This window comes from Actinomycetes bacterium, assembly GCA_036000965.1.
GTDB lineage: Bacteria > Actinomycetota > CALGFH01 > CALGFH01 > CALGFH01 > DASYUT01.
On the sequence record DASYUT010000112.1, the window covers coordinates 1 to 41513 of the forward strand.

The following is a 41513-nucleotide window of genomic DNA, read 5'->3' on the forward strand; positions in this document are numbered from 1 at the left end:
GGTCTGCACGTCGGACCCGAAGGCCGCGACGTAGGGCTGCAGGTCGGCGTCGTCCTCGAAGGCGCGGGCGCCGGCCGCCTTCCAGGTGCCGCGCTCGCGGCAGGGCGCCTGGGCCAGGTCGGCCGGGCCGACCAGGTCGGGCACGGCCTGCAGCGCGGCCGCGCCCGGGTCGTCGCAGCGGGTCAGGCGCTCCACCCAGGCCTGGACGGTGTCGGGCGCGGTCCGGTCGCTGGGCAGGACCGGCCGGACCGAGACCGGGCCGGCGGCGATCCGCCACGCGCCGCCCTCGCGGCTGGCCCGCCACACCTCGACCGTGCGGCCGGGGGTGAGCCCGTCGAACGGGTCGATGCCGGCCGGGTGGGTCATGTCGGCGGTCACCTCGACCGTGCCGCTCCTGCCGGGCCGCTCGCCGCCGACCTTGACGCCGGTGACGGGGCTGCGGTCGGCCTGCGCGTCGGTCCAGGAGGCGACCGACTTCCAGCGGTCGCGGCCGGCCTCGTCGAGCAGCCGGTAGGAGCTGGCGAAGTCCCCCTTGGCGTTGGCGTCGAGGAACAGCCGCAGCGCGGCGCCGGCGCTGCCCGGCGTGGCCGACCGGCTGGCCCGTTCCGGCGTCGCCGGGGCCGACCCGCCAGAGCCGACCGGGGCGGTCCCGCCGGAGCCGACCGGGGCGCCGGGCAGGTCGAGGCGCTGCACGCTCGGGGTGGGAGCCGGGGTCGAGCTTCCCCGTTGCAGCACGACCGCGGCGCCGACGCCGAGGACGAGGCCGGCCACGCCGATGCCGAGGGCGAGCCGTCTGGTTGCGTTCGGGTACGGCAACGCAGAGCCTCCTTCGAGGCGGCGGCGGTGTGGGAACGGGCGCTACGAGGGTCCGCCCCGCCCCTGCCGGGCGGTGCGCTGCGGAGGTCGCCAACGCTGTCATCGAGCCGTTCGTACGGACGGCCGAGAGCGTTCACTCCAGGATCAACCCGAGCGGCATCAAACTATACGTAGTTATTTACGACTAGTACCGCCGCCGATACGTCGGTCCTCCGGAGCGCCTGGTACGCGGGTGGAGTCGGACAGCCCTGCCCCGCTCCACAGCAGGCCGCATGCCGGTCAGCTGGTTGCAGAGGTCCGACCCGAGGGCAGGGCATGTCCCAGCCCTATGCACGACCGTTCGCCTATGCGCGCAGGTCAGACGCGCCGCGCCCATGGCCCCGCAATCGGGAGCGAAGCACGGGAAGCGGCAGCTCTGATAGACGACGCGGCCCGCCACGGGATAGCTTCCACGGTCAGGGTCGGTCAGCAGAGGTGCCCGGTCCCACCCCGCACGCCCATGCAAACGGCAGCTCACAGGCCACGTCTGAACTTGCGTACCCTAAGGGGTCCCCGCGGTACAAGTTTGAGTGTTCTGAGGGGTTGCGGTAGGTTCGCCGTGTGGGGGGCGATTCGACACTTGATGGGTCCTCTCAGCAGTCCTCGATAGGGTCCTGCCGCACCTGGGCGAGCGGCATCGACGCCTGCTCTGCGGGGCGGTCGCCCGCGCGCTGGGCCACGGCGGCGTGACCTGGGTCGCCGAGCTTGCCGGGATGTCGATCCCCACCATCATCCGTGGCGCCAGCGAGCTCGACGACCCACCCGACCCCTACGGACGCACCCGCCGCCAGGGTGGCGGACCCAAGCGGCTGGTCGAACGCCAGCCGGGCCTGTTGGAGGCGCTGGACCGGCTGGTCGAGCCCGACACCCGCGGCGACCCCACCTCGCCGCTGCGTGGACCTGCAAGCCCACCCGCAAGCTCGCCGACGCGTTGTGCGCGCAAGGCTTCCAGGTCAGCGACGACACCGTCGGGCGGCTGCTGCGCGAGCAGGGCTACCGGTTGCAGCGCACCCGCAAGACCTTGGAGGGCGCGGGAGCACCCCGACCGGGACGCGCAGTTCCGCTACGTGAACGAGCAGGCCCGCGAGCACCTGGCCGCCGGCCAGCCGGTCGTCAGCGTCGACACCAAGAAAAAGGAACTGGTCGGGCTGTTCCACAACCCCGGCCGGGAGTGGCAGCCGTCGGGGGAGCCGGTCGGGGTCAACGTGCACGACTTCCCCAGTGACGCGCTCGGCAAGGCGATCCCCTACCGGGTCTACGACCTGGGCGCCAACGCCGGCTGGGTCAGCGTCGGGGTCGACCACGACACCGCCGCGTTCGCCGTGGCCACGCCTGGCCGCTGGTGGGAGCAGGCCGGCCGGGTGCTGTACCCCCAGGCGGACCGGCTGCTGGTCTGCGCCGACGCTGGTGGCAGCAACGGCGACCGGGTGCGGCTGTGGAAGACCGAGCTGGCAAGGTTTGCGGCCGAGACCGGCCTTGCGGTGACGGTGTGCCACGTCCCACCCGGCACCTCGAAATGGAACAAGTCTGCATGACCTGTGGCCACCCGGGAGTGATGAAATGCTTCGTGTGGCTCGTCGGGCGTGGTCGCCGTCTCGATACTGGAGCACCTGAGCCCGCAACAAGTCTGGTGCAGGGTCCGCGGGACCTGGGATTGTCGCTGCGAGCACGAACCCCAGATTCGGTTTCCTAACCAGGTCCCTCCCCGGCGGGTCGTTGTTGGCCCGACGAAGGGAGGAGCCGTGGAACAAGTCCACGATCGGGTCGTAGGGTTGGACGTACATCGCGACGTCGTCGCGGCGTGCGTACGGGTGGCGGGGCCGCGGGGAGGGGTGGCCACCGAGAAGGAACGGTTCCAGACCACAACGGCGGCGCTGGAGAGGCTCGGCGGCTGGTTGGCCGACCGTCGGGTTTCGCTGGTCGCGATGGAGGCGACGGGCGTGTACTGGAAGCCGGTCTACTACGCGCTGGAGTCGCGCTTCGAGGTGTGGCTGTGCAACGCCCATCACGTCAAGAACGTGCCTGGCCGCAAGACCGACATGTCCGACGCGGAGTGGCTGGCCGATGTGGCTGCCCATGGCATGATCCGGCCCAGCTTCGTGCCACCGCCACCGATCCGTGAGCTGCGGGAGTTGACCCGCTACCGCAAGACGCAGACTGACGCCCGGGCTGCGGAGATCCAGCGTCTGGAGAAGGTGCTCCAAGATGCCGGGGTGAAACTGACCTCGGTGGCCTCCAAGGTGCTGACGCAGTCCGGCCGGCTGATGGTCGAGGCGCTCATCGACGGCCAGCGAGATCCGGCGGCGTTAGCCAACCTGGCCAAAGGCAAGCTGCGGCCGAAGATCCCCGAACTGACCGAGGCGCTCGCCGGGCACTTCGGCGCGCACCACGCTGTCGCCGCCCGCCGCATCCTCGACCACGTCGACTTCCTCGACGCCACCATCGCGGCGCTGACCGAACAGATCGACGCGCGCACCGAGCCCTTCCAGGCGGCCAAACAGTTGCTGTCGTCCGTTCCGGGATTCGACCGGCTGGTCATCGACACCGTGATCGCCGAAACAGGCGCTGACATGAGCAGGTTCCCCAGTCCTGGGCACCTGGCGAAGTGGGCCGGCGTCTGCCCCGGCAATCACGAGTCGGCGGGCAAGCGTCGCCGAGTTGGGATCACCCCAGGCAACAGCTGGCTGCGGCGCGCCCTTATCGAAGCGGCCCGGGCCGCAGCCAGGACGCGGGGGAGCTACTTCGGCGCACAGTACCGCCAGATCGCCAAGCGGCGCGGCCCCAACAAGGCCGCTGTCGCCGTAGCGCACAGCCTGAGCGATCTCATCTGGCACCAGCTCACCACGGGCGAGTGCTTCCATGACCTCGGCGACGACTACTTCCAGCGCCGCCGCGACCCAGAACGCGAGACCCGCCGCCTCGTTGCCCAACTCCAACAGCTCGGCTTCCACGTCGCCCTCACACCTTCCCGGGATCCCGCCGCCTAGCCCGCTCAAGACCCACGACACATCAGGCTGCGCCGAGGGCCGCGGCCGGTCCGCAGGCGTGCCTGAGCAGGTCCGCTCGGCTTGCATTTCACCCCAGATCGAGCACCGCCTGTTCAGCCACATCTCGACCAACTGGCGTGGCCGGCCGCTGGAGAGCGACGAGGCGGCCGTGGAACTGATGGGGGCGACCACCACCCGCACCGGCCTGCGGGTCCACGCCGAGCTGGACCAGGGCACCTACCCCAAGGGGATCAAGGTCAGCGACAAAGACTTCGCCGCGGTCCCGATCCGCCGCCACGAATTCCACAGCGAATGGAACTACAGCATCGCTCCCAACCCGCTTCCCCGGCCTCCATGAACCACAACGTTATCGTGCGGAGTGCCCTAAGGCGTCGTTTCGCTCCCTTTGAGCATTCAGCCGTATCGGGCATAGTCTCTTCAGCTTGCCTGCTCGGCGAGGTACTCGTGGACGAGCTGGACGGCGATGGCGCCCTCCCCGACGGCTGATGCGACCCGCTTGATGGACCGGTGGCGCACGTCACCGGCGGCGAACACGCCGGGCAGGCTGGTCTCCAGGAACAGCGGTGGGCGCACAAGCGGCCAGCCTGTGGGCAGCCCGCCGGCACCGAGGAGGTCACGACCGGTCAGCAGGTAGCCTCGCTGGTCACACCCAACGGTTTCGCGCAGCCAGTGCGTGCGCGGCTCCGCGCCGATCAGCACGAACAGGCCGGCCGCCGCGACGGTCTGGGTGACGTCGTTGCGGCCGTCGCGGAGCGTCAGGCGCTCCAGGCGCCCGCTGCCCTGCCCGTCGACCACCTCGGTACGCAGCCGGACGGAGATGTTGGGGGTCGCCTGGAGCTTGGTGACCAGGTAGTCGGACATCGTGGTGCCGAGGGCCTCGCCGCGGACCAGCACGGCGACCGACGCGGCGTGCTCGGCGAGATGGATGGCGGCCTGCCCGGCCGAGTTGCCGGCGCCGACCACGAACACCGCTTGGCCTTCCATGGCGTGGGCTTCACTGCCGGCGGCGCCGTAGAACACCCCGGCGCCCGCCAGCGCCTCCAGGCTGGGCACCCCCAGCCGCCGCCAGGCGACCCCCGGCGCGAGGATCACCGCCCGGGCGGCCACCCCCCGGCCATCGGCGACCCGGAGCAGCCGCTCGGAGCCACGGGTGGTCAGGCAGGTCGCTGCCTGGGCGAACACGAAGTTGGTCCCAAACAGCCACGCCTGCTCGAAGGTCCGGAACGCCAGGTCATCACCGCTGATCCCGTGCGGGAACCCGGGATAGTTGCGGATCAAGGAGCTGGTCCCGGCCTGGCCACCGAACACCTCCGGTTCCAACACCAGCGTGCGCAGCCCCTCGGAGGCTGAGGAGACCGCCGCGGCCAGCCCGGCGGGGCCGGCACCGACGATGGCGAGGTCGTAGGTTGTCGGCTCGGGACGGGTGCTGGCGCCGAGGAACTCGGTGAGCTCGGCGTGGGAGGGGTCGACCAGCACCCGGCCGGTGCGGAAGATCACCACCGGGAGCCGGCTGCCGTCCTGGCCGGCCTGCTGCAGCAGCTGGCGTCCGGCCTGCGAGTCGTGGGGATAGAACCGGTAGGGCATGGCCACGCGGGTCAGGATGTCGCGCAGCTGGTGCGAACCTGGCTCCCACTGCCGGCCGACGATGCGGATGGCCACAAACGACGGCTCCTGGGTCTTGCTCCAGTCGGCCAGGAACTCGCTCACCGGCGGGTACAGCCACCGCTCCGCAGGCTGCCAGGGGGTGAACAGGTGGTAGTCGATCTGGCCCAGCGTCATCGCCCGCACCGCCGGGTGGGCCGCGGTGTAGTCCCCCCGGCTCACCAGCAGGACCCGTTTGGCCGCCGGGTGCACCTCATGGGCCGCCACCAGCAACTCCACCCCGCTCATCTGGGTCATCTGCTGGCCGGCGAGCACCAAGGCGACCTGCTGCGACCGCGCCGCCAGCTGCCCCAGGGTGGTCAGCGCCGCCGCCGGCGAACCCTCGGCGAGGAGCTGGTAGTCGACCCCGAAGCGGCGGCCAAGGTCGCCCGCCAGCGCCTCCAGCACCGCGCGGTCCTCATCCACCAGCAACAGCACCGGCGTTCCCATCCTCCACCCCCTGGCGTGCCGGCCCGATCGGCGGCCCCACGTCCACCCGATGGCCACCAACAGTGTCCGCCAAGCCAGTCATCGGATACAGGACGTCTGGGAACTACATCTAGGCAGCAGCCTCGCGCGCTCGGTGGGCCGAGCGGCCGTGGACCCCTCAGCGAGGTCGTCGATGGTCACGACGTGCGAAGCGGCGCGATCGGCGTGCTCTCCAGACGCCGCTTCCCTACATCGCGTGCTAGTGGCGGTTGAAGCAGACCAGCGCGCATGCCAACAGCACGAACGCAAAGAACCGGCCCGACCCCCGATCCCAACGCATCGCCAGCCGTCGCCAACAGCTCAACCAGGACAGCGCCCGCTCCACCCGCCAGCGATGCCGACCCAGCCGTTCCGACGACTCGATCCCACGCCGGGCGATCCGCGCCGTGATCGAGCCTGCCGCCGGCCACGTACCAGCCTTGACGAGCGAGCTGCTCGATGAGCGCCGTTCGCAGCTCGTTGCTCGGTCCCGAGATGAGCTGGTCGTCGAGCCAGCGACTGAGGAAGCTGCGCAGGGTTCGGCGCCCTTGTGAGCCCCACTGATTGAGGGCCACCAGCACGCCCTGAACGTCGTCCTCGGTGATGTCGTCGGCGAGCGGCAGCCGTCCTAGCGGGATACCCGACTCGCACAGAAACGTAGGAATCTGATCCGGCCCATATTCGTCCTCGATCGCCGTTGCGACCTGCTTGAGGATCAGGCGACTGATGGGACGGCCGTCATCCTCGGAGGGATCGGGCAACGGCTGGATCACGAGCCTCCCGCGCGCCCGGTCCTGGCCGGCGACCGTGAGCGCAAAACGGCGGATCTGCTGCAGGTAATAGTGCGGGTTGGAGTCGGGCTGTGGGGGCTGACCGCCAGGCGCCGTGTCCACATGGAAGGTCAGGAGCCCGGCGTCGCGCGCGTTGTATAGCTCCTGGACGAAACCACGCCACCGGTGGTCTTCGCTGACGGGTCGACCGGCGATCTCCTCCATGAGCCGCAGGCCGTCGAGGTGCCACGCCGGGGCGCCGGCGGACTGCTTCTGATGGCGGTCGATGGCCTGGAGAATTTCGATATCGTCCCAGCGCTTTGGCATGTTGACGCCCTCGTTGAGCCCCGCCGATCATTGGCCAGCGATGATCACAGAGTAATCATAGGCACAACCGGGATCCCCAACGACTCGACGTGACCCGCTCTGGCCGAGCTCACCGTGGGCCGTCGGTAACAGCCACTCGCCCCTGGCACTGCAGAGCAGCAGCCCTGGCCTGCCACCGCGGCCGGACGTGACGACCTCGCGGTGGCGTCCTGGTTCTCGGTGGACGGTGCTGCGCCTGCCGCCACGAGGCGATCGCCCGAGTGCTGGCTGGCAAGGGCGACGGCACGCTCACCGTGATCTCATGGGACGACGAGGATGACCTGCACGAGAAGCTCGTCGCGTTGCTTGCCAGGACCCCGACCTGGGCATCACGATCGGCGACGCTGGCGCCCTGAAGCGATCGCTCGGCGCGGACCAGACCTATAACGGCCGCCCGTCGTTCACCCGCGGTCAGGATGGCGCGGGCGCCGAGCGATGGCAGATCCTCACGCCCGTCCGGTCGCGGCCCGGCGGTGTCACCGGCCTCAACCGGCTCGTGCTCCGGACCTGGCGTGCCGGAGATGCCACCACCGCACGGCGCAGCTTTAAGCTTCCACCCCCATGGGCGCCGACGAGGTTCTGTTCCACGACAAGGTGATGTGTGCCACCAACCACCGCCACGACGCATACGACCTCCAAGACCGCAAGACGGTCGACGGTGAGGTCGCAAACGGCGAGATCGGCATGGCCGTCGAGTGGGCGGGTGCCAAGAACCGCAGACCTGACGGCCTGAGGGTCGAGTTCTCCACTCAGCCCGGCCGCCAGTTCACCTTCTGGGCCTCCGAACTCAACGCCGACCGTGAGCGGCTGTCGGAGACGCTCGAGGTCGCCTACGCCATGACGGTGCACAAAGCCCAGGGATCGCAGTTCGGCGTCACCCTGGTGGTGATCCCCAACCCGTGCCCGCTGCTGTCACCTGAGCTGCTCTACACCGCCCTGACCCGCCAGCGCGCCCGGTCGGTCCTGTTCCTCCAAGGCGACCCGTCTGACCTTCGACTCCCCGCAGGCCCATCGCAATCCGAGACCGCCCGGCGCCTGACCCGCCTGTTCCGGCCACCAAACCCTGTTGCGACGCCCGAGGGCCGGCTGTTTGACGACGCGCATGTCCACCGCACCGCCAACGGCGAGATGGTCCGCTCCAAGTCCGAGGTCATCGTGGCCAACACGCTGCGCTCCCTTGGCACCCAATACCTCTACGAGGAGCCGCTGACGATGCCCGACGGGTCGGTGCGGCTGCCCGACTTCACCATCAACAGGATCGGTCGAGCGCCGGTCTACTGGGAGCACCTCGGGATGCTCGACAAGCCAGGGTATCGCGCCGACTGGACCGCCAAGCGCGCCTGGTATGCCGCTCACAGCATCCTGCCCTGGACCGACGCGGCGGGCCCAACGGCATGCTCGTGTGGTCCACCGAGCAGCGCACCAGCCGCGGCATCGACGCCGAGGACATCGAACGACTCGCATGTCAGGCGCTCAAGGTAGCGGGGGAACGCTGACAAAGGTCGGCCAAAATCCAATGCCGCAGGCCTATCAGCGGATTGTCACATCACCATCACGGGCCGCCTCGCCGAGTTCCTGTCACGCCTGCAGGTGGGGGAGGGCAATGACACCCGCGACGCTCGACACGACGTTCAACCCGCAGGCCGACTGGGATGAGCTGCGGTGATAGTGGCGGGATGGTGCGGAGGGTTCGAATGCTCGGGAGGGCACGTCCCAGACCTATGCACAACCGTGCGCCTATCTGCGCAGGTCAGGTTGGCGACCTCGCCGTGGCGGGAGGCGCGGCGGCGTCAACAGTAATCCGCTTGTCCATGCCGCCGACCCTCCTCTTGCACAGGGGAGTCCTCAGAGGCGAGGGCGCATGGTGAACGAGCCCGAGGTCGCGCCGGAGGACCGCTTCGCCGCCTGGTGCTACAACCCGCGGCCCGATCCTCGACGGGACGTCGACACGCGATAGGTTCCCTTCCCTGTGACAGGTTCGTCGGGAGGGGAGGATGGTAGGGATCTTGGCCGTCGAGGGCGTCAGCACGCAGACACCGCTACTGGTTCAGGTCCTGCCGACCATCGTCGGGGGCATTCTTGGCCTTGCCGGCGTCGTTTACGGGGCGATGCGCGGTAGCCGCGCCGAACATCGACGATGGCTCCGTCAGGAACGGCTGAAGGTGTACAGCGAGTTCCTCGAGATCGCACACAGTGGCCTCGAAGCTGTGAACAGGCTGCTTCTCGAGTCGATTGAAGGCGGCGCTGGGGACCTCAACGCGATCGTGCGCCGCGCCGACCAGACCAGCGATGCGCTGCAACGTCCGACAGGCAGCATCGCCTTGCTTGGCCCCGGGGGCGTCCATCTGGCGGCAGGAGTGGTCCGCGTGTCGCTTGGCTGGTCGGCCAGGACACTCATCGAGCTGCTCGAGAACCTGGACGAGACCTTACAGCCATGCCCCAGCGACGACCCCGCTGTCGCAACCTATTCGAGCCCGGTCCTGACCAGGAACCAGCTGGTCCGATAGGCCGAAGGCTCATCGGATGCGCTACAGCGCTTCGCGGAGCTGGCAGCCGACGAGATCCAAGGTCCGACTCGCCATCGGCTTCCCCTCGCAGACCGCCCCAACCTGCTCGCCGCGGTGATCCGCCGGGTTCGTGGTCAGCCCCGGACCCTTGCCCGGCAGGCCGGTCGGTAGCTTCCAGCCGTTGGTCACAGCGCCCGCTCCTGGACGGCTCAGGGCCTGCTGCCCGCGCTGTGCGTTCGATCCAACAGGCCTGCTCGTCCGGCGCTGCATACCTCGGGGTGTGATTACATCGGTACCGCCCGAATCCCCCGACCCCGCCGGAGCCGATGGTCAGCACCTTCCAGGCGCTCGCCATGGCAGCGCTCGCTCTGCTTCCGGGCGCCATGTACGTCTGGGGCTTCGAGTCCAGGGTCGGTGGCCGCTGGGGCATTCAGGCGGCCGACCGCATCCCGCGGTTCTTCGGCTACTCCGCCATCTTCCACGCGCTGCTGTCACCAGCGACCTACTGGTTCTACGCCAACTACATCCGCACAGAGCATCTCGAGAAGGGGCGGCCACTGCCGCTTTGGCTCTGGGCGGTCGCCATCGGATATGTGGTCGTTCCGTACGTCACCGGGCGGGTGATGGGCACGGGGGTCCGGAAGGAGCGGCGCTTGGGCACTCCTGCTGGCCGGCACGGCCCACGCCCTCGCGCCTGGGATCACCTGCTGAGCAGCGAGCCGGTCGCCTGGGTACGCATCAAGCTCAAGACCGGTCCCTGGATCGGGGGTGCCTTCGCGCTCGACCGTCACGGGCGGCGGTCATACGCGGCGGGGTACCCTCATGAGCAAGACCTCTACCTGGCCGAGCAGGCGGAGGTGGACCCTGAGACTGGCGACTTCCAGCTGGACGAAGACGGGACGTCGTGCTGCTGGGACGTGGGATCTTGCTTCGCTGGAGCGAGATCGAGTACCTCACGTTCACCGATGCTGAGTAGAGACGTGAGCCGAGAGGAGCCTCATGCCGGAGCGGTGACCGGTCCTTCGTTGAACTGCACGACGAAGTTGTGGAGCAGCTCGGGGGTGACCTTGTCGAACCGCCTCTCCGTCTGCGGCCACCATGGCCCGCTGCGTTGCCGATCACTGCCTACCGCTCCTGGTTGGCCGGTTCGCGTCCCTTTGGACCTTGCTCGCCTTTGTTGCGGTCCAAGCAGTCAGCTCGTCAAAGAGTGCGTCCCACGGGAACAGGGCGGCGCCGGGCGCGCCCATGTTCGGTGTCGGCAGCGGATGGCGGTCAGGGTCAAACAGCACGCGGACGCCGCAGGCGCGCAGCTCGGCGACGCTGCGAACAAAGGCGGGGTGGCGGATCAAGGCGACGTTGGCGGTCGGGACCGCGATGACGGGGAGGCCAAGCCCGATCGCCTCGTTGAGCAGGCCGAGGGCGAGGGTGTCGGAGATGCCCGCGGCCCACTTGTTGATCGTGTTGAACGTGGCCGGGGCGACCACGAGCGCATCCGGCGAGGGGAGCACATCGGGCTCCTCGGGGCGCTTGTAGTCGCTGCGGACGGGATAGCCGGTCAACTCGGCAAGGCGTGGGATGTCCAGGAACTTCACGGCCGAGGGTGTCCCGACCACGCAGACCTCCCACCCGGCAGCCTGCGTCCGCTCCACGAAGGCGGGCAGGTCGCTGGGGGACGGCCACCACACGCGATGACGTACAGGACCCGCCTGGGCACCGACGGCACGCTCCTTGGTCGAGGGCTTATCTCAGCACGCCGATCCGGTCGGCCAGTCCGCGCAGCTCGGGCACTGCTCCCTTCCGCTCCCGGTGCAGGAACAACTGGACAAGGTCTCGGACCTGGGGATTGAAGTGGACCTCCTCGGACGCCACCTGTTCGGCTCGCAGCAGCGTAGCGACTGCGGCGGCATCATCACGGCGTTGCCCGTGGCCCCGGGCGAGGTCGATGAAGAAGTGGGAGCGGCGTTCCAGCAGACTCGGCGGGAGCCGGTCGGGGTCCACCCGCCCCGCTCGGCGGAGCGCTTCCCGGCCATCGCCCAGCTCGACCGAGAGCTGGACGCCGTGGATGGCGAGGTTGGTCGGCCCGAAGATGGTGTGCAGGTCGGCGTAGTCGTGGCCAAGGCGCCGGCTGGCGGTCTTGGCCTCGCCGAACAGCTCCCAGGTGTCGGCCCATTCGCCCTGCCGGGCGCTGGCCAAGGCCGCGGTGAGCAGCAGGCCGCCCCAGGCAGCGAGCTGCGCCCGCGATGCCGCCAATCCCGGCTCGAGCATGCTCGCCGCCGACAGCGCTACTTCTTTGGTCTCAAGCAGGCGGCCAGCGGGCAGGAACACGTTGGCGAGCCGGTAGTACGCCGATGCGGCCAACAGGGGGTCGTCGAGGCGTTGGGCTGCTTGGATGGCGCGATCTGACGCGATCGAGGCGAGCTCGGCGTCGCCGAGCCGCTTGAGCATGGCTGACGTGACGTTGTAGGTGTGTACCAGCAGATGGGTGGCGTGGTCGCGGTGTTGGCCTGGGAGTTCCTTGGCGGCGAGTTCGGTGTCGGCGAGCAGGCTCGGGAGGAGGCCGCCGAGCGCCATATAGCGTGCCTTCTGGCGAAGCCGCCATGCCCGGGTTACCCGCTGACCAAGGGTGGCGATAGTAAGTGTGGGGTCCGCGCCGTCGCCCGCCAAGCGCCCAGGTGGCCCGTAGCCGAGGAGCGTCCGGCGGATCGCGGTCACTGTCTCGGGCGCATACGGCTAGCTGGGAAGCTCCATCGGTGCGGTTGTCGTGCGCCCCAGCGCTCCATCCGGAATCGGGCTCGCCGTCGCTGCACCCCCAATGGCGCCAACGGAATCCTGGTGATCCACTCTGCCGGCATGACGCCGTGAGCGCCCGTCGATGAACCGATCACGAGGGATGCCGAGCACGGCCTCGAAGCGGATGGCGTAGAACTCGCTGACGCCACGCCTGCCGGTCTCCCAGCGGTACAAGGAGTTGCGGTCAACCGCCAGCTCCCGGCCGCTGCCGTGCTCGGTCTCCCACCGCTGCAACCTGACGACCAGCTCCGGCCGCGACCAGCCGCGCCGCAGCCGCGCCTGGCGCAGCTCGTCGTGCGGGTCGAGGGGGGCCATCTACCGCTCCTGCCAGGCGACCGGTTCGCGTCCTATCCTACCTTGCTCCCGTTGTCGTCCGATACGCCTAGTGGGGCATTGGCCGACGGCATCGGCCGACAACGGCTATCCCCATTGCTCGCATCGCCCGGTTTGATCACCGCCAGGGCGAGGCGGGGGCCCCAGCCCGGCAGACGTTCCCAGCGCTCATAGCCAGCAGCCTCCGCGGTTCATTTCGCCATGCCACTGCCAGGGGTGCTGCTGTGAAGGGAGCCGTCGATGGACACGCACAGCCGAGGCGGAAGGACCGGCCGCACCCTCAAGGCAGCCAGCGTGCCCGGCGACGACACCACGGCAACGTCGCCGTACATCGGTAAGGCCGCGATCGTCTCGCCCCTGGGTTCAAGTGAGAAATCCACAGGCTCTTCAAGCCACGGGGCGGTCACCCCACCCGAGCAGCCTACAGTCCGGTCGCGTCCCGATCTGGCCGCTCATGTGGCCTACAGCTCGCCCCGGCCGCTGGTGCCGGTGCGGCTGGACACCAACGAGAGCCCCTACCCGCCGTGCGGGGCGCTGCGCGCCGACCTCGCCGAGCTGGCCGGCGCGCACGACTGGCACCGCTACGGCGACCTCGACGCCACGGTCCTGCGCGAGCGGCTGGCCAGCCTGCACGGCCGCGGCGTGGAGGGCGTGTGGGTCGCGGCGGGCACCTTCGAGCTGCTGGCGCAACTGTTCCAGGCGGTCGGCGGGGCGGGCCGCACCCTGGGTGTGCTCGAGCCGGCCTGGGGTGGCTACCGGCAGGTCGCCGCCGCCGCCGGGACCACGGTCATCGATGGCGACCCGGCCGGCGCGGATGTGGTGGTGGTGTGCTCGCCCAACAACCCCACCGGCCACGCCACCCCGGCCGAGGTGGTCGCGCGGCTGTGCGAGCGGCACCCGGGGCGCCTGGTGATCGTGGATGAGGCGTACGCCGAGTTCGGCAGCCAGCCGAGCGCGGCCGGGCTGCTGGACCGCTACCCCAACCTGGCGGTGCTGCGCACGTTCTCCAAGGCGCTGGCCCTGGCCGACCTGCGGCTTGGCTACCTGCTCGCCCACCCGGAGGTGGTCGGGGTGCTGCCCAAGGTGCGGGTGCCCTACCACCCTTCGGGGTTCACCCAGGCGGCCGGGTTGCTGGCCCTGGACTACCTTGCGGAGGTGGCTGCGACGGTCGCGCTGGTGGTCCGCGAACGCCAGCGGGTCTACGACGCGCTCGCCCAGCTGCCCGGGGTGCGGGTGCGCCCCAGCGAGGCGAACTTCCTGTGCTTTGCCACCCCCGAGCCGTCCTGGGAGGTCCGCCGCGGGCTGCTGGAGCGTGGGGTGGCGATCCGGGACGTGTCCGGGCTGGCCCACCTGCCCGGCCATCTGCGGGTCACCATCGGCGCGCCCGCCGACAACCGGGCGTTCCTGGCCGCGCTCGGGGAGGTGCTGTCGTGACCGGGCGCGGCAGCGGGTGGGTCGGAGAGCTGGAGTTGGCGCACCTCCTGGCCGACGAGGCCGACCGGGTCAGCCTTGACCTGTACCGGGACGGCGAGCTGCTGGTCGCCAGCAAGCCCGACGCCAGCGAGGCGACCGAGGCCGACCAGGCGGTGGAGGACTGCCTCCGCGCGCGGCTGGCCGAGCGCCGCCCCGACCACGGCATCCTCGGCGAGGGGCGCGGCGCCCGGGGCAGCAAGCACTGGCGCTGGGTCATCGACCCGATCGACGCCACAAGGAACTTCATCCGCGGCATCCCCTGGTGGGCCACGCTGCTGGCGTTCCAGGTGGATGGGCAGGTCGAGGTCACGATGGTGTCGGCCCCGGCGATGGGCTTGCGCTGGTGGGCGGTGCGCGGCCACGGCGCGTGGACGACCGGGCCGCTTGACCCGACGCCCCGGCCCCTGGCCGTGTCGTGCATCAGCGACCTCGGCGGCGCGCAGCTCGCCTACGGCGACCTCCGCACCGACCCGTGGTTCCTGGGCCTGGCCGGGCGGTGCTGGCGCACCCGCGGGATCGGCGACTTCCTGATGTGGTGCCTGCTCGCCGACGGCGCCGTGGACGTCGTGGTCGGCCAGGACGCAGATCGGCTGTGGGACCTGGCCGCCCCGATTCTGCTCATCGAGGAGGCGGGCGGCTGCGTCACCGACCCCGCGGGCCAGCCCTGGGCCGAGGGGCAGCTCGCCGTCGCCAGCAACGGGCGGCTGCATCCGGCTGTGCTCGACGCCATCGGCGCTGACCGTGCCCCGCATGCCCTGGCGCGGGACCGGGGCGGCTGACCACCACCCCAAGCCCCAGCGCTCCACTTCCCAGCGACCAGCGATCGGGCTGGCTAGCCCGACGCGTGCCCAACCACCACTTCTCGATGCAACAGGAGGCAGTACCGGATGCGTTCCGCCCCCGACCGCACCGCACCCACCACCCGCACCACGCCCGATGACGATGCAGACGCCGTACTCCTGCGGCGGTTCGGCTACCCGCCCCAGCTGGCCCGCACGCTGGGCTGGGGGGAGTCGTTCGGGATGGGGTTCTCGTTCATCTCGGTCACCACCGGCATCTTCACCACCTTCGGCTTCCTCCTGGCCACCGCCGGGCCCCGCGGCATCTGGACCTGGCCGGTCGCGGTCGCCGGGCAGACCCTGGTCGCGCTGGTCTACGGGGCGCTGGCCGCGCGGGTCCCCCTGGCCGGCGGCGCCTACCAGTGGGCCACCCGCCTGGCTGGTCCTTCGGTGGGCTGGTGGGTGGGGTGGCTGTCGCTGTCGTTCCTGGTGATCGTGACCGTGTCGGTCGACTACGCCCTGGTCCAGGCCGCCGTCTGGCCCCTCCTGGCCTCACCCCAACCCCGCGGAGCCTGGCCACAGGCACCCTGGTCGTCCTGACCACCCAGGCGACACTGATCTGCTTGTCCACCCCGGCGACCGCGCGGCTCAACAATCTCGCGGTCCTCGCCGAGATCATCGGGCTGCTCCAGCTCACCATCGTCTTGGTCATTGCGGGCCGGATCGCAGGCATCGGCCACTGGAGCAACCTTGCCAGCACCGGCGCAGTCCCGGCGGCCGGCTGGTGGTCCTGGTTGGGGCCGGGGATGCTGGCCACCCTGCTCGGCGCCTACACCATCGTCGGGTTCGAGGCGTCGGCCACCCTCGCCGAGGAGACTCGCCAGCCCCGCCACACCGTCCCTGCCGCGATGGCCCAGGCCGTCGTGGTCTCCGGGGTGCTGGGGATGGGATTCCTGGTCGCGCTGGCCCAGGCGATCCCCGACCCCGACCGGCTCACCGGCGACACCACCGCCCCGGTCGCGGCGATCCTGCGCTACTTCCTCGGCGGCCGGATCGAGTTGTTCCTGGCCTTCGTCTGCGTGGCGATCTTCGCGTGCGGCACGGTGATCATGGCCACCGCCTCCCGGCTGGCCTGGGCCATGGCCCGAGACCGCCGCCTCCCCGCCCACCAGCTGCTTGCCCAGGTCTCGCGCGCTCGGGGTGGGCCGGTCTGGGTGGTGCTGCTGGTCGCCGGCGCAAGCGCCCTGATCCTGGTCACCCTGGGGGGAACCCCGACGCGCTCACCACCTTGTTCACCGCCTCCACCCTGCTGCCCGCGATCCTCTACACCGCCACCGTCGTGCTGTACGCCTGGGTCGCACGCCGCCACCCCCCAGCCTTCGAGACCCCGTTTCAGCTCGGCGTCTGGGAACGCCCCGTGGTGATCGGCGCGCTCTGGTGGCTCGGTTACGAGCTGGTCGTGCTGCTCGCCCCGGCCCAGTTCCGCCCTGCCCAGACCTACGCGCTGGGCGCCGTCGCCCTCGGCGCGGTTGTCCACATGAGCATGCGGATCGTGGACCCAGCCGCGATGACCAGCCAGCTGCCACTCGACCAGGACACCCCACCCCACCCCGATACCGGGCCGGCCGGCGAGCAGCCCCTATGGTGACACCCGCTGCCTCCCTCCTGGCGCCGGGCGGGCTGAACGCAGCCGGCGTAGTCGCCATTGGGCTCGTCATGCTGCTCGGGCTGGGGCTGATCATCGCGCTGCTGGTGATCGACTATCAGGACGAGCGCGCCCACCGGCGGCGGATGGCCCGAGCCCGGCGCCGACAGCATGGCTGAGCCGGTCCAGCACGGCCACGACGCACCTGAGCCCGGGAGCCGCGACACCACCAGCCAGCACGCGCCGGGCGCGCTGGGCGCGCCGGGGTGGGACCCCGCGGTCGCCAGGGCGGTCCACACCGCCCGGGTCTTCGGCCCCGCCGAGGCCGAGGGTCTCCCAGCCGCCGAGGTGGGGCTGTGTGGGGTCCCCACGGCACGCTGGGAGCTGGCGGTGGGCGCCCAGGGTGCCGCCCGGCTGCTGTCGGCGCTGTGGGTGGAGGCAACCGCCCGCGGGCTACCGGTCCCCGCCGAGGTCGCGGCCGCGATCCGGGCCCTGTCGGTATGGTCCAAGGAGCTGATTTAGGACCTGTCTGGGGGCACCGCCTCGGGCGGCGAGTTGGTGGGGTCGCTGAGCCGGTAGGTGGGAGGCAGGCCGCCGGTGTCGGCCTGCGAGCGGGGGACGTCGGTGGCCTTGCCCGGGTCGTCCCCGCCGAGGAAGGGCAGGAACGAGGCTGCCGCCTGCCGGTCGGCGCCGTCGCGGCCGTCGTCGCCGGCCATGGCCCGCAGGCGGGCGGCGACCTCCTCGGCCCGCCCCGGATGGCGCCGTCCGGGTGGACGACCACGACGTCGTCGCCCACGCCGTGCAGGCCCCAGAACCCGGCCGCTGTCTGGACGATGCGGGTCGCCTGGCCCAGCTCCTGGCCGCCGACCGCGGCCGGGCGACCGCCCTCCCAGCGGACCTCGTCGGGACCCAGCTCGCGGCTCATAGCCCGGTCCTCTGCCGCTCGTCCTGGGAGGTGCGCTGCTCGCCAGTGGCGAGCCAGCGGGCCGTGCCGATCCGGCCCGAGGCGTCGAACGACAGCTCAACCACGCGGTCGCCGTCGGGCGGCAGGGCCTCGACCGGCAGGCCGGCCAGGGTCGGGGTCTCGGACTCCGCCTCCGGCCGCTCCGGCCAGTCCCGTTCGGTCATGGTGGTCCTCCTGGTCGCACGGGCGCACGCTGCTGCGTGCTGCCGGTGTCGATTCCCCATCGGGCCGCCCAGGAACCGCCGGGTACCGATTCGCTCCTCGGCCCAGGGCTTCTCGGGATCAGCCGGGGGTGGGGCCGGGCACGCCGCCGGCGGACAGGATCTGGGCCAGCTCGAAGGCGACCGGCCGCTCGAGCTGCTCGTACGTGCACGAGCTGGGGTCCCGGTCGGGTCGCCAGCGCTTGAACTGCGCCGTGTGGCGGAAGCGCCTGCCCTCCATGTGGTCGTAGCCCACCTCGACCACCAGCGACGGCGCCAGCGGCTCCCAGGACAGGTCCTTCTTGGCGTTCCAGCGCGACGGTTCCCCGCCCGGGATGCGCTCGGGGGTGACCGTGCCGAGCCACGGATGCTGCTCGCCGGCCGTGAGGCGGTAGGGCGCCAGCTCGTCGAGCAGCTCCCGCCGCCGCTCCATCGAGAACGACGCGGCCACGCCGACGTGCTGCAGTCTGTCGCCGTCGTAGAGGCCGAGCAGCAGGGAGCCGACGACCGGGCCGCTCTTGTGCCAACGGAAGCCGGCGACCACGCAGTCGGCCGTGCGCACGTGCTTGACCTTGAACATCACCCGCTGGTCCTGCTCGTAGGGCAGGTCGCGCGGCTTGGCCACGATGCCGTCCAGGCCGGCCCCCTCGAACATCCGGAACCAGCGCTGGGCGACCTTCACCGAGTCGGTCGACGGGGTCAGGTGGATGGGCGCCTCCACCCCGGCGAGGGCCGCGTCGAGCGTGGCCCGCCGCTCGGCGAAGGGGCGTTCCAGCAGGGATCGGTCGTCGAGCGCGAGCAGGTCGAACGCGATCAGCGAGGCGGGCGTCTCCCGCGCGAGCAGCTCCACCCGGGAGGCGGCCGGGTGGATCCGCTGCTGCAGCGCCTCGAAGTCCAGGCCGGCGCTCCGGATGACGACGATCTCGCCGTCGACCACGCAGCGGCGCGGGAGCCGCTCGCGCACCGCCTCGACGACCTCGGGGAAGTAGCGGGTGAACGGCCGCTCGTTGCGGCTGCCGAGCTCCACCTCGTCGCCGTCCCGGAACACCACGCACCGGAACCCGTCCCACTTGGGCTCGTAGAGCATGCCGTCGGGCATGATCGAGACGGACTTGGCGAGCATCGGCTTGACCGGGGGCATCACTGGCAGGTCCATGGCCACCATTCTGCCGCGCCCGCTGGCGAGGGCGGGGTCAGGCCCGCCGGCACAGGCAGCGCAGGTTCCTGATGTCGTAGCAGGTGATGTCGATGTCGACGAAGCCGGAGGCGGTGAGCAGCTCCGCCAGCCAGGCGTCGTCGAACAGCGTGTGGTGGGCGTTCCAGATCCAGAGCGGCACGCCGCGCTCGTCGACGCCCTTGTGGGCGGCCCGGTCGGAGTGGCCGCCGAGCAGCCAGTAGTTCGCCTCCCGGGTCCCGTAGCTTCCCTCCACCCACTGCCGGGCGATGTAGCGCGCGTCCGGCACGCCAATGTCCACCGGCGCGCCCGACCGCAGGACCCGTGCCCACTCGCGCAGCGTCGGCTCGACGAGCTCCCAGCTCTGGTGCTCGAGGACATGGTTGGCGCGCAGCGCGGTGACGCTCCCGTCCGCGAAGGGGAGCTGGTCCAGCCGGCAGACCACCTCGATCCCGGGCAGCGGCAGGATGTCGGTATGGACGTCGTAGGCGGCGTCCGGGCGCTCGCCCGACCCGATCTCGAGCTTCACCCCGCCTCCCCCATGCTGTCAGCTGCCCTCCTGGTCGTGCCCGATCGTCCGGACGATCGTCGCCGGCCGGCCGGCGACGATCGTGTACGGGTCGACGTCGCGCAGAACGAGGGAACCGGCCGCGACGACCGCGTGGGCGCCGATCTCGCACGGGCCGAGCACGAGCACGTCGCTCGCGAGCCAGGCCCCCTCGTGCACGACCACGTCCCGGCCGCTCCTGGGGATGGAGGTCTGCCGCTCCCGGCCGAACTTCTCGACGTCGTGGGTGCCGGTGAGCACGGCGACGTTGTGGCCGAAGAAGGCGTACTCCCCGACCGTGATCGTCCCCGAGGACACGTTGAACAGCGCGTTGTTCACGACGGCGGTGGGGTGGATGCGCAACCGGGACCGGTCGCCGTGGACCCGGTAGCGGTACAGGGAGTCGTCGCCAGCCTCGCCCGCATCCGGCGTTCCACCCTGCTCGGCAAGGGCTCGGCGGACCAGTTCGTCCACCGGGCGGGCGAGCAGACGCTGCAGCAGGTGATCGAGCATCGACATCGACGGGACTCCTCCGGCCGGCCTCAGGACACATTCCTGGCTGGAACAAACCGATCCTAAACCGGCGCCCGGCACCGACGACGAAGCTGCCCGTCACGCAAGGGCCGCGACGGCACGCAAGGGCCGCGACGGCACGCAACGACCGCGACCGTGTCCTCGGGTGGACGCGTGGCCGCCGCCGGCGGTGCCGGCGGCGGTGCGGGTACGGCAGGCCACAAACCTGCCAGCCAGGGCACCCGGCACACCGGCGACCCGCGCTTCAGGCAGCGTGGTCAGAGCTGGTTCTGGTCGTGGAAGATCTCGGACACGCTCAGGTCCTCGAACACCGCGCGGATGGCGGCGGCGATGATGTCGGCGATGGACAGCACGACGATCTTGTCCAGCCGCCTCTCGTCGGGCAGGGGCAGGGTGTTGGTGACCACGACCTCGTCGATGGGCGCGTTCTTCAGCCGGTCGATGGCCGGCCCCGAGAACACCCCGTGGGTGGCGGCGGCCGTGACCCGCTCGGCACCGCTGGCCATGAGCGCCTCGGCGCCCTGCACCACGGTCCCGGCGGTGTCGATCATGTCGTCGACGATCACGCACTGCATGCCGGCCACCTCGCCGACGACCTCGCGCATCTCGACCTGGTTGGCGATGTCGCGGCTGCGCCGCTTGTGCAGGAACGCGAGCGGGCAGTTCAGCACGCCCGCGAACTTCTCGGCCGTCTTCACCCGGCCGGCGTCGGGCGCCACGATCACCAGGTCGTGGGTGCCGAAGCGGGTGCGGATGTACTCGGCCAGCGGCGGCAGGGCGGTCAGGTGGTCGACCGGCCCGTCGAAGAAGCCCTGGATCTGCCCGGAGTGCAGGTCCATGGTGATGATCCGGTTGGCGCCCGCGGTCTGGAACAGGTCGGCGACGAGCCTGGCCGTGATCGGCTCGCGGGAGCGCCCCTTGCGGTCCTGGCGCGCGTAGCCGTAGAAGGGCACGACCGCGCTGATCCGCTTGGCCGACGCCCGCTTGAGGGCGTCGATCATGATGAGCTGCTCCATGATCCGCTCGTTCACCGGCGCGGCGTGGGTCTGGATCACGAACGCGTCGGTCCCCCGGACGCTCTCCTGGAAGCGGCTGTAGATCTCGCCGTTGGCGAAGTCCCGGATCTCGACCGAGCCGCAGTCGATGCCGAGGTGCCTGGCGACCTCGCTGGCGAGTTCCTTGTTGGCCCGGCCCGAGAACAGCATCAGGTGCCTGCGCCCGAGGGCCTCGACCATCTTGGGCGTCACGCCCTGGCTCACTGCACGCCTCCCCGACTCTGCTTCACTCATTCCCGCCCATACTCGTCTCCATGCGTGGAGTCGGCGACTCGGCCCTGCGCCTCGAGCTTGCGCCGGCGCCGGCGGGCACCCCAACCCTCGACCGTCCGCTGGTCGGCGCGCTCGATGGCCAGGGCGTCGGCAGGCACGTCCTTGGTGATCGTGGATCCGGCCGCCGTCTGCGCCCCTGGACCGACCTCCAAGGGCGCAACCAGCATGGTATCGGATCCGATGAAGGCGCCATCGCCGACCGAGATGCGATGCTTGGCCACGCCGTCGTAGTTCACGAACACCGTGCCGGCGCCTACGTTCACCCCGGCGCCGATGTCGGCGTCGCCGACATAGGTCAGGTGGGGCACCTTGGAGCCGGGACCGACGCGCGAGTTCTTCACCTCGACGTAGGTGCCCACCTTGCTGCCGGCGGCCAGGTCGGCGCCGGGACGCAGGTAGGCGAACGGCCCGACCTGCGCACCGGGCCCGATGTGGGCGCCGGTCGCGACCGTCTGGGTGACCACCGCCTCGTCCTCGACCGTGCAGTCCGTGAGGCGGGTGTTCGGACCGATCCGGCAGCGGGCCCCGACCCGGGTGCCGGCCTCGAGCAGCGTGAGCGGCTCGATGGTGGTGTCCTGGCCGACCTCCACGTCGACGTCGACGTAGGTGATCGACGGGTCGACCACGGTCACCCCGGATGCCATCAGCGCCTCGAGCAGCCGCCGGCGCAGCACCGCGCCGGCGTCGGCGAGCTGGATCCGGTCGTTGACCCCGCGTGTCTCGACCTCCGACCCCCGGCACGCGGCGACCACGCCCCCGCGGGCGAGCACGATCGGGATCAGGTCGGGCAGGTAGTACTCACCCTGGTCGTTGTCGGCCCTGAGCTGGGCCAGCGCGTCCAGCACGGGGCGGCTGAACACGTAGAAGCCGGCGTTGACCTCCCGGACCGCGCGCTGCTCTGGGGTCGCGTCGCGGTGCTCGACCACGCCGGTGACCGCACCGTCCGGGCCCCGCAGGACCCGGCCGTACCCGGTCGGGTCCTCGGCCGCACAGGTCAGCAGGGTGACGTCGGCCTTGAGGGTGCGGTGGGTGTCGAGGAGCAACTCGAGGGTGGCCCGGGTGATGAGCGGTGTGTCGCCGTAGAGCACCAGCACCTCGCCGCCGGCCGGGAGCAGGGGCAGCGCGGCGGCCACGGCGTCGCCGGTGCCTCGCAGCTCCTGCTGGACCGCGAACCCGACGGGACCAAGGCTGAAGCCGGCGACCGCCTTGCGCACCTCGTCGGCGCCCCTGCCGATCACGAGCACGGTGGAGTCGGCCCGCAGCCCGGCCGCGGCGGCCAGCACGTGCCACAACAACGCCCGCCCGGCCACCAGGTGCAGCGGCTTGGGGGTCGAGGAGTGGAAGCGCTTCCCTTCCCCCGCTGCGAGCACGACCACACTCAGGCTCATCTGCCCCTCCAACGACGATGCGAGAAACCCGGCTGCTGGCGGGGAAGGATTCGAACCTTCACTTGACGGCTCCAAAGGCCGCCGTGCTGCCGTTACACCACCCGCCAAGGCTCCACCAGGGCATCGTACCGAACCGGACTGCCGGGATCCCCCCCGAACTGCTCTTACGGGATCCGGCGTCCCTGCGAGACCCGCCGCTACCCGAAGGTCACGCCAGGGACCGGGCCGCGGGCGACCTCCACGCGGGCGAAGGCCGGACGGACCAGCCGGGCCACCTTGCCGGCGTGCTCCTCGTCGTGGCACAGGCCGAGCATGGTCGGGCCGCTCCCGCTCATGACCGCGCCCAGCACGCCCGCCTCGAGCAGGCGCTCCTTGCTGGTCCGCAGGCTGGGCAGAAGGTCGAACGCCGCCGGCTCGAGGTCGTTGTGGAGGTTGGCGCCGACCTGGTCGAGGTCTCCGGCGGCCAGCGCGCCGAGCAGCCCACCCGGCCAGCGCTCGCCGAGGGGCCGGGCCAGGCCGACCTCGTCGAAGCGGCCGTACACCGCCGGGGTGGCCAGCCCGGTCGCGTCGATGCCGATCACCCACCAGGTTGGCCCCTTGGCCGGGATCTCCTGCATGCGGTCCCCGCGGCCGGTGGCCAGGCGACTGCCCCCGGTGAGCAGGAAGGCGACGTCGACGCCTACCTCAACCGCCATGGCATGGAGGTTGACCGCGGGCAGGCGCAGGCCCCAGAGCCGGTCGAGGGCGAGCAGGGCGGCGGCCCCGTCGGCACTGCCGCCGCCGAGGCCGGCGGCCACGGGGATCCCCTTGCGCAGCCGGAACCGGGCCCCCGGCAGGTCGCGGGTGCGGCGGGCGAGTTCCCGCGCGGCCACCAGCACCAGGTTCGACTCGGTGGGGGGCAGGCCCTCCCCCTCCACCTCCAGGCCCAGGCCCTCCGGGACGAGCTGGACCTCGAGCTCGTCCCAGAGGCCGACCGCCTGCAGGACCGTGACGACCTCGTGGTAGCCGTCCTCCCGGAGCGCCCCGACCAGCAGGGCCAGGTTGATCTTGGCCGAGGCACGCGCGCGCAGCGGGGCCGGCGGCGCCTCGGTGGGACTCTGGCTGGACACGCGCTCCTCCTCGGGCGGCTCGGGTGCCGGGCCGACAGGCCGGGCATGGTAACGACGTGTCTGGCGCGCATCAACACGCATTCGACGCAGATACGGCGTTCCCGCACCGGCTCGCACGGCCGATCAGGCCGGCCCGCACGGCCGATCAGGCCGGCCGGGACGGTCGCCGGCCGGCTCCTCCAGCGTACGTGCCGGTGCCGCGAGAGTACGTGCCGGTGCCGCGAGAGTACGTGCCAGTGCCGCGAACTCCTCGACGCCGAGCCGCTCGGCCCGCAGGGCGAGGTCGACCCCGGCGCGGGCCCCGAGCGCCGCGACCGCTTCCGGACCGAGCCCTAGGGTCTGCAGCGAGTTGCGCAAGGTCTTGCGGCGCTGCGAGAACGCGGCGTCGATCACGCGGGCGAGCGCCGGCCAGGGAAGGCCCTCGGTCGCCGGGTGGTCCCGGCGCTGGATGCCGACCAGGACCGAGTCGACATGAGGCTCGGGGATGAACACGCGCCGGCTCACCGGGGCCAGCACCCGCGCCTCGGCCAGGGCGGCCAGCTTGGCGCTGGGCCCGGCGTAGGCGGGCGTGCCCGGCCTGGCGGCGAGCCGCTCCCCCACCTCCCGCTGCACCATCACCGTCATGCTGGCGAACTGCGGGAAGGAGGCGAGCACGTGCAGCACCAGGGGCGCGGCGATGTTGTAGGGCAGGTTGGCCACCAGCCGCCGGGCGCCGGGAGCGAGGGCGGCCAGGTCGGCGCGCAGGGCATCGGCCACCTCGACGACGACCCCAGGGTCGCCCCCCAGCACCTCGGTCAGGGCGGGCAGCAGGCGGCCGTCGACCTCCACGGCGACCACTGCCGCCCCTGCCTCGCGCAGCGCGAGCGTGAGGCTGCCGAGCCCGGGCCCGACCTCGAGCACGGTCTCGCCCGGCTCGACCCCGGCCAGCCGGACCACCTTGCGGGCGGTGTTCGGGTCGGCCAGGTAGTTCTGCCCCAGCGACTTGGCCGGCCGGAGGCCGTGGCGGGCGAGCAGCTCGCCCACCCGGGGCGGGGTCAGCAGCCGGACCGGCGCGGGGCCGCCGCCGGGGTCGGCGCCAGGCTGCCCGCCGGGGTCGGCGCCAGGCTGCCCGCCGGAGTGGGCGCCGGGCTGCCCGCCGGGGTCGGCGCCGGGCTGCCCGCTGGAGTCTACGGCTGCCATGTCGCCCCGAGTGTGGCAGAAGCGGACCCGGGGCTGCCGGCGGGCAGGCCCGGTGGCGGGGCAGGGCAGCGCGCGGCCGGCACCGAGCCAGCCGGTCAGGCGACCGGCGCGGGGAGCCGGAAGGCGCGCACGGCGGTCGCGGTGGTCGCCCGGGCCACCTCGTCCACGCTGGTGCCGTGGACGGCGGCCACGGTCTCGGCGGTCACCGCGACCCGGCCGGGCCGGTTGGGCCGGCCCCGGTACGGGTGAGGGCTGAGGAACGGGCTGTCGGTCTCGAGCACCATCCGGCCGAGCGGCACCACCGCGCACGCGGCCCGCTGCTCGGGGGCGTTCCGGAAGGTGACCGTGCCCGCGAACGAGACCAGGTAGCCGGCGTCCACGACCCGCCCGGCCATGGCGTCGTCGCCGGTGAAGCAGTGGAACACCACCCGCTCGGGGGCGCCCTCGCCGTCCAGTATGGCGAGCACGTCCTCGAACGCCTCCCGGCAGTGGACCACGAGCGCCCGGTCGAGCTCGCGCGCCAGGCGGACGTGGGTGGCGAAGGCGGCCCGCTGCACGTCGCGGGGCGAGTGGTCGCGGTAGTAGTCGAGGCCGGTCTCGCCCACCGCCACGACCTCGGGCCGGGCGAGCAGGCGGCGCAGCTCGGTCACGGCCTCCGGGGTGAGCTGCACGGCGTCGTGAGGGTGGATGCCGGCGGTGGCCGATACGTCCGGAAGCCGGGCCGCGTTGGCCGCGGCCCCGCGGCTCGAGGCCAGGTCGACGCCGACGTCCACGACGTGGCCGACGCCCTCGGTCCTGGCCTGCCGGACCAGCTCGTCCGCGCTCCCCTCGAGCAGGTGGAGGTGGCAGTGGGTGTCGACCAGCACGGGGGGACGGGTCCTCTCGCTCGGCGTCCAGCCGCCCATCCTGGCCCAGCCGCCCCTCCCCCGCCACCCGGTGCGAGACGCAGCTCGCCTATGCCGCGCTTGGCGACCTCCCTCTGGACGTGGCCGCACTCGACCGCGTGATCGCAAGCCGCCTTGGCACCGCGCTCCCGAGGCGGACGCTCGTCCGTCTCCAGCGCGCGTCCGGCGGCAACCCGCTCTTCGCCCTCGGGATCGGCAGCGCGCTCATCGAGCGCGGCGACCCGCCCGAGCAGGCCGGTGATCTGCCGATCCCGACCAGTCTTCAGGAGCTCGTCTGCGACCGCCTCGCGCTGCTTCCTCCTCCTGCCCGCGAGGTCGCGCAGATCGCCGCGGCGCTGTCGCGACCCACGGCGGCGCTCGTCGACGCGGCCATGGGCGGGCGCGGGGCGGGCGCGGCGGTCGAAGCGGCTGTGCAGACCGCTGTGGTGGAGCTCGACGGCGAGCAGATCCGCTTCACCCACCCACTGGTCGCGGACGACGTCGCGCTTCGCATCGAGATCGAGGAGGGCCTGGCGTGGTGCCTGCACTCGACGCGCGGCCTTGCCGCCGCCGAGGCTCACGCCCGCACCGCGCTCGAGCTCGCCGAGTTCGGGGCGCTGTACCGAGACGCCGTGGATCGTGGTGACGAGCACGCGCTCCCGTTCATCCTCATTCGCTCACGCGCCGAGCTGGCGGTCCGCCTCCCCGCCGAGCGGAGCGCACGCGGCCAGGAAGTGGGGTCGCGCCCAGCCGAACGGCGGGTTCCCCGCTGACACGAGCCCGTCAATCCCGGCCGGCCAGCCGATTTCGCAGCCTTCGTCCTCGGCCTACTGTCGAAGGGAGCAAGAAACGGGAACGAGCAGCCCGCCCGAGACGAAGGAAGGTTCCCATGCGCACGCGACTCACCAGGGCGATCAAGCGCCTCCAGCGCGGCGCGGCAGGCGCCGCGCGTTCCTGTCGCTCGGCGACCCGGTCGTGCCGACCCTGCGTGGCTGGCCGGTGGCCCCCCCAGGACCACGACGCTGACAAGCCCTGACCCTCCGGCGCTCCATCCACAGACGGCGAGACGGCGCCCGCTGGGGCGCTCCACCCCGCTGGGCGCGTCACCCCGCTGGGCGCGTCCGCCCCGCTTCGGCGGCACCGCCGGCGGAGCCGGCGCGCCACCCCAGACAGCGCCCGCTCGGCGCCGCTCGGCCCGGCGCCGTCACCCGAGCGGCTGGCGGCTACCCGCAGACGGCGCCCCGCTCGGCGCCGCCCACCAGCTTGGCGTACTTGGCCAGGGCGCCGCTCTGGTAGCGGGGCGCCGGCCGCTTCCAGGCGGCACGCCGCCGCTCCAGCTCGGCCTCGTCGACCACGAGGTCGAGCCGGCGTGCGGGCACGTCGAGGACGATACGGTCGCCCTCCTCGACCAGCGCGATCGGCCCGCCGTCCCACGCCTCGGGCGCCACGTGGCCGACGCAGGCCCCGAAGGTCGCGCCCGAGAAGCGCCCGTCGGTCAGCAGCGCCACGTCGCGGCCGAGCCCGGCGCCCTTGATCGCGGCGGTGACGGCCAGCATCTCGCGCATGCCCGGCCCGCCCTTCGGGCCCTCGTAGCGGATGACGAGGACCTCGCCCTTGGCCACCCGCCGCTCGGTGACGGCCCGGAAGCAGTCCTCCTCCGAGTCGAAGACCCGGGCCCGCCCGTCGAAGGTCAGGTTGTCGACGCCGGGGATCTTCACCAGCCCGCCGGCGGGCGCCAGGCTGCCGTGGAGCACTGCGAGCCCGCCCTCGGCGGCGATCGGCGAGGCGGCCGGGCGGATCACCTCGCCGTCGACCCCAGGGGCGCCCTCGAGGTTCTCGGCCAGGGTCCGGCCGGTGACCGTCATGACGTCGCCGTCGACGTAGCCGCCGTCGAGCAGCTCGCGCAGGACGGCCGGCAGGCCGCCGACCCGGTCCAGGTCGGCCATGACGTACCTGCCGCCCGGGCGCATGGAGACGATGTGGGGCGTGCGGCGGCTCACCGTGTCGAAGTCGTGCATGGTCAGCTCGACCCTGGCCTCGTGGGCGATGGCGAGCAGGTGGAGCACCGCGTTGGTCGACCCGGCGGTGGCCATGACCACCGCGGCGGCGTTCAGGAAGGCCTGGCGCGTCATGATCTGGCGCGGCCGCAGGTCGAGCTCGAGCAGCCGGACCACGGCCTCGCCGGTGAGCCGGGCCAGCTCGGCCCGGCGCTCGGACACCGCGGGCGGGGTGGCCGAGCCCGGCAGGGCCATGCCGATGGCCTCGGCCGCCGCCGACATCGTGTTCGCGGTGTACATGCCCGCGCACGACCCGGCCGTCGGGCAGGCGACCCGCTCCATGGCGTCCAGGTCCTCGTCGGACAGGGTCCCGGCCGCGTTGGCCCCGACTGCCTCGAACATGTCCTGGATGGTGACGTCGCGGCCCTTGAAGTGGCCGGGCAGGATGGTGCCGCCGTACAGGAATGCGGCAGGCAGGTCCAGGCGGGCACAGGCCATCAGCATGCCGGGCAGCGACTTGTCGCACCCGGCGATCGTGACCATCCCGTCCAGCCGCTCGGCGTGCATCATCAGCTCCACCGAGTCGGCGATCACCTCCCGGCTGACCAAGGACGCGCGCATGCCCTCGTGGCCCATTGAGATGCCGTCGGAGACCGCGATGGTGGTGAACTCGAGCGGCACCGCGCCGGCCAGGCGCACGCCGGACTTGGCCGAGTCGGCCAGCTTGTCGAGGTGGATGTTGCAGGGCGTCACCTCGTTCCAGGACGAGGCGACGCCGACCTGGGGCCGGTCGAAGTCGCTGTCGGTGAAGCCGACGGCGCGGAGCATCGACCGGGCCGGAGCCCGGTCCCGGCCGGCGGTGACCTCGGTGCTGCGTGGGCGGGCGGGGTGGCGGCTCGAGTCCATGGCGTCTTCCAGGTGCGCGGGGGGTGCCGGGGCGTCCCGGCCGGACGGGGTTGCAGGAGCGGAGTCTAGGTCACGGCGGGTTCCGGTCGCCCGCTCGCGGGTGCAGCGCCGCCTCCACCACCGTTTCGACGAAGCTCCGCTTGCCCTCGGTGTAGGCGTCGCGGTCGTTCCGGAACCGGGCCGCCAGCCCCCGCTTGAGCCGGGCGTATTCCGCGGCCGCCTCCGGATGGGCGCGCAGGTGGTCGCGGAACGCCAGGTGCCGGCCGAAGAAGTCGCTGGCCTGCTCCACCATGTGGACGTGGTGGGTGTGCGGGATGCCCTTGTAGAAGTAGCGCCGCTCGGGGATGTCGCTCTCGAACTCGGGCGCGTAGTCGTAGCCGAGCTCGATGAGGGCGGCGACGGCCTGGCCGGAGCGCTCGATGTCGGCCACACCGACCATGATGTCGATGATCGGCTTGGCTGGCATGCCGACCACCGCGGTGGAGCCGATGTGCTCGATGATCAGGGCTGCTGGGCCGACGGCGGCGGCGATCCGGTCCCGCTCCTCGGCGAACTGCTCCGGCCAGGCCGGGTCGTACTCCACGATCTCGACCGGCTCGGATCCCCGGGCCATGGCTACCCCACCGCTGCGGAGGGTCCCGGGGAGGCCCCGCCAGCGGGTCTGCCCTCGGCGTCGAGCCGGGGGAACAGGGCGGCGACCCGCTTCACCCGAGCCGCCCTGGGCAGGCCGCCCCAGGTGAGCGCCTCGGGCAGCCGCGCGTCGGCCAGCTCGCCGGGCGCCCCGACCGCGGTCCAGATGGCGGGCGCCGTCCTGGTCAGCCAGGGCGAGGTCAGGAGGGCGATGATCCGGAGCGACTCGGCCGCGGTGTACAGGACCGTGTCCAGGGCGAGGTCGTCGCCCTGCTTGGCCAGGTCCCACGGCCTGCGCTCCGACAGGTAGCCGTTGGCGACACCGACCAGCCGCCAGATCCCGGCCAGGGCCTTCTCGTAGGCCAGGTCGCCGTCCAGCGCCGCCCTGGCGTCGGCGTAGGCGCGCTCCGCCGCCTCCTGCACCGCCACCTCGGCCTCGCCGGCCGGGCCCGGGCCGGGCAGGACGCCGTCCCGGTAGCGCTCGACCATCGCCGTCACCCGGCTGGCCAGGTTGCCGAGGCCGTTGGCGAGGTCGGCGTTGTAGCGCTCGACCATCGCCTCCCAGGAGAAGTTGCCGTCCTGGCCGAACGCCACCTCGCGCTGGAAGAAGTAGCGGAACGCATCGGATCCGAACGGGCCGACCAGGTCCTGGGGGGCGATGCCGGTCAGCTTGGTCTTGCTCATCTTCTCGCCGCCGACCAGCAGCCAGCCGTGGGCCTGGACGGTCCGGGGGACCGGCAGGCCCGCTGCGATCAGGATGGCCGGCCAGATGACCGCGTGGAAGCGGAGGATGTCCTTGCCGACGAAATGGTAGTCGGCTGGCCAGATCCGCTCGAAGCGCTCGAGGTCGGCGTCCCAGCCGGCCGCGGTGATGTAGTTCTGCAGCGCGTCGATCCACACGTAGATGACGTGCCTGGGGTCCCAGGGGACCGGGACGCCCCAGTCGAAGCTCGAGCGCGAGATCGACAGGTCCTGCAGCCCCTGCTCGACGAAGGAGCGGACCTCGTGCAGCCGGGCCTCCGGGCGGACGAAGTCGGGCCGCTCGCGGTACAGGGCGAGCAGGTGGTCGGCGTACTTGGAGAGGCGGAAGAAGTAGTTCTCCTCGCGGACCAGCTCGACCGGGCGCCCGTGGATGGGGCACTTGCCGTCGACCAGCTCCTCCTGGGTGTAGAACTGCTCGCAGGCCACGCAGTACAGCCCCTCGTAGCTGTCGAGGTAGACGTCGCCCTGGTCGTACAGCTGCTGCCACAGGTGCTGGACGGGCACGGCGTGGCGCTCCTCGGTGGTGCGGATGAAGTCGTCGTAGGAGATGTCCAGGTCGGCCCAGGCCCTCTTCCAGCGCTCCACGATCTGGTCGGTCCAGGTCTGTGGGTCGAGGCCCCGGGCCTCGGCGGCCCTGGCCACCTTCTGGCCGTGCTCGTCGGTGCCGGTGAGGAAGAACACCTGCTCCCCGTGGGCGCGCCGCCAGCGGGCCAGCACGTCGGCGGCCACGGTGGTGTAGGCGTGCCCGATGTGGGGCTCGTCGTTGATGTAGTAGATCGGGGTGGTGATATAGAAGGTGTCCTTCACGGCGACTCCAGGACCCGGATCTCTTCGGATGGGCAGGCCAGCGTGCTCCTTGGACAGGCGACACATGGGCGGCGGCAGGCGGATAGGCGCCGGTGGGCGACGTTCGCCGCGACGACGACGACCGCCCGGTCCCCGCCATATGGGCAGGAGGCTACCTGCCCCGGCCGCCAGGTGCCAGCAGGTTCCCCAGGGGCAGGATCGCCGCTACCGGCGCGGACCGGCCGAACCGGCCCGGGCGTCGAGGACCGCCTGGTAGACCGAGCGGCGCGGGGCTCCGGCGGCGCTGGCCACCTCGCTGATCGCGTCCCTGGTGGTCGCGCCCGCCTCGACCAGCCGGGCCACCTCGGCAGCGAGGTCGACGGCCCGTAGGTCGTGGTCGGGAGCGCCCCCGACCACGATGGTCAGCTCGCCGCGGGGACCCTGGGCCTCGAGCCGGTCGCGCACCTCCGCAAGCGGGCCGCGCAGCGCCTCCTCGTGGAGCTTGGTCAACTCCCTGGTGACCGCCGCCGGGCGGTCGGGGCCGAACACCGCTGCCATCGCGGCCAGGGTGGCCAGGACGCGGTGCGGGGCCTCGAAGAACACCATCGTGCGACGCTCGCCGGCCAGCTCGGCGAGGCGCCGGTCGCGCGGCCCGGGCTTGCGGGGCAGGAAGCCCTCGAAGCAGAAGCGGTCGGTGGGCAGCCCGCTGAGCACGAGCGCGGCCAGGACCGCGCTCGGACCCGGGATCACCTCGACCGGAAGGCCGCGGTCCAGGCAGGCGCCGATCAGGTCGTGGCCGGGGTCGGAGACGCCCGGCATGCCGGCGTCGCTGACCAGGGCGACCCGCTTGCCAGCGGCGATCTCGCCGGCCAGCTCGACGGCCCGGTCGCGCTCGTTCGCCTCGTGGTAGCTCACCATGCGCGCCTTCACGCCCAGGTGGGCCAGGAGCTTGCCGGTCTGCCTGGTGTCCTCGCAGGCGACCAGGTCGGCGTCGGCGAGCGCCCTGGCCAGCCTGGGTGACGCGTCGCCCAGGTTGCCGATCGGCGTGCCGCACACGACCAGCCGTCCCGCCTTCTCCGTCATTGGCGCCCCCGTCCCGCGTCCCGCGCGCCCGGCGCACTCCCCGCGGGGCAGAACCACCACCGTACCCGGCGTGCGGAGGAGAACCACCACCGCACCCGGCGTGCGGAGGAGAACCACCACCGTACCCGGCGTACGGGGCAGCGACCACTGCCGGCGTACCGGGCACACTCGCCGTGCGGAGCGGCGACCACTGCCGGGCGTACCGGCCACACTCGCCGTGCGGGCAGCGACCGCCGCCAGGCGTACCAGGCACACTCGGCGTGCGGGCAGCGACCACTTCCAGGCGTACGGGGTGTACCGGGCGGGGGTCCCGGACCACGGCCTGGCTCAAGCGCGCCGGGCCGGGCGCAGCAGGCAGACGTCGCCGAACTCGTGCCAGAGGTAGCCGGACCGCAGGGCGGTGTCATAGGCGGCCCGGAGCGTGTCGGGCGCCACGAAGGCGCCGAGCATGTCGAGGTGGCTCGCCTCGGGCTCGTGGAACCCGGTCAGCAGGCCGTCGACGACCTCGAGGCGGCGCCCGGGGGTGATCCGCAGCCGGGTCACCCCGGAGGAGGCGGCCACCTCCCCGTCGAAGGCGGCCGTCTCAAGGGCCCGGACCACGGTGGTGCCGACTGCCATCACCCGGCCGTCCAGGGCACGGCAGCGGTTGACCGCCCGCGCGGCGGACGGCGGCACCCGGTACTGCTCGGCCGGTACGAAGTCGCGGTCGACGGCCCGGTCGCCGTAGGTGGACAGCCCGGCGTGCAGGCTGACCGAGACCAGCCCGATGCCCCGGCGGCGCAGGTCCTGCAGGGTCTGCACGGTGAACGGCCGTGCCGCGCTGGCCATCTCGACCGACCCGGGGGCGGCCGCGAACAGCGTCTGGTAGTGGTGGAGGCCCCAGGGCTGGGGCACGTAGGCGTAGCGGACGGGTCGGCCGGCCCGGTGCAGGGCGTCCAGCAGCGCCGGGCCGCTCGCGTCGAAGCGAAGCCAGACCAGCGGCCGCGCCTCCTCGTGGCGACCGAGGACGGTGGCTGCGAGACGGGGGCCGAACCGGAGCCGCTCGCCGGCTGCCAGGGGCGGCAGGAACGGCCGCGCGTCGGTCGCCACCAGCGCCGGATCGCTGCCGTCGGCCGGCACCCCCAGCGGGAGCGCGGCCCAGCGGTCCCCGTCCCGCGCGGCGAGACGGACCTCGACCGGGGTCCCGGACCGGGTGCGGCCGAGCAGGCTCGCGGGCAGGGTCCGGGAGTCGTTCACCACCAGCAGGTCGCCCGGGTCGAGCAGCCACGGCAGCTCGTCGAACCGGTGGTGCCCGACCGCCCCGGTCGCCCGGTCGACCACGAGCAGGCGGACCCGGTCGCGACGCAGCCCGCGCGCCTCCGGGGGCGCCGGAGCCTCCAGCTCCGGCGGAAGGGTGAACCTGACGTCGCTCCGCACGATCTACCCCTGCATCCCGCCCGCCGCGGCCCGGGCCGGGCCGTGTCGCTCCTCCGGTCCGGCCGGGACCCGGTCGCTCACCCCGTCACCGCGCCCCGGCGGTGGGGACGAACGAGGCTGCCTCGAGCCGCTCGCCGTTCACCGTCGCCGACTCGGAGCTCGCCAGGTGGACGAAGACCTCGGTACGGTCCTCGGGCCGGGCCAGGTCGGCTGGATCGTCGTCGGGCAGGGCGGCCGCGTGCATGTCGGTAGCCATGTCCCCGGGGTCGACCGAGTTGACCCGGACGCCGGTGCCGTCCAGCTCGCTGGCCCAGATGCGGGTGAGCTGGTCGAGGGCGGCCTTGGAGAGCCCGTAGGCGCCCCAGCCCGCGTAGCCGACCACGCCGGCGTCGCTGGAGACGTTGACCACGCTCCCCCACCCGGCGGCCAGCATCGGTCCGAGCAGGGCCCGGGTGAGCAGGAACGGCCCGGTCACGTTGACGGCGAGGACGCGGTCGAGCGCGGCCGGGTCGGTGTCGATCAGGTAGGGCATCGGCGTCGGGCCAAGCTCGGATGCGTTGTTGACGAGCACGTCGACCCGCCCGAACGTCGCCAGGGCGGTCGCGGCTACCCGCTCGACGTCGGCTGGGACGCCGACGTCGGCCGGGACGGCCACCGCCTGGGCGCCGAGCGCCTCGACCTCGGCCCGGACCGCTTCGAGCGGCTCGGAGCGGCGGGCGACGAGCAGCAGGTCGGCTCCCTCGCGGGCGAACGCGAGCGCGATGGCACGCCCGAGCCCCTGGGATGCGCCCGTGACCAGAGCGGTCGTGCCGGCCAGGCGGCCGGTTGGAGATGCGGGCATCGCGAACCTCCGTTGGTCAGCTTCGCTGGGGCGCATGGTGCGCCCGCCCTCGCTCTTTTGTCAACGTAAGTATTGAAGAATTCGGGCATCGACCTGGTGGAGGGCCGGGTTACCATCCTTGGAGTCGCCGGGTTACCATCCTTGGAGTCGCCGTCGTCCAGGGCCGTCTGCCCGGCTAGCGCGCGCCGGCCCCCCGACTCCGACCGCCTGCCCGGGCCCACCGCCGGGGACCGAATCACCCGGAGCGAGCCGGCACGGTCTGGTACCATCCTGGCGCTTGCCACGGGGGTGTAGCTCAGCCCGGCAGAGCGCCTCCCTCGCACGGAGGAAGCCAGGGGTTCAAATCCCCTCACCTCCACCGAGGCAAACCCGCAGGTCAGGGCGCACGGAGCCAGACGGTTCCGGCGCCCTGCTCGCGCCTGGGGCCGGTCGTGTTCCGTCGTTGTTCCGTCTAGGAGACGAACAGCTCGTCCAGGCGGTCGCGCAGGGCAGCGTCCGACTCGGGGAACAGGTGGCCGTAGCGGTCGAGCACGAACGCGGTCGAGGTGTGCCCGGCCCGGACGGCGACCTCCTTGGGGGAGGCGCCGGCAGCGATCCACAGGGCAACTGCCGTGTGGCGAAGGTCGTGGATGCGGAGCCCATCCAGGCCAGCCGCGATCGTCGCCGGGCGCCAGATGCGAGCGCGGAACCCGGTCACGCGCAGCGGTCCCCCGCTCGGCGCCCTGAACACCGGATCAGTCGGCCGGCCCGGTGCTCGCAGGTGGATCGCCAGCTCGTTGACAACCCGTTGCGGCAAGCCAACCTTGCGGCGGCTCGCGCGCGTCTTGGGCAGCCCGAACAGCAACCTGCCCTCAAGCTCAACCAGGATCTCGGCCACGTCGACCGTGCCGCGCACGAGGTCGACGCGACTGCGGCGCAGGCCGGCCAGCTCCCCGATGCGCAGGCCTCCGTAAGCGCCGACAAGGACCAGGGCGCGGTAGCCAGGACGGATCGCGTCTGCGATACAAGCGACCTCAGCCGGGTTGAGGAACCGCATCTCCTCGCGCTCGACCCTCGGCAGGGCCACGCCCCGGCAGGGCGTCTGCGTCAGCATGCCGCTGTCGACGGCGGCCGTCATGACCTTGGCGAAGAGCTGGTACGCCTTCTGCACCGTGGCCGGGGCCAGGCGCCGGCCGGTCAGCCAGGCGACCCAGGCGCGGACCTCGCGTTGGCTGATCGCGTCCAGCGGCATCGCCCCGAAGCGCGGGAGCACGTAGACGCGGAACGCCATCTCATCCCGAATGCGAGTCTTGGGGCGCAGGTTAACCACGCTCCCCCACCATTCGGCATGCCAGTCGGCGAACAGCGTCCGGCCGTGCCTGGGGTCGACCCAGGCGCCTTTGAGCTTGGCGGCCTCCTGCTCGGTGAGGAACGCCTCGGCGTCCTTGCGGCGGGTAAAGCTCTTGGAGCGCTCCCGACCGGTGGGGTCGATGTAGCGGGCGACGTAGCGGGTGGTGCCGTTGCGGTTGCGGCGGTCGATGTGGGCCATCGCGGCGGCACCCCCTCTCTCAGGCAGCAGCCCGCCGAGCGCGGGCGGTCGATTCGTGGTCACGGGCACGCGCGGCGGCAGCTTCGGCCAGCCAGGCGTCCCCGATGGTCGAGTAGCCCGAGCCCTTGTAGGTCCAGGTGCCAAGCACCACGGCGGCGTCCTGGTCGGCAGCACGCCGGCCCCAGACGTCCAGGGGTTCGCCACCCCGCAGGCGCCGGCGGACCGCCCAGGCGGCCCGGGCGCGGCGCAGCGCGGTGAACGTGGTGGAGTAGCGGCGGCTCTTGGTCGACCAGTGGCCCCGGAACCCCAGCGCGTGCGCCCACTGCCGCAGCCGCAGGCCCGCCAGGGCGGGATGGGCGCCGAGGTCCCAGCAGGTGCGGACCAGCCGGGCCAGGTGCGCGCCGACCCTGAGGTGGTCCAGCTCCTCGGCCTTGCGGATGCGGCGGTCCAGGCCGGCGAACGCCTCGGTGGCCTTGGTGGCGTACTTGGCGAGGTAGTTGGCGACCGCCTCGGCCGACAGGTCCCCGGGGTCGCCGCCGGTGATGGCGCGCACGTCGAGCTGGGTCCCCCAGCCGGCGAGCCGGGCCGGCCCCTCCGCCACCGGCGGGTAGGGCACGGCGGCCGGGTGAAAGTCCCCGCAGCCGAGCGCCGCCAGCCGGACCGCGGCGGCCAGCAGCTTGGCGGTGAACGGCACCGGCGGCGGCGTGACCCGCTCCGGGTCGTCGGCGGGTGGGGTGGCGTCGAGGCGGATGACGGCGTGGAAGTGGACCGCGCCGCGGGCCTGGTACTCGGCAACCTTGGTGTAGCGCACCCGCACGGTACGTCTGACCTCGGCCTCGGGCCAGCCGAGCAGGTGCGCGAGCGCGCGGTAGACGTAGACACCCATGGTGCGCCGCCACAGCTCGGGCGCGACCGCGTTCCACAGCGCCAGCCCCTGGTAGTCAAAACAGTCGGCGCACAGCGGCTGCCCCAGGGTGCGCGTCTCGGTCTCGGGGTGGCGGTGCCAGCACGCCTCCCGGCGGCCGTGCGGGCAGCGCTTGTTGGGGTCGCGCGGGTGGCAGGGCAGCGGGTTGCCGTGCTGGCTCCGGCGGGTATGGACCGGGCCGAAGCCGGGCGCGGTGAAGGTGGCGAACAGCCGCGGATGCCTGGTCACGGTCTCGGGGATGCCCTTGCCGCCGCGCAGGCCCGCGGTGATGAGCTGGCGGGCGTCGCCGGCGTAGGTCTTGGCGCACGCCGGGCAGCGGCTCGCGCGCCGGTTCCCACAGGCCTTGAGGAGCACCCCGCCCGGCTCCTCGTCGGTGGAGTACGCCTGGCGGGCCTCGCCGGTGCGCCGGTCGACGTGCTCGATGGTGCCGGCCAGGCGGACCGGCCGGACGCAGAAGCCCGGGGTGAACGTCGCCGGGTCGGTGGTGGCCGCCAGGTGGTCGACGGCGGCGAAGGACGGTGGGGCCACGGTCGACCTCCCTCCGGTGGACGCGAAGAGGGGAGCCGGCCAGGGCGCCAGCTCCCCTCGGGGTAGTAGATGGATTCAGCGGTCGTGCTCGTCGAGCTGGCGGTGCAGCTCGGCGGCGGGGATGAAGTAGGTGTCCCAGCCGGCCGTGGCTGGCGAGGCCCGCTCGATCCACAGGCCGTTGGGGGTCAGCTCGACCTGGATGCCCTCGGTCGAGGTCGTGTCTGGGGTGGTCAGGTCGGCCATCGTGGCCCTCCTCGTGGTGCCGGCCAGCCCGCCACCTGACGGCGGCGCCGCGGACGGCGAGCCCGGCGACGCCGGCCAGCGCGGGCGTTGCGCACGCAGACCGCGCCGCAGGCCAGCACTGCCACCGCGGTGCCGGGTTGGCCGGTGGCGAGCGCGGCGGCCAGCCACAGCCCATAGGCGAGCGCGGCCAGCAGCCAGCCGGCCCGCATGCGGTTGCCGGCCAGCCACAGCCCCAGCGCGGCGGCCAGCGCGGCGGCGATCACGGGCCGGCCTCCGACAGCGCAGGGCCGTGCCAGACGACTCCTCGGGCGAAGCCGCCCCGCACGACCGCCTTGCGGGCGCGGGCGCACTCGACCTCGGCCGCGCCGTAGCCGGCCTGGACCGCCAGCGCGTACAGCACTTGGAGCACGTCGCCCAGCTCCTCGAGCAGCTCGGCGCCGGTAGCCGCCGTGGCCGCCTCGTGGGCTTCCTCGAGGAGCTTGGCGCGCAGCCAGGCGGCGTACTCGTCCGGGACGGCCAGGTGGTAGGCGCACCGCTGGCCGGTCGCGGCCATGATCGCGGGCACCTGGTCGCGGATCAGCTTCACGCCGCCCCCTCCCCCACACCCCGCGCACCGGGTGGCGGGAGCATGGCCGTGTCGGCGTGGGCGGTGCGCAGCAGCTCGGCCCGGCGGGCGAGCTGGCCCAGGTCGTCATCGGTCAGGTAGCAGGTGCGCAGGCGGACCGGGCTGCCGCCCTCGTGGAGCAGGAACCCGATGCCCCGGTGAGCCGCGTCGATCGAGGCGGCGGTGAACCCGGCGGTCGACCAGCCTTGCCCGAGGATGGTGTCACTCATCTGCGGGGTGGTGCAGCGGAACGCCCAGCGGAACGCGAACAGGTCCCGCAGGTAGGTCGGGATGGTGTCGCCGGACGGCTTCTGCGTGGCCGCCAGGACGATCACCCCGGCGGCCCGGCCCCGGGAGACGAGGTCGCGGAACAGGTTGCCGGCCTCCTTGTCGCCGGTCCGGTTGCCACTGTTGAGGTAGAACGCCAGCTCGTCGCAGACGACGACCTTGAGCGGCCAGCCATCGGCGCGGCGGATCTTCCGCTGCCGGTTGGCGACCAGCGCCAGGTAGCGCGCGTCCATCTCGGTCACCAGGTCGCGGAGCACGTCGATGGCCTCGTCTTGGCTGGGGCCGACGGTGCGCGCGGCACAGCCGACCCAGGGGGCCAGCTCGACGTACTTGCCGTCCAGCAGGGTCAGCTCGCACAGCGGGTCCAGCGCCGCGGTGGCGGTCAGCATCGACTGGCCCACGCTCTTGCCCGAGCCCGGCTCGCCGCCGATGAGCACGTTGTGCTCGATCAGCGAGACCAGCACCGGCCCCCCGTCCTCGTCGACGCCGACCGGGACCGGCGCCCACAGCGACAGCCACGGCGCGGCCAGATGCGGCCACGCCAGCCCAGGCAGGTCGGCCAGGGGGTCGCGGCGCACCACCACGACGCGGGCGTAGCGGGCGTTCGCGGGCTCGCGGGTGACGCGCAGCTCGCGGGCTTCCAGGAACCCGGCGACCGGCTCGGCGGCCTTCTCCAACGCCTCCACGGCCTGCCCGGCGGGCATGCGCACCGAGAGCAGGTCCCCGGCGGGGACCACCCTGGCCCGCGCGACCCTGGGGACGCGGTCGTTTGGGGTGGCCAGCTCGGCGTGGCGGCACGCCAGCGTCCAGCGCCGCCGCAGGTGCGAGCGGTGCAGCACCCCGGCGAGCCGGCACCGGACCGGCGGGATGAGCACCAGGGCCAGGGCGCCGGCCAGGATGAGCGCGCCGGCCTGGCGGTGCCCGCCCACCCGGGGCGAGAGCCCCACGTACAGGACGGCGAGCAGGGCGACGGCGGCCAGCTCGACCCGGTACGCCCACGCCGGCCGGACCACGGTGAGCCACACCAGCGTGCCGGTGCGGACCCGGGGGACGGGGCGGGTGGTGACCGGGGCGTGCTCCCACATCGGTGGGCCGGCCCGGTAGGTGCGGGCGGGATCGGTAGGATGCCACTGCATCTTCGGGACTCCTTCGGGGATGCGACAGGGGGCCGGGCGCTCACGACGCCACGGCCCCCACTCAGTTGCCCGGCGGGTCACGCCGGGTCCGTCAAGCCGAGCAGACCGAGCAGGTACACCCATGCCTGGGCTCGGGTGACGTCCTCATACGACTGCTCGAAGGTGATCGGCGGCAGGCCACAGCAGCTCGGCTCGGGTCCTTCCCAATGGCGCCCGCAGCGCTGGCAGACCCGCAGGATGATCCGGTCCATCAACTCACTCCTTGTCGTGCACGGGATAGGGGGCCGGGCGGTCACGACGCCACGGCCCCCCACAGGTCCTGGGGATGGGGTCAGCTCGCCTTGCGGTCGGCGATCGGCTCGACCGCGCCCGCGCGGAACGCCACCCCGCTGCGGCCGTTGTTGGCCCACGGGTTGGCGACCAGCTCGACCACCCGCACCGGGGTCCCGGGCGGGACCGGGCGGGGGTCGGTCAGCTTGACGGTGACGATCTCCGACCGGGGCCGGCCGGCCTGGTCGGTGTAGAAGCAGATCAGCTGGACCTGGGCCAGCGGCAGGCCGGTGTCCCGGTCCCGCTTGGGCTGCTTGGACTCGAAGTCCAGCACCGGCTCGAAGTCGGAGCCGACCGTGAAGCTCATGCCGGTGGTGTCGATGACCAGTCGCATTGCTTTTCCCTCCTTGGGGGTCCTACCAGCGGTTGGCCTGCTGGCCTTCGCCGTAGCCCCAGGCGTAGCCGCCCCAGCCCTGCGGGTTCTGGGTGGCCGGGGCGCCGTAGTCGTTGCCGGTGATCCCGTCGCTGTAGCCGTCGTCATAGCCGCTGTTCCAGTCGGCGGCGTCGCCGCCGCAGCCCAGCAGGCTGCTCAGCCAGCCCATCGGTGCCTCCTTTTAGGCATGCGTCACCAGCCCCGCATGGGAGGCTGGGTGGTGGCGGTCTCGGTCCGCGCGCGCTCGGCTCGCCTTGCTGACCCCTTGCCCGCCCTCCGTCGGGATGGGTGCCGCCTGCTCGCTGTGGAGTTGGGAAGGTGCGGTGTCGTCGTGGTGGTCTGGTCAGTGGTGCCGCGCCCGCGCGCCCGCTATGCAGTTGTGGAGGTGGCCTGGTGCCTCCTCTCGTCTAGCGACTCCCCCTCCGGGGAACTACACTGTTAACGTAGAGTAGACAAGCTTGTCTGTCAAGCTTGACCTTCAAGAGCATGTGACGAGGCCATATGACCGAGGAACCCATCACGCGCAGGATCGCCAACGAGCTACGCCAGCAGATCGAGAACGGAACCCTAGGCCCTGGTGCACTACTGCCATCCGAACCCGAACTGGCACGCCAACACGGCGTCAGCCGACAAACCGCCCGAGGGGCACTACAGATTCTTGAGCAAGAAGGCCTCGTCGCCGTACGGCCGCGACGAGGACGCATCGTACGTAGCCGCAACCGCCTGTACTGGCGACTATCAGAGTTTGAATTACCGGAGAACACCGGACTCATGTCATCGGACGCATGGGAAGCAGACATCGAGAAGCAGGGTCATGATCCGACTCGACAAGAACTCACAGTCGAGACGATCTACCCACCGGCTACGATCGCAGCAAAGCTCGGCCTTGACCCTGACAAAGATCTATGCGTTGTCCGGCGCCGAGTGCGTTACATCGACAACGAGCCAGCAATCATCTCTGACGACTATTTCGATGAGCGAATTGTACGAGGAACAGAACTAGCGGAGCAACGAGACACCACACGTGAAGACATCCTCAAGGAAGCCGGCTACGAACAGACCTACGACATTGACGAAATCATTACTCGTATGCCCACTCCCAGCGAGAGCCGGCGGCTCTCACTCGCAGCAGGCACCCCAGTTGCCGAACACTTCCGAACCGGCTACACGCGAGATGACAAGCCGGTGCGCGTCA

At 72.1% G+C, this 41513-nt stretch carries 43 protein-coding genes, 2 tRNA genes and 3 pseudogenes; 16 read left to right on the forward strand and 32 right to left on the reverse strand.

Annotated elements, in window-relative coordinates; genetic code table 11:
- Nucleotides 1-816 (reverse strand): hypothetical protein (locus tag VG276_09105; protein HEV8649550.1); only part of this gene is annotated, 816 nt, incomplete at its 3' end.
- A gap of 653 nt (nucleotides 817-1469) precedes the next feature.
- On the opposite strand from VG276_09105, the pseudogene VG276_09110 reads away from it, so the two are divergent.
- The 3 genes and pseudogenes from VG276_09110 to VG276_09120 all read left to right on the forward strand — a co-directional run bounded on the left by VG276_09110 (nucleotide 1470) and on the right by VG276_09120 (nucleotide 4200).
- A pseudogene (locus tag VG276_09110) lies at nucleotides 1470-2381 on the forward strand (ISAzo13 family transposase).
- A gap of 216 nt (nucleotides 2382-2597) precedes the next feature.
- On the forward strand, nucleotides 2598-3842 hold the full coding sequence (locus VG276_09115) for an IS110 family transposase (protein HEV8649551.1): 1245 nt from the start codon (nucleotides 2598-2600) through the stop codon (nucleotides 3840-3842).
- Between the two features lie 94 nt (nucleotides 3843-3936).
- A pseudogene (locus VG276_09120) lies at nucleotides 3937-4200 on the forward strand (ISAzo13 family transposase).
- An 80-nt stretch (nucleotides 4201-4280) separates the two neighbouring features.
- Here the strand turns inward: VG276_09120 and VG276_09125 are convergent.
- Nucleotides 4281-5942 carry an FAD-dependent oxidoreductase gene (locus VG276_09125; GenBank protein HEV8649552.1) on the reverse strand — a complete coding sequence of 554 codons (1662 nt, stop codon included), beginning with the start codon at nucleotides 5940-5942 and terminating at the stop codon, nucleotides 4281-4283.
- A 250-nt stretch (nucleotides 5943-6192) separates the two neighbouring features.
- Nucleotides 6193-6384, reverse strand: a pseudogene (locus VG276_09130) (transposase).
- Nucleotides 6385-7329: 945 nt separating this feature from the next.
- Between VG276_09130 and VG276_09135 the strand changes: the two are divergent.
- The 3 genes from VG276_09135 to VG276_09145 all read left to right on the forward strand — a co-directional run bounded on the left by VG276_09135 (nucleotide 7330) and on the right by VG276_09145 (nucleotide 9615).
- Nucleotides 7330-7464, forward strand: a complete 135-nt coding sequence (locus VG276_09135; protein HEV8649553.1) for a hypothetical protein — start codon at nucleotides 7330-7332, stop codon at nucleotides 7462-7464.
- Between the two features lie 205 nt (nucleotides 7465-7669).
- Entirely contained in the window at nucleotides 7670-8590 is a 921-nt protein-coding gene (locus tag VG276_09140; GenBank protein ID HEV8649554.1) for an ATP-dependent RecD-like DNA helicase, read from the forward strand.
- Nucleotides 8591-9114: 524 nt separating this feature from the next.
- Nucleotides 9115-9615 (forward strand): hypothetical protein, encoded by a 501-nt coding sequence (locus VG276_09145; protein HEV8649555.1) that lies wholly within the window; start codon nucleotides 9115-9117, stop codon nucleotides 9613-9615.
- A gap of 1118 nt (nucleotides 9616-10733) precedes the next feature.
- On the opposite strand, the gene VG276_09150 is transcribed toward VG276_09145, so the two are convergent.
- The 3 genes from VG276_09150 to VG276_09160 all read right to left on the reverse strand — a co-directional run bounded on the left by VG276_09150 (nucleotide 10734) and on the right by VG276_09160 (nucleotide 12720).
- A complete protein-coding gene (locus VG276_09150; GenBank protein ID HEV8649556.1) occupies nucleotides 10734-11300 on the reverse strand; it encodes a flavoprotein in 567 nt (188 codons plus the stop codon).
- Nucleotides 11301-11355: 55 nt separating this feature from the next.
- Nucleotides 11356-12186, reverse strand: a complete 831-nt coding sequence (locus tag VG276_09155; protein HEV8649557.1) for an XRE family transcriptional regulator — start codon at nucleotides 12184-12186, stop codon at nucleotides 11356-11358.
- Nucleotides 12187-12345: 159 nt separating this feature from the next.
- On the reverse strand, nucleotides 12346-12720 hold the full coding sequence (locus VG276_09160) for a helix-turn-helix transcriptional regulator (GenBank protein ID HEV8649558.1): 375 nt from the start codon (nucleotides 12718-12720) through the stop codon (nucleotides 12346-12348).
- A 258-nt stretch (nucleotides 12721-12978) separates the two neighbouring features.
- Here VG276_09160 and VG276_09165 point away from each other — a divergent pair, with 258 nt between their 5' ends.
- The 7 genes from VG276_09165 to VG276_09195 all read left to right on the forward strand — a co-directional run bounded on the left by VG276_09165 (nucleotide 12979) and on the right by VG276_09195 (nucleotide 17157).
- Nucleotides 12979-14172 (forward strand): aminotransferase class I/II-fold pyridoxal phosphate-dependent enzyme, encoded by a 1194-nt coding sequence (locus VG276_09165; protein HEV8649559.1) that lies wholly within the window; start codon nucleotides 12979-12981, stop codon nucleotides 14170-14172.
- Entirely contained in the window at nucleotides 14169-14990 is an 822-nt protein-coding gene (locus VG276_09170) for an inositol monophosphatase family protein (protein HEV8649560.1), read from the forward strand. The genes VG276_09165 and VG276_09170 overlap by 4 nt, the downstream gene beginning before the upstream one ends.
- Nucleotides 14991-15098: 108 nt before the next feature.
- Entirely contained in the window at nucleotides 15099-15590 is a 492-nt protein-coding gene (locus VG276_09175; GenBank protein HEV8649561.1) for an amino acid permease, read from the forward strand.
- A 23-nt stretch (nucleotides 15591-15613) separates the two neighbouring features.
- On the forward strand, nucleotides 15614-16414 hold the full coding sequence (locus VG276_09180; GenBank protein HEV8649562.1) for an APC family permease: 801 nt from the start codon (nucleotides 15614-15616) through the stop codon (nucleotides 16412-16414).
- Entirely contained in the window at nucleotides 16411-16638 is a 228-nt protein-coding gene (locus tag VG276_09185; GenBank protein ID HEV8649563.1) for a hypothetical protein, read from the forward strand. The genes VG276_09180 and VG276_09185 overlap by 4 nt, the downstream gene beginning before the upstream one ends.
- Entirely contained in the window at nucleotides 16632-16814 is a 183-nt protein-coding gene (locus VG276_09190; protein HEV8649564.1) for a hypothetical protein, read from the forward strand. Before VG276_09185 ends, VG276_09190 begins: the two co-directional genes overlap by 7 nt.
- A complete protein-coding gene (locus VG276_09195) occupies nucleotides 16807-17157 on the forward strand; it encodes a hypothetical protein (protein HEV8649565.1) in 351 nt (116 codons plus the stop codon). The genes VG276_09190 and VG276_09195 overlap by 8 nt, the downstream gene beginning before the upstream one ends.
- Here VG276_09195 and VG276_09200 read toward each other — a convergent pair.
- The 11 genes from VG276_09200 to VG276_09250 form a co-directional block, all read right to left on the reverse strand.
- Nucleotides 17154-17351, reverse strand: a complete 198-nt coding sequence (locus VG276_09200) for a hypothetical protein (GenBank protein HEV8649566.1) — start codon at nucleotides 17349-17351, stop codon at nucleotides 17154-17156. The genes VG276_09195 and VG276_09200 overlap by 4 nt on opposite strands.
- A 205-nt stretch (nucleotides 17352-17556) precedes the next feature.
- Complete coding sequence (locus VG276_09205) at nucleotides 17557-17763, reverse strand: hypothetical protein (protein HEV8649567.1); 207 nt, start codon at nucleotides 17761-17763, stop codon at nucleotides 17557-17559.
- Between the two features lie 118 nt (nucleotides 17764-17881).
- The gene (locus VG276_09210) at nucleotides 17882-18955 is read right to left on the reverse strand and encodes an ATP-dependent DNA ligase (protein HEV8649568.1); all 1074 of its coding nucleotides are present in this window, start codon (nucleotides 18953-18955) and stop codon (nucleotides 17882-17884) included.
- A gap of 37 nt (nucleotides 18956-18992) precedes the next feature.
- Complete coding sequence (locus VG276_09215) at nucleotides 18993-19502, reverse strand: methyltransferase domain-containing protein (protein HEV8649569.1); 510 nt, start codon at nucleotides 19500-19502, stop codon at nucleotides 18993-18995.
- An 18-nt stretch (nucleotides 19503-19520) separates the two neighbouring features.
- Nucleotides 19521-20039 (reverse strand): acyltransferase, encoded by a 519-nt coding sequence (locus tag VG276_09220; protein HEV8649570.1) that lies wholly within the window; start codon nucleotides 20037-20039, stop codon nucleotides 19521-19523.
- 272 nt (nucleotides 20040-20311) lie between these two features.
- On the reverse strand, nucleotides 20312-21289 hold the full coding sequence (locus VG276_09225) for a ribose-phosphate diphosphokinase (protein ID HEV8649571.1): 978 nt from the start codon (nucleotides 21287-21289) through the stop codon (nucleotides 20312-20314).
- Between the two features lie 50 nt (nucleotides 21290-21339).
- Nucleotides 21340-22770, reverse strand: coding sequence for a bifunctional UDP-N-acetylglucosamine diphosphorylase/glucosamine-1-phosphate N-acetyltransferase GlmU (gene glmU / locus VG276_09230; protein HEV8649572.1), 1431 nt, complete (start codon nucleotides 22768-22770; stop codon nucleotides 21340-21342).
- A gap of 35 nt (nucleotides 22771-22805) precedes the next feature.
- Nucleotides 22806-22877, reverse strand: a tRNA-Gln gene (locus VG276_09235).
- A 90-nt stretch (nucleotides 22878-22967) separates the two neighbouring features.
- Entirely contained in the window at nucleotides 22968-23879 is a 912-nt protein-coding gene (gene ispE, locus VG276_09240) for a 4-(cytidine 5'-diphospho)-2-C-methyl-D-erythritol kinase (protein HEV8649573.1), read from the reverse strand.
- A gap of 123 nt (nucleotides 23880-24002) precedes the next feature.
- Nucleotides 24003-25058, reverse strand: coding sequence for a 16S rRNA (adenine(1518)-N(6)/adenine(1519)-N(6))-dimethyltransferase RsmA (gene rsmA, locus VG276_09245; protein HEV8649574.1), 1056 nt, complete (start codon nucleotides 25056-25058; stop codon nucleotides 24003-24005).
- A 95-nt stretch (nucleotides 25059-25153) separates the two neighbouring features.
- The gene (locus tag VG276_09250) at nucleotides 25154-25924 is read right to left on the reverse strand and encodes a TatD family hydrolase (protein HEV8649575.1); all 771 of its coding nucleotides are present in this window, start codon (nucleotides 25922-25924) and stop codon (nucleotides 25154-25156) included.
- A gap of 119 nt (nucleotides 25925-26043) precedes the next feature.
- On the opposite strand from VG276_09250, the gene VG276_09255 reads away from it, so the two are divergent.
- Nucleotides 26044-26715, forward strand: a complete 672-nt coding sequence (locus tag VG276_09255; protein ID HEV8649576.1) for a hypothetical protein — start codon at nucleotides 26044-26046, stop codon at nucleotides 26713-26715.
- 450 nt (nucleotides 26716-27165) lie between these two features.
- Here VG276_09255 and ilvD read toward each other — a convergent pair whose 3' ends face one another.
- The 6 genes from ilvD to VG276_09285 all read right to left on the reverse strand — a co-directional run bounded on the left by ilvD (nucleotide 27166) and on the right by VG276_09285 (nucleotide 34363).
- Nucleotides 27166-28845: a dihydroxy-acid dehydratase gene (gene ilvD, locus VG276_09260; GenBank protein HEV8649577.1), complete on the reverse strand. Its 1680-nt coding sequence runs from the start codon at nucleotides 28843-28845 to the stop codon at nucleotides 27166-27168.
- Nucleotides 28846-28915: 70 nt separating this feature from the next.
- Entirely contained in the window at nucleotides 28916-29458 is a 543-nt protein-coding gene (locus tag VG276_09265) for a GrpB family protein (GenBank protein ID HEV8649578.1), read from the reverse strand.
- A 2-nt stretch (nucleotides 29459-29460) separates the two neighbouring features.
- On the reverse strand, nucleotides 29461-31110 hold the full coding sequence (gene metG / locus VG276_09270) for a methionine--tRNA ligase (protein HEV8649579.1): 1650 nt from the start codon (nucleotides 31108-31110) through the stop codon (nucleotides 29461-29463).
- A gap of 138 nt (nucleotides 31111-31248) precedes the next feature.
- Entirely contained in the window at nucleotides 31249-32106 is an 858-nt protein-coding gene (gene rsmI, locus VG276_09275; protein ID HEV8649580.1) for a 16S rRNA (cytidine(1402)-2'-O)-methyltransferase, read from the reverse strand.
- Between the two features lie 327 nt (nucleotides 32107-32433).
- On the reverse strand, nucleotides 32434-33522 hold the full coding sequence (locus VG276_09280) for an S-adenosylmethionine:tRNA ribosyltransferase-isomerase (GenBank protein HEV8649581.1): 1089 nt from the start codon (nucleotides 33520-33522) through the stop codon (nucleotides 32434-32436).
- Between the two features lie 85 nt (nucleotides 33523-33607).
- Nucleotides 33608-34363, reverse strand: coding sequence for an SDR family oxidoreductase (locus VG276_09285; GenBank protein HEV8649582.1), 756 nt, complete (start codon nucleotides 34361-34363; stop codon nucleotides 33608-33610).
- A 284-nt stretch (nucleotides 34364-34647) separates the two neighbouring features.
- Here VG276_09285 and VG276_09290 point away from each other — a divergent pair.
- Nucleotides 34648-34721 (forward strand) — tRNA-Ala (locus tag VG276_09290).
- 93 nt (nucleotides 34722-34814) lie between these two features.
- Here the strand turns inward: VG276_09290 and VG276_09295 are convergent.
- From VG276_09295 to VG276_09335, 9 genes are all read right to left on the reverse strand, one after another.
- Nucleotides 34815-35960: a tyrosine-type recombinase/integrase gene (locus tag VG276_09295; protein ID HEV8649583.1), complete on the reverse strand. Its 1146-nt coding sequence runs from the start codon at nucleotides 35958-35960 to the stop codon at nucleotides 34815-34817.
- Entirely contained in the window at nucleotides 35911-37344 is a 1434-nt protein-coding gene (locus tag VG276_09300; protein ID HEV8649584.1) for a replication initiator, read from the reverse strand. The genes VG276_09295 and VG276_09300 overlap by 50 nt, the downstream gene beginning before the upstream one ends.
- Nucleotides 37345-37419: 75 nt before the next feature.
- Nucleotides 37420-37587 (reverse strand): hypothetical protein, encoded by a 168-nt coding sequence (locus VG276_09305; GenBank protein ID HEV8649585.1) that lies wholly within the window; start codon nucleotides 37585-37587, stop codon nucleotides 37420-37422.
- Nucleotides 37575-37850: a hypothetical protein gene (locus tag VG276_09310; GenBank protein HEV8649586.1), complete on the reverse strand. Its 276-nt coding sequence runs from the start codon at nucleotides 37848-37850 to the stop codon at nucleotides 37575-37577. The genes VG276_09305 and VG276_09310 overlap by 13 nt, the downstream gene beginning before the upstream one ends.
- Entirely contained in the window at nucleotides 37847-38173 is a 327-nt protein-coding gene (locus tag VG276_09315; GenBank protein HEV8649587.1) for a nucleoside triphosphate pyrophosphohydrolase, read from the reverse strand. Before VG276_09315 ends, VG276_09310 begins: the two co-directional genes overlap by 4 nt.
- A complete protein-coding gene (locus tag VG276_09320; GenBank protein HEV8649588.1) occupies nucleotides 38170-39615 on the reverse strand; it encodes an FtsK/SpoIIIE domain-containing protein in 1446 nt (481 codons plus the stop codon). Before VG276_09320 ends, VG276_09315 begins: the two co-directional genes overlap by 4 nt.
- A 77-nt stretch (nucleotides 39616-39692) precedes the next feature.
- Nucleotides 39693-39866 carry a hypothetical protein gene (locus VG276_09325; protein HEV8649589.1) on the reverse strand — a complete coding sequence of 58 codons (174 nt, stop codon included), beginning with the start codon at nucleotides 39864-39866 and terminating at the stop codon, nucleotides 39693-39695.
- 80 nt (nucleotides 39867-39946) lie between these two features.
- The gene (locus tag VG276_09330) at nucleotides 39947-40279 is read right to left on the reverse strand and encodes a hypothetical protein (GenBank protein ID HEV8649590.1); all 333 of its coding nucleotides are present in this window, start codon (nucleotides 40277-40279) and stop codon (nucleotides 39947-39949) included.
- Nucleotides 40280-40301: 22 nt separating this feature from the next.
- Nucleotides 40302-40487 (reverse strand): hypothetical protein, encoded by a 186-nt coding sequence (locus VG276_09335; GenBank protein ID HEV8649591.1) that lies wholly within the window; start codon nucleotides 40485-40487, stop codon nucleotides 40302-40304.
- A 332-nt stretch (nucleotides 40488-40819) separates the two neighbouring features.
- On the opposite strand from VG276_09335, the gene VG276_09340 reads away from it, so the two are divergent.
- A partial coding sequence (locus VG276_09340; GenBank protein ID HEV8649592.1) for a GntR family transcriptional regulator occupies nucleotides 40820-41513 on the forward strand: 694 nt, incomplete at its 3' end.

Excerpts from the sequence above, each read along its gene's own strand:
- glmU (HEV8649572.1), bottom strand. The coding sequence starts at position 22,770 with ATGAGCCTGAGTGTGGTCGTGCTCGCAGCGGGGGAAGGGAAGCGCTTC.
- metG (HEV8649579.1), bottom strand. The coding sequence starts at position 31,110 with ATGTGTCGCCTGTCCAAGGAGCACGCTGGCCTGCCCATCCGAAGAGAT.
- VG276_09165 (HEV8649559.1), top strand. The coding sequence starts at position 12,979 with ATGGACACGCACAGCCGAGGCGGAAGGACCGGCCGCACCCTCAAGGCA.
- VG276_09330 (HEV8649590.1), bottom strand. The coding sequence starts at position 40,279 with ATGCGACTGGTCATCGACACCACCGGCATGAGCTTCACGGTCGGCTCC.
- VG276_09325 (HEV8649589.1), bottom strand. The coding sequence starts at position 39,866 with ATGGACCGGATCATCCTGCGGGTCTGCCAGCGCTGCGGGCGCCATTGG.
- VG276_09190 (HEV8649564.1), top strand. The coding sequence starts at position 16,632 with ATGGTGACACCCGCTGCCTCCCTCCTGGCGCCGGGCGGGCTGAACGCA.
- VG276_09155 (HEV8649557.1), bottom strand. The coding sequence starts at position 12,186 with ATGGCGCTCGGCGGCCTCCTCCCGAGCCTGCTCGCCGACACCGAACTC.
- VG276_09285 (HEV8649582.1), bottom strand. The coding sequence starts at position 34,363 with ATGCCCGCATCTCCAACCGGCCGCCTGGCCGGCACGACCGCTCTGGTC.
- VG276_09175 (HEV8649561.1), top strand. The coding sequence starts at position 15,099 with ATGCGTTCCGCCCCCGACCGCACCGCACCCACCACCCGCACCACGCCC.
- VG276_09200 (HEV8649566.1), bottom strand. The coding sequence starts at position 17,351 with ATGGCCGGCGACGACGGCCGCGACGGCGCCGACCGGCAGGCGGCAGCC.
- VG276_09265 (HEV8649578.1), bottom strand. The coding sequence starts at position 29,458 with ATGGCCCGGGGATCCGAGCCGGTCGAGATCGTGGAGTACGACCCGGCC.
- VG276_09160 (HEV8649558.1), bottom strand. The coding sequence starts at position 12,720 with ATGGCCCCCCTCGACCCGCACGACGAGCTGCGCCAGGCGCGGCTGCGG.
- VG276_09210 (HEV8649568.1), bottom strand. The coding sequence starts at position 18,955 with ATGGACCTGCCAGTGATGCCCCCGGTCAAGCCGATGCTCGCCAAGTCC.
- VG276_09220 (HEV8649570.1), bottom strand. The coding sequence starts at position 20,039 with ATGTCGATGCTCGATCACCTGCTGCAGCGTCTGCTCGCCCGCCCGGTG.
- VG276_09335 (HEV8649591.1), bottom strand. The coding sequence starts at position 40,487 with ATGGGCTGGCTGAGCAGCCTGCTGGGCTGCGGCGGCGACGCCGCCGAC.
- VG276_09205 (HEV8649567.1), bottom strand. The coding sequence starts at position 17,763 with ATGACCGAACGGGACTGGCCGGAGCGGCCGGAGGCGGAGTCCGAGACC.
- VG276_09195 (HEV8649565.1), top strand. The coding sequence starts at position 16,807 with ATGGCTGAGCCGGTCCAGCACGGCCACGACGCACCTGAGCCCGGGAGC.
- ilvD (HEV8649577.1), bottom strand. The coding sequence starts at position 28,845 with ATGGACTCGAGCCGCCACCCCGCCCGCCCACGCAGCACCGAGGTCACC.
- rsmA (HEV8649574.1), bottom strand. The coding sequence starts at position 25,058 with ATGGCAGCCGTAGACTCCAGCGGGCAGCCCGGCGCCGACCCCGGCGGG.
- VG276_09140 (HEV8649554.1), top strand. The coding sequence starts at position 7,670 with ATGGGCGCCGACGAGGTTCTGTTCCACGACAAGGTGATGTGTGCCACC.
- VG276_09225 (HEV8649571.1), bottom strand. The coding sequence starts at position 21,289 with ATGGTCGAGGCCCTCGGGCGCAGGCACCTGATGCTGTTCTCGGGCCGG.
- VG276_09320 (HEV8649588.1), bottom strand. The coding sequence starts at position 39,615 with ATGCAGTGGCATCCTACCGATCCCGCCCGCACCTACCGGGCCGGCCCA.
- rsmI (HEV8649580.1), bottom strand. The coding sequence starts at position 32,106 with ATGACGGAGAAGGCGGGACGGCTGGTCGTGTGCGGCACGCCGATCGGC.
- VG276_09305 (HEV8649585.1), bottom strand. The coding sequence starts at position 37,587 with ATGGCCGACCTGACCACCCCAGACACGACCTCGACCGAGGGCATCCAG.